The organism is Leptotrichia rugosa (assembly GCF_041200005.1).
Lineage (GTDB): Bacteria > Fusobacteriota > Fusobacteriia > Fusobacteriales > Leptotrichiaceae > Leptotrichia > Leptotrichia rugosa.
Genome location: NZ_CP165644.1, coordinates 1382485 through 1440155, shown reverse-complemented (window position 1 = coordinate 1440155; position 57671 = coordinate 1382485). Strand labels below are relative to the sequence as shown.

Genomic DNA, 57671 nt, shown 5'->3' with positions numbered 1-57671 from the left:
CTGGGGATTTTGAAGCGGTTAAGATGATTTCGGAAAATGTAAAGAATTCGACAGTTTGTAGTTTATCAAGAGCTGTGAGAAAGGATATTGAGGCAGCGGGAAAAGCTTTAGAAGGTGCGGCAAAACCTAGAATTCATACATTTATTGCGACTTCGCCTATTCATAGAGAATTTAAGTTGAAAATGACAAAAGAGCAAATTCTTGAAAGAGTAAAAGAAATGGTGGAACTTGCAAAATCATTTGTTGATGATGTTGAATTTTCTTCGGAAGATGCGACTAGAACTGAAAAGGAATTTTTGTTGGAAGTGTATGAAACAGCTATAAAAGCTGGAGCGACTACACTTAATGTGCCTGATACTGTGGGTTACAGAACTCCGAATGAAATGTTTGAACTTATAACTTATTTGAGAAAAAATGTTAAAGGAATTGAAAATGTTGATATTTCTGTGCATTGCCATGATGATTTGGGACTTTCTGTGGCAAATTCGGTTGCAGCGATTCAAGCTGGAGCAACTCAAATTGAGTGTACAATTAATGGACTTGGTGAAAGAGCTGGAAATACTTCACTTGAAGAAATTGCAATGATTTTGAAAACGAGAAAAGATTTATTTGAAGAATATTACACAAACATTGATTCAAAGCAAATTTATCCAACAAGTAAATTAGTAAGTCTTTTGACGGGAGTTACAACACAGCCAAATAAAGCAATCGTTGGAGCGAACGCATTTGCACACGAATCAGGAATTCATCAACATGGAGTATTAGCAAATCCTGAAACTTACGAAATTATGAGTCCTGAATCTGTTGGAAGAAATACAGATAGCTTGGTACTTGGAAAATTGTCTGGAAAACATGCTTTTGTTCAAAAATTACAATCGCTTGGATTTGACCATATTGATGAAAAAAGAGTGGAAGAATTATTTGCACAATTTAAAAAATTGGCAGACAAGAAAAAATATGTTTTAGATGAAGATATTATCGCATTAGTCGCTGGAGATGCAGCAAAAATCGAAGGAAGAATAAAACTTACTCACTTTGAAATTTCAAGACAGGAAGGGAAAAAACCAAAAGCTACAGTTACAATCGACTTGGATGGAGAAAAATTGATTAAAGAAGCTCTTGGAGATGGGCCAGTTGATGCAGCTTACAATGCAGTAAACTTAGCAGTGAGCGACACTTTTGTTTTAGAAGAATATAAATTGGAAGCAATTACAGGAGATACAGATGCACAGGCACAGGTTGTTGTTATAATTGAGAAAAATGGAAACAGATTTATCGGTAGAGGACAAAGTACGGATGTGGTTGAGGCTAGTATTAAGGCTTATATTAATGGGATAAATAGACTTTATAATAAATAGTTTTTTTTTGGAAAGGTGAAAAATTATGCCTAAATTAGTTATAAATGATAAATCAGGTAAAAAAAATACTTCAATGAATTTTTTTCTGGATGATGAAGTTATAAAATTTAAAGAAAATAAAAAAGAAATTGAAAATGTAGATTATGGAGAACATACAATTAAAGTACGAACTTTGTATTTTAAAAGTTCTGAACAAAAAATAAATATTGAAAAAGAAGTTACAGAAATTGAAATAAAACAAAATTATAAAGTATATTTACTTTTTGTATGTTTAGTTGTAATTTCATTACTTGGAGCTTTCTTGAAAATAAAACTAAAAATAGAAGCTAGTAAAGGTTTTTTATATATGATTTTATTTGTTATAGTGATGAATCTATATTTTGTTTTTGGAAATCCTTTAGTTTTGAAAGTAAAAGAGTAAATAAAAAAAATTGATTTATATAAGGTAGTTTTAAACAAAAACTCGCAATTTTCAGACGACGAGTACTCAATTGACCAATTTTTTAGACAAATGACTCCTGATACAGGGATGAAATCAGACAGAGGGCTTGATTTTGATAAAGAAGTTGTTGCTAAGGCTCTTGTTGCCACTATTGATGAAGTATACAAGAGAACAGATAAAAAATCTATACTTATTAGCCGTTCTCAAGGAGGATCTCCAGGTTGGTTAGCACCTGTTTATACCAAAAATATAAAAGCAATAGTTGCAATTGAACCTGGTGGACCTGCGGCAGAAAATAGTATAGAATACAAAGAATTATTATCATAAAAAATACCTATAGCATTTTATTTTGGTGATTACATTGAAAATGGAGATCCTAAAATTTTGTCAACTTCAATTTGGAAAGAAAGATTGGAAAATGTAAAAATTTTGTAAAAAATTACAACGATGAAGGTGGAAATTCAGTTTTATTTGAACTTCCAAAAGAAGGTATTTTTGGAAATGATCACTTTATATTTCAAAATTTAAATAATGATATTGTGGCTGATCATGTAGAAAAATGGATTAGAGGACTATAAAAAAATCGAATAAATAGACTTTATAATAAGTAATTTTAAAAGGGAGGGGATTTTGATGGAAATATCAAATAATTACATTAATGAAATAAAGAAAATACTTAAAAATGCTAGACAAAAAGCATATACCGCTGTAAATTCGGCAATGGTGGAAGCATATTGGAAAATCGGTAGACGAATTGTAGAAGAAGAACAGAGTGGAAGAGAAAGAGCAGAATACGGGAAAGAAATTATCAAAAATTTATCAAAAGAATTGACAGAAGAATTTGGAAAAGGTTTTGGTGAAAGAAATATTCGGAATATTAGACAGTTTTATGTGCTATTTTCAGATTATGAAAAATGGAAATCACTGATTTCCAAATTAACTTGGACACACATTCAAAAAGTTTTAAGAGTTTCTGATGAGAAAGCTAGAATATTTTATTTGACGGAAGCAGCAGAAAATATGTGGTCTGTAAGAACGTTAGATCGAAATATATCTACACTTTATTATAATCGTATTGTTGCAAGTATCGATAAAAAGACGGTTGAAAATGAAATGAAAGAGAAGACAAAAAAGCTACAAGCAAAAGAATTTATAAAAAATCCAGTAGTGTTGGAGTTTCTAGATTTACCAACAAATATGTCTTATACTGAAAGTCAATTGGAAAAAGCATTAACAGACGATATTCAAAAGTTTATGATGGAACTTGGAAAAGGTTTTGCATTTGTGGAAAGGCAGCAGCATATTCGTACAGAAAATTCAGATTTTTATAGAGATTTGGTATTTTATAACTATATTTTGAAATGTTTTGTTATAGTAGAGTTAAAAACAGGAAATTTAACACATCAGGATATAGGACAGCTTGATATGTATGTCAGAATGTACGATGACTTGAAAAAACAGGAAAATGATAATCCGACAATAGGGCTTCTTCTTTGTACCGATACAGATAGTACCGTTATAAAATATTCAGTCTTGAATGATAATAAAAATCTTTTTGCAAGTAAATATGTAAATTATCTTCCTAGTGAAGAAGAATTGATAAATGAAATTGAAAGACAAAAAATATTGTTTGAAATAAATAATGAAGTGGATATGTAGAAATGAAAAAGATAAAAATATTGGTTTTAATAATGGAAATTTTTTTATTAATCCCTATTTTAGCGTTAATTTATGCACATTATGAGTTTTATTTCTGGAGTAGGAGGAGCTGTGAAAGGAGTGTTTATCAGATTTTTTGCAAAGCCTGAAATTGTAGTGTTTACTTTGGAAAGAAGTTGAGATAGAAATTAAATAAATTTTGGTTAAAAGAAAAAAATTGTAATTTTCAGATGGCTCTAAAATAAATATATTTTTAGATTTTATAGAAATTATTTACAGAAAGAAGGAATTTTAAAATGAAAACAATAGTTTTTGCACATCCATGGAATGGAAGTTTCAATAAAGCAATTTTAGATAAAGTAGTGGAAAAACTTGATGAAACAAAAGAAAAATATACAATTATAGATTTGAATAAAGATGGATTCAATCCTGTGATGAGTGAAAAAGATTTGGAATTATATTCGCAAGGAAAAAGTGCTGATCCTTTGGTTTTGAAATATCAGGAAATTTTGAAAAATACAGATGAATTAATATTAATTTTTCCAATTTGGTGGATGTCATTACCTGCTATATTAAAAGGATTTTTTGACAAAGTTATGTTGAGAGGATTTGCATACGAAAATACACAGAATGGAATAAAAGGTTTTTTGACTAATATAAAAACAGCAAAAATGATTACAACTGCTACAGCACCCAAATTTTTGTTAAATATAACAGGTTTCGGGATTACGATGAAAAAGGCTAATCTTGGTGGAATTGGGATTAAGAAAACGAAATGGATTCATTATAGTTTGAGAATGCAAGGGAAAGATGAAGATAGAAAGAAATTTCTTGAGAAGGTTAAGGAATTTGTGAGTGAATGAGAAAAGGGGGAGAAATGTTTATATTTAAAATTATAATTGTAGTTTTCGGCTTAATAGAAATTATGACAAATGGGTATTACCTTTTTGGGAAAAATAAAATAATGAAGGCTAAATTACAGCATAGAGAATTACCTGAAGAAATCACAGTTTTTCAACTTAAAGTAAAAGTAATATTGATGTTTTTAAGTGGATGTCTGTTTCTTATAACAGGAATAGCATCTTTCTTTAAAGAAAAAGAATATTTATTATTTTTATCATTAATTTTCTTTAATTTGTACGCTTTGTGTGAAGCTTTATATTATAGATATTGGAAAGTATTTGGCTTTTTTATAGTTTCAATTTTTATGACATTGATTTATATTTTTTTAAGGTAATAATTACATAAAATAAGGAGTTTTATATTATGAAAAAGGAATTGTCTTGCTGGATTATATTATTTGTGCGATAGTTCTTGATGATAATCCTAATGAGTAAAATATTTTTGAAAAAAAGAATTTGATTTTTGAAATTCTTAAATAGCTAAATAAAAAATTAGGTGGAGAATAAAAATGAAAAAAGTATTTTTTTGGATATTCTATGTATTGTTTTTATCATTTTTTGATATTGGTTTAACGATTGCGAGGATATCTTGGATAATGGTTGATAGCAGATTTTATGACTTTTTGTTAAATTTTAATATAAAAAATGAGTGGATTTTGGAAAAATTATTGCTGCTGCCGGAGTTGCTATTCATTATTATTAGTTTGATTTTCGCTTACTTAGTTTCAAAAATAAAAGTCAGTAAAAAAGTCTTTTAATTCCACCATTAATTATAGTAACAATAAAAGTAGCAATATTTTTAATATGGGCTGGTTCTATTATGTCAAGTCCTGAAATGGATGAAATGGGACAGGGAGGAGTCTTTGTATTTATTATAATATATGGCTTTGGAAGTTATGCTGGAATGATGGATTTTATATTTTATCTGGGACTACTATTTAATCTATTTAAGCGAAAAAAGTAAAAACAAAAATGATAAAAATAAATCTGTTTCTTAAAATATTTTTTTATTTAACAGTAGCGAGGAGAAAAAATGAAGACAAAAAGTTGGATTCTTAATGTTTTGTATGTTTTTTTAACAATAATTATTGTGCTTTTGATTGTGTTTTTGATTGATTCACATTATGAATATAAACAAATAAAAATTAAAATGATTGAGATAAAATCGAAAGATATTCCAAAGGAGTTTGATGGAAAGAGAGTGCTGTTTGTAGCAGATTTTCAATATGATACGATGACACGGTTTAATCGAGTTCAGGAAAAAAAGGCGATTGAGCTGATTAATGCACAGAAAAAGGATATGATACTGCTAGGGGGAGATTATGCGACTTGGGAGAAAAATATTCCTAAGTTTTATGAGGATGCGAAGGATATAAAGATTCCAGAACTTGGAGTGTATGCGATTTATGGGAATCATGAATATCCAGGTGAAAAGGAAACTGCTGAAAATATGAAAAAACTTGGATTTAATCTTCTCGCAAATGAAAATAGGAAAATAACAATTAACAATGAAAATATATATATTGCAGGAGTAACAGACTTGTGGCATGGAAAGCCTGATGCGAAAAAGGCTCTTGAAGGGCTAAAAAAAGAGGATTTTGTATTGTTTTTGACTCATAATCCTGAATATTTTGAACAGATGTCAGAAGATGAAAAGGAAAAAACTGATATGATTTTAGCGGGACACAGTCATGCTGGACAAGTTACTTTTTTTGGAAAAATTATTATGTCAGCAGTGAAAGATAAAAAGAAATATGGCTATGGAATGAAAGAGTACGGAGGACATAAAATTTATATTACCTCAGGGCTAGGAGGAGCCTTTCTTGAAATGTTTATTAGGTTTTTTGCACAGCCTGAGATTGTGATTTTTGAACTTAAAAGAGGATAAAAAATAATAAAATTTTGTTATAATCTTTTTGACAAACCAGAATATGAATGTTATTATTGAAAAAATAAGAGAAGTATGAGAATTTGAAAAGAATTAAATTAATGAGAAAAAATATAGGTGGAAATTCTCCTTGGTAGGACATTGTAGGATATTCGAGAGCAGTAAGGATAGGAAATATTTTTGAAATAGCAGGAACAACAGCTGTCAAGGATGGAAAGCCTTATGTAGCAGGAAATGCTTATGAACAGACAAAATATATTCTTGAAAATATAAAAAAAGTTCTTGAAAAGGAAGGATTAGGGTTAAAAAATGTTATTAGAACAAGAATGTTTGTTACAGATATTTCAAAATGGGAAGAATATGGAAGAGCATATGGAGAATTTTTTAGGGACATTAAACCAGTTGCAACAATGGTAGAGGTGTCTTTATTAATTGATAAGGAATTGATGATAGAAATAGAAGTAAGTGCAGTTGTTGATTAAGAAATAAATAGAAAAGTTATAAATCTCAAAATTAGAGAGAAAATAAAATAAAACAATTTGAAAAAAAATCGAAATATAAATATAAATGTTTTTATTGTGAAAAGGTAATCTTGAAAGATGAAATAAAAATTCAATATAAAAAATTTAAAGAAAGGAGCTTGTATAATGTAACTATATTATACAAGGAAAAGCCGATGCCTAAAATAATTATAGAATCAAAAATATCTTCTAATGGTGGAGGAGATAAGTTTAAATTAAAAATAAATGATGAAAAAATTGTAGAAGTAAAATTTAATGAAAAAACAGAAATTGATGTAGACTATGGAGAACAAACGCTTCAAGTATGCAATAATTTTTTAATAAAAACTCCTAAAAAAGTTATAAATGTGGAATCAGATAATCAAAATTACAGAATAACACTTCATTTTAAAGCATGGGGAATTATTTTTATCTTTCAGATTCTAATGGCAGTGTTAATTATGAATATACATCAAGCAGCCGTTTTTATTGCAATTCCGATATTTATTTTAGAAATTTTGATTCTAATTTTTATGGGAATGTTTGAAATAAAAGAAGTTAAAAGAAAGGAAGATTAGAATGACTAGAATTGATGAGAGAGTAAAAGATAGAATATTTGTTGCACTAGATTATGATAATATGGAAGATGCAAAAAGACTTGTAGAGAAACTTGGAGAAAATGGATATAAAAAATATAAATTATGAATATTTTTTAGATTTATCAGTAAGAATAACATATCACTCAAATGCGATTGAAGGAAATACATTGACACTAAATGAAACGGCTACGATTATTTTAGATAGCACAATACCTGGAAGTAAGAGTGTTCGTGAGGTTTTTGAAGTTTTGAATCACAAAAAGGCAATTGACTATATGTTGACTGAACTTGCGAATGACCAAAAATTGGATATTTATGTGATTAAAAATATAAATTTAGAATAAAAAAATTTAGGAGGAGTAAAATGAAAATTAATCATGTGGCACTTTATGTAAAGGATTTAGAAAAATCAAGAGAATTTTATGAAAAATATTTTAATGCAAAGGCAAATAATAAGTACCGTAATCTTAAAACGGGATTACAAACATATTTTTTGAGCTTTCCGAACAGTGATGTGAGATTAGAAATTATGTCAAGACCAGAATTGACTGATAGAGAGGATAAAATTATGAATATGGGATTTATTCATATTGCATTTAGTGTAGGAGATGCAAAAAATGTAGACAGTTTGACAAAAAAACTTACTAATGATGGATTTAAGTGCTTGAGTGGACCAAGAACAACGGGAGATGGATATTATGAAAGCGTTGTGGAAGATGTTGATGGAAATTTAATAGAAATTACAGAGTAGCAGTATCAACTATTTAATAAAAAAGATTCGATAATGTATTTTTATATTTTAAAAGTAGTTGAAAAATTTGGTAAATACATAAATTAAGTAAATTAATTAAAAATTTAGAGACAAGAATTTGGAGAGAAAATCGGAGGATAAAAAAATGTCAGAAATTAAAAATGAAACAAAAAAACCTAAAACTTTGTTTGACAAAGTGTGGGAAAAACACGTGATTACGGGAGAACCTGGGGAAGCACAACTTTTGTATATTGATTTGCACTTGATTCATGAGGTTACTTCGCCACAGGCGTTTTCAGGATTGAGAATTGCAGGGAGAAAGGTTAGAAGACCTGACTTGACATTTGGAACAATGGACCACAATACGCCAACAATTATGGCTGACAGAATGAATATTAAAGATAAAGTTTCAAAGGCACAGTTAGATGCGTTGGCAACTAATTGTAAAGAATTTGGGATTGAACTTGTGGATATGTTTGATGAAAATAACGGAATTGTGCATATGGTGGGCGAGCAAGGGTTGACACAGCTGGAAAAACTGTAGTTTGTGGAGATAGCCACACTGCGACTCACGGAGCTTTTGGAGCTTTGGCATTTGGAATTGGTACGAGTGAAGTGGAACATGTTTTGGCTACACAGACAATTTGGCAAAAGAAACCAAAAACAATGGGAATTGAAATTACTGGAAAATTGCAAAAAGGTGTTTATGCGAAAGATATAATTCTTCATATAATCAAGACTTACGGAATTGGGCTTGGAAATGGTTATGCTTTCGAGTTTTTTGGAGATACAATTAGAAATATGTCAATGGAAGGAAGAATGACAATTTGTAATATGGCAATCGAAGGAGGAGGAAAATCTGGAATTATCGCACCCGACGAAATAACTTTTGAATATGTAAAAGGAAGAAGATTTGCACCAAAAGGTGAGGAATTTGATAAAAAAGTGGCTGAATGGAAAGAATTGTACACAGATTCTGTAGATGCATTTGACAAATATATAAAAGTTGATGTTTCAAACCTTGAGCCACAAGTTACTTGGGGAACAAATCCTGAAATGGGAATTAATGTTACTGAAAAATTTCCGGAAATCAGAGATCACAATGATGAAAAAGCATACGAATATATGGGCTTAAAACCAGGGCAAACTCCATTTGACATACCTTTAAAGCACGTATTTATCGGTTCTTGTACAAATGGAAGATTGAGCGATCTGGAAATTGTTGCAAAAATTGTAAAAGGAAAGAAGGTTGCACCAAATATTACAGCAGTTGTAGTTCCTGGCTCACAAGTTGTTAAAAAAGCGGCTGAAGAAAATGGAATTGCACAGATATTAAAAGATGCGGGATTTGAATGGAGAGAAGCTGGATGTTCCACTTGTCTTGGGATGAATCCTGACTTGATACCAGCTGGAGAGCATTGTGCCTCAACTTCCAACAGAAACTTTGAAGGACGGCAAGGAAAAGGTGCAAGAACTCATCTGGTAAGTCCTGCGATGGCTGCTGCTGCTGCAATTTATGGGAAATTTGTGGATGTGAGAGAATTGGATGAAGTGAAATAATTCAATGTTAAAGAATTTTAAATAATTTATACAAAATAGAAAGATGTAAATAAAATGAATAAAAATGAAATGATTAAGGAACTGCAACAACAATTTGGATATGATGAAAATTTTTCTCAGAAGGTTATAAGTATTTTTGAAAGTTGCTCAGAAATAGGGCAAAAAGGAAAAGAGCAAGTTGTAAGTCGTTATGTAAAAGAGTTAAATATTGGTGAAACCGAAGCAAACAATATTTTTGATTGTGTCCTTAATTTAATCAAAAAAGGGCTAAAAGACAAGTTGAAAAATCCTTTTAAAAAGTAGTTAAAAATAGGATTTTTATACAAAAAAATGAAGGAGAGAAAAATGAAACCATTTACAAAATATGAAGGAACAATCGTTCCAATAATGAATGACAATATTGACACGGATCAATTAATTCCAAAACAATATTTAAAAAGTATCGAAAAAACAGGATTTGGAATACATGTATTCGATGAGTGGAGATACAACGAAGATGGGTCTGACAATATGGATTTTAACTTAAATAAGCCAGAATACAAAAATGGGACAATTTTAATTACTGGAGATAATTTTGGCTGTGGGTCAAGTAGAGAGCATGCCGCTTGGGCATTGCAAGACTACGGAATTCATGTAATTGTGGCTGGAGGATATTCAGGAATTTTTTACATGAACTGGTTAAACAATGGGCATCTGCCAATAACTTTGCCAGAAGCAGACAGAATCGAATTATCAAAATTGCCTGGAGATGTGAAGGTTACAGTTGATTTGGAAAATAACAAATTGATTGCGAATGGGAAAGAATATGTTTTTGAGCTGGAAGAAAGCTGGAAACAAAGACTACTTAAGGGACTGGATTCAATTGGATTGACTTTACAGCATGAAGATGAGATTAGAAAGTATGAGGAAAGTCATAAGTAGTCAAAAAAGGAGTAAAAATGAAAAATTGGGAAATCATAGATGGAGAGCATACTCGTAAAGTGATGTGGATAAATCATGAAATAGAAATGAGATTGTACTGTAATGGTGAAGATGATATTGATGAAGATGAAATTGATGAAACAAAAGTCGAAGAAATGGTTGAAAAAATTTTAGAAAATAAAGAATATTGGGATAAAAAATGTAAAAATTTATTTGCTGACGAATTTGTTGACTGGTTTAATGAAGAAAAATGGATAAAGCCAGAATATGCTGAAATTTATTATGAAAATAAAGACATTTCTGATGTTGAAAAAAAATTAATTGAAATAATTGGGAAAGAAGATACAGAAAAAATTATGAAAAATAATTTTCTTACAAAAGAAGCATTTAAAAAGTTACTTGATAATGAAGATATGGCAATTACGCTTGATTATGGCGATGGTGAAGAAAGTTCTAATTTTATAATCAGTATGTATGAAAGAGTATTTTTTGTAGATAAAGAATTTTGTGCTTGTTTTAATTTTGATGGAGAAATAGAAGAATTTTTTATGGATTAAAGAATAAAATGTGTTTGGGAACTGTAAAATAATAGAAAAATTTGAAAAAAGAAAATGTAATTTTTGTAAAAGTTGTTAAATTCAATATTTTGAGTTTTCAGGCACATTTTTAAAAAAAATTGATTTTTGAATAAAAAATATAAAATCTAACAAGAAGGAGAATTTAAATTTGAAAAATAAAATTTTAAAAGAGATAAATGTTAATGAAATAATGGAGGAAATTAAAAAAAATCCAGAAGAAAATAGCGAATTCAAAGTTTTGTGGAATGGTGAGGAAATTGAAGTATACTTGGATTATTATGATTTTGAAAAAGAAGTTGATGAAGTTCGAGAAAAATTGGAGAATTTGAAAATATTGGTTGAAAATGCGAAAGAATGGGACAAGAAAATAAAAGATGCAGCGGGAGAAGATTTATTTGAAATAATAGAAGATGATAATTGGCCTAGGTCAGATTTTGAAGAAGAAGATATACCAAATTTAATTAATGATATAGAAAAATATATTGGGAAAGAAGAAGCTGATAATTTGAGAAATGGAAATTTTACAAGAGAAGCATTTAAAAATTTACTTTATGTAAGTTCAATTACGATGGATAATAATGGCTGTTTTAATGTTGGATTATTTGATATAGATTATATAATGTTTGGAGGTCATATTTTATTTATTGATGGAAATATAAATGGAGAATTTTATGGTGGAGATATGGCAGGATAAATTTTTAATAAAAATATTGATTTTTACGCTATTTAGTAATACAATTACATTGTATAGCAAAAGTATTACAAAAAATTTAGGGAATGTCATATTCAACCTGATTAGTTCTTAATTTATAAAATTGAAAAAGATATTTTGGTTTTGACATTGTCGAGAACGGGGACACACTCGGATTTGTTTTAAGTTGGAGGAATTTTATGAAAAAGTTTATTTTATTTTGGCAGTTATTACTTGTGATAAATTTATTTTCTCAAGACGGAAATATCAAAGAATTTAATGATTCAAAAGGAAACATCTCTGGATATTCAATGACAGATTTTGATTTTAAAGGGTATTATAAAAAAATCAAAGAATTTGAAGAAAAAATTGAAAATGGTGATGTAAAAGCAATGAATAATTTAGCAAATTTTTATGCTAAAAATGATCAAACTGAACAAGCTGAAAAGTATTATAAAATGGCAATCCAAAATGGTTCTAAAAAAGCTGAGAAAAATTTGAAGATTTTGGAAAAATTTCCACTTATGAGTGATCCGATGGTTATGGACGATTTGGCTTGGGATATTCCAATGGAAGATGCCAAAGGTGAACTGAAAATTTCAATTAGAGGATTTAAAGAAAATGGTAAAGATTTAAATGAGTATGAACGAAATAGAATGAAAGGCATTGTTAGAAAAATTTGGAATAAACTTTATGAAAGTGCAGATTTGGAATTTATTGGATATAATGATAATACAGAAAATAAAAAATTATCATTTGAAAGAGCTAAAAGACTTGCAGAGTTATTTCGTGAAAGTGGATTGAAAGATGAAATGCGAATTGTAAAAGTTTTGGGAAAAGGCTCTGAAAATTCAAGTGATACTAATGATACAGTAGAAGGAAGATATAATAATAGAAGAGTTGAAATTATTGGAAAAAATGTAGTTGAAAAAAATTTTGATTTAAGTTTATTTAATGAACTAAAAAATCAATTGGAAGATGAGTAATTTTCTTATATTTTAAAAAATTTTTTTAGCCTGATTGGCTCTTAATTTATAAAATTGAAAAAAATATCTTGGTTTTGACATTGTCGAGAACTGGGACACATTCGGATTTGTTTTAAGTTGGAGGGAGAAATGTACGATAATAAATTATTAGAGATAGATTTTTATAAAAATTCAGAAACTCATAGACTTATGTTACCATATATTGGAAGTGAGTATGAAAAATATAAAGTATTAATAGTTGGTGAAAGTCATTATCTTGGAGAAGATGATGATAGAGAAAAAGTAAAAGATTTTAAAAAATGGCTTACAGATAAAAATGAAATAAAATTAATAAAATCAGAATATATAAATACAAGATGGGTAGTAAAAGAACATTGTGATAATAACAACAAACAGCCATTTTTTTCAATGATAAAAAAAGAAATTATTAATGTAGAAAACTTTTGGAATAAAGTTTCTTTTATGAACTTTTTTATTGTTCCTTCAATAAATGGAAGTAGAGGAATAGAAGTTTCAAAAGATATAGAGGAAAAATCTTTAGAAAATTTTGAAAATGTACTTAATGTTATAAAACCTAATTACATATTATTTTTAAGTAAAAAAAGTTATTGTATTTTTGAAAGATCTAATTCAAAATTTTTAAAAAATACATTTGGTTTTGGACATCCATCTTCACCTTGGTGGAGTAGAAAAAGAAAAGATGGCAAAAAATATAAAGAAGAATTTAAAGAAAAAATAGAAGAAATATTTGATAAAAAAATTTAAAATTTAGAAAGGAAGTAAAAAATGAACTACAAAATTGCATTATTAAAAGGGGACGGAATTGGTCCAGAAATCGTTGATGAAGCGGTAAAAGTTTTGGATAAAATTGGAGAAAAATTTGGACATAAATTTGAGTATACGCAAGGATATTTGGGAGGAGAATCTATTGATAAATATGGGATTCCTTATTCCAAAGAAACTGCGAAAATTTGTAAAGAGAGTGACTCGATTTTGTTGGGGTCAGTTGGAGGGCCTAAATGGGATAATGTTGAGCCTGATAAAAGACCTGAAAAAGGACTTCTTGCGATAAGAAAAGACTTGGGAGTTTACACAAATTTAAGACCAGCGGTTTTGTTTAAGCAATTGAAAAGTGCGAGTCCTCTAAAAGATGAAATAATTGGAGAAGGGTTAGATGTAATGATAGTTAGAGAGCTTACAGGAGGAATTTATTTTGGGCCTAGAGAATATTCTGATGAAAAAGCTGTCGACACATTGCCATATACAAAAGGAGAAATTGAAAGAATTGCAAAAAAAGCATTTGAAATTGCAAAATTAAGAGGGAAAAAAATTACAAGTGTGGATAAACATAATGTTTTAGATACTTCAAAATTGTGGAGAAAAACAGTAAATGAACTTGCAAAAAATTATCCAGAAGTGGAAGTTTCCCACATGTATGTGGATAACGCTGCAATGCAATTGATTGCAAATCCAAGACAATTTGATGTAATTTTGACAGACAATATGTTTGGAGATATTTTGTCAGATGAAGCTTCAATGCTTACAGGTTCTTTAGGAATGTTGCCATCAGCAAGTTTAGGAGATGGAAAAGTTGGACTTTATGAGCCAAGCCACGGTTCAGCACCAGACATCGCTGGACAAAACATCGCAAACCCAATCGCAACAATTTTATCAGCGGCAATGATGTTAAGATACGCATTTAACTTGACAAAAGAAGCAGATGCAATTGAAAAAGCAATTGCAGAAGTATTGGAAGATGGCTTCAGAACAGCTGATATTTATACTGATGGACTGAAAAAAGTTGGAACAAAAGAAATGGGAAATGAAATTGTTAAAAGAATACAATTTTAGATAATTTAATTAAAAAATTTTAAAAAAAAATCCAAGTTTGAGAGCAATTGAATTTCTAAAAATGAATATGTAAATAAAAGTAGAAGTTTAAAGTTTAAAAAATTTTATGAAATGGTTAATAAATTGATAAAAAATATTTTATCAAAAGAGAAAAGGAACTTTTACAATGAAATGTATAAATTTTTTTATAGATGAAGCAGAAGAAATCGATAAAAAGGTAAATTTTAGTGGACAAACCTTTTTACATTTTAATAAATGGAAAGAGAGTTTATAAAAAATGAAAAATTATAAAGAATTAGAAAAAATATTATTTTCAATGGATGGAAAAAGTTATTCGGCGTATAAGTCGCTTAAAGGGGAATATAGGTTTGAAAAGTATATTCTTGCGATTGATCACGTTCAGTCGGATCCTTATGCTCCGCCTTCAAAAATGAGAATTATAATGGATAGAAAAATTTGCGGGATTCCTTATGAACTGACAGATACGAAGGATAAGAATATTGCAGTTTCGGATTTTCTTACGAGAAATTTTTACAGAGAAATTCAGAAAAGTGGGAATGACAGTACAGGAACTGGGGGAAGTGGAAGAATTTTTATTGACAGATGCGGACAGGAAATTCTGGAAAGAACTTCAGTTCTGATAAAGGGAGATAAAGTTGAAGTGAGGTTTGAAATGGGGATGCCTGCGAAAGGTAGACGGATAATGGGAAAAGCTGCACAGAAAATTATTTTTGAGCAGTTGCCTGAAATTGTAGAAAAATCCATTATTTATGATAATTTGAATAAAAAAGCGTTAAATGAGCAGGTAATTCTAGTACTGGATCAGGAATATGCAAGAAAAATGTTGAAAGAAAAAGGGCTTGTTGCATTTGTGGCTAATGATTCTGTGCTTCCACGTGAAAGTGGAGTTTCGGATAGACCTATGAAAAATGCAGTTAAGTTTAAAAGTCCAGAAAAATTTGAAATTACATTAAAGCTTCCGAGCGGTAAAGAAGTAAGTGGAATGGGTATTCCAAAAGGAATTACGCTAATTGTGGGTGGAGGTTATCACGGTAAATCCACGTTGCTTGCAGCACTTGAAAGAGGGGTTTACAATCACATTGCTCAAGATGGGAGAGAATTCATAATTTCTGAATCAGATGCGGTAAAAATACGTGCGGAAGATGGAAGAAATGTGGAAAAGGTGAATATAAGCGGATTTATTAATAATTTGCCACAAAATAAGGATACAAGGGCTTTTTCGACTGAAAATGCGAGCGGAAGCACATCGCAGGCGGCAAATGTGGCAGAAGCACTGGAATATGGGACTTCTTTGCTTCTAATAGATGAGGACACTTCGGCTACCAATTTTATGATTCGTGATGGAAGAATGCAGAAACTTGTAGCAAAGGAAAAAGAGCCGATAACACCGTTTATTGACAGGGTAAAGGAACTTTATGACAATTTTGGAGTTTCTACGATATTGATTGTCGGTGGCTCTGGAGATTATTTTGATGTGGCAAATCACATTATAATGATGGATGAATATGTGCCAAAAGATGTGACAGAAAAAGCAAAAGAGATTGCAAAATTGGATGAAAACAAGAGAGAATTTTCTTCAAATGATAAATTTCAAGGAGTTACACAGCGTATTCCACTCAAAAAAAGTTTTTCACAATCTGGAAAACTGGATAAAACAAAAGCCAAAGGGAAATACAGCATTCTGTATGGAAAAGAATTAATCGACATTTCAGGGCTGGAGCAACTTGTGGATGACAGCCAGACAAACTGCATTGCTGTAATGATTGACTATTTTAAAAATAAGGTGCTGGATGAAAAATTGACACTTTCACAAGCGGCTGACAGGATTTATGAAAAGATTGAAAAGGGCGGGCTTGATTCGATTTCTTCGTACACAGGGCATCCAGGGAATTTAGCATTGCCTAGAAAGCAGGAATTTTGTGCTGCGGTGAATAGGTATAGAAAGCTTAGGATAAAATAGTTTGTTATTTTTTGCTTGAAAAGGAAATTTTTAATTCTGTCAAGTTTTTTCATTGAAAGATGGGAGGTGTTACTTCGAGTGGCAATTGAATAATCACGTAAAAGTAGAATTTTAGCAATGAAAAATGAAAAAGCAAGAAATAAAATGAATAAAAAAAGAAAGGAGAGTATGATATTTGTATAATTATTTGTATATTTATCATACATAGTCTTTATGAAAAAAACTGGTGAAATTTTACATTATGAAAACATAACTTTCAGACGAGAAGGAAGAGAAATTTTAAAAGGTGTTGACTGGCACATAAATAAAGGAGAAAACTGGGCTTTATTAGGTTTAAATGGTTCTGGAAAATCCACTCTTTTGGGAATGATTCCGGCTTATAATTTTCCAACTTCAGGAGAAGTGCGAGTTTTTGGTCATAAATTTGGAAATTATGCTTGGACAAAGATTCGTGACAGAGTTGGTTTTGTGAGTTCCGCTTTGAATAATTTTTTGAGCACGTTAAATTCGCAAAAATTGGAAGATATTGTAATTTCTGGGAAATTTAGTTCGATTGGAATTTATCAAGAAGTTACAGATGAAGATAGAAAGAAAGCTGAAAAAATAATTGAAGATTTTGGGATAACTTATATTAAGGACAAATATTTTGCAACATTATCACAAGGGGAGCAAAGACGGACATTGCTTGCCCGAGCATTTATGAATGAGCCAGATTTGCTGATTTTAGATGAGCCGTGTTCAGGACTAGATGTGAAAGCAAGAGAATATTTGCTGTCAGTTTTGGAAAAAAATTCTAAAAATGAAAATGCAGTTCCATTTATTTATGTGACGCATCAAATTGAGGAAGTGATTCCAGCGATAACTCATGTAGCTCTTTTGAAAGATGGAAAAGTTTTTGCAAAAGGTAGAAAAAAAGATATTTTGATAGACAAAATTTTGTCAGAAATGTTCGAGATGCCAGTAAAAATCGTTTGGGAAAATGATAGACCTTGGCTGATTGTGAAATAATAAAAAAATTGCTGTGTGTATTGTTCGTTTCGAGGGACTCGAACCCACAAGGAGAAAACTCCACAGCCAGTTTAGAAGTAGGAACAATTTATTGACAGCAATTTTTTGTAAATATTTTTCAAAATATAAACTGATAATTATTAAGACTACCAGTAAATCTACTTTAATAATATCATAAAAATTGATAAATATCAAATGAAGTTTTTAGAAAATTATTTTTATTTATTCTTAAAATATAAATATTAAATAAATTTAAAAATATATAAAATATATTATTATATTAAAAAAAAATATTTGCAAATATTTTTAAAAAGTGTATAATATACATATAAAAAAATTTAGGAGGATTTTAAAATGGCAGGAAACATTTTAGGAACAACAGTTTATTATGATGCTGATTGTGATTTAAGTAAATTGGAAGGTAAAAAAATTACAGTTTTAGGGTATGGTTCACAAGGGCATGCTCACTCACTAAACTTAAGAGAAGGTGGATTTGATGTAACTGTTGGACTTAGAAAAGGTTCTAAATCTTGGGATGCAGCTACAGAAGCTGGATTTACAGTTAAGGAAACTGCAGATGCTGTAAAAGGTGCAGATATAGTTATGATCTTAATTCCAGATGAGTTACAAGCAGAAGTTTATGCAAAAGACATTGCACCAAACTTAAAAGAAGGAGCATACATTGCATTCGGACACGGATTTAATATTCATTTTAAAAAAATAGTTCCAAGAGATGATATAAGTGTATTTATGGTAGCTCCTAAAGGACCTGGACACTTAGTAAGAAGAACTTTCCAAGAAGGAAGCGGAGTGCCTTGCTTAGTAGCAGTGGAAAAAGATCCAGCAGGAGATGCTATGGAAGTGGCTAAAGCTTGGGCATCAGCAATCGGTGGTGGAAGAAGCGGAATTCTTGAAACTACATTTAGACAAGAAACAGAAACTGACTTATTCGGAGAACAAGTAGTATTATGTGGTGGAGTTGTAGAACTTATGAAAGTTGGATTTGAAGTGTTGACAGAAGCTGGATATGACCCAGTAAATGCTTATTTTGAATGTATTCACGAAATGAAGCTTATCGTAGACTTAATTTATGAAGGTGGATTTGCTACAATGAGAAATTCTATTTCAAATACAGCTGAATACGGAGATTACTTAACTGGACCAAAAATTATTACAAAAGAAACTAAAGAAGCTATGAGAGGAATTTTAAAAGATATTCAATCAGGAAAATTTGCTAACGACTTCTTAGCTGACTACAAAGCTGGACAACCATTCTTAAAGGAAAAAAGACAAGAATTTGCTAATCATGGCGTAGAAAAAGTTGGAGCAGAATTAAGAAAACTTATGCCTTGGATTAAAAAATAATTAATTATTAATACAATTAATTTAAAAGATAATAATAAAGCACTCTAAAATTAGGGTGTTTTATTTTTATATATTTTTATAAAAAAATCATTTTAAAGTAGTAAATTTATTGACAAAAAGTGATAAAAAATGATAAAATAACTTTATATTAATGGTTTCGGAGTTAATCGCTTAAAAAATTTTTTAAGAGGAAAGTCTGGACTTCACAGGGGAAGGAGACAGTTAACGGCTGTTGAGAGAAATCTTAAGGAAAGTGCCACAGAAAATAGACCGCCTGTTTAGGTAAGGGTGAAAAGGTAGTGTAAGAGACTACCGGTAATTTAAGCAATTAAATTAGCCTGGTAAACCCCTCCTGAAGCAAGAATAAGTAGAAAAGTGAAAAGAGGTTCCCCGCCTTTACTTTGATGGGTAATTCGCTAAAGTTAATAAGTGATTATTAATTTAGATAAATGATTGACTAATACAGAATCCGGCTTATACCGAGACCTAATTTTAGAAATAGTTTATAAAATAACTACTCAAAGGAAATATAGTAAAAAATAACTATATCTTTGGGTTATTTTTTTAGTTTTTATAGAAAATAAATTTTTGAAAAAAAATAGGCGGATGATTATGAAAAAAAAAGAAAATGTAGTGAAAAAAGTAAAAATTGTGAAAAGTGAATATGCAAATGAAGAATTACTTAAAAACTTTTATAATTATTTAAAAGAAAGTGAAATATTGGAAGTGGAAGATGTGAAGGAAGCAGATTTGTTAATTTCACTAGGTGGAGACGGGACAATGTTAAAAGCTGCAAAAGAAGCGATTATATCAGACATTCCAATTCTTGCGATTAATCTTGGTTCGCTTGGATATTTAGTCGAAATAAATCCAGAAAATGCGGTTGAAATGTTAAAAAATTATCAAAAAAATGAAAATTATAAGATAGAAAACCGTTCACTTATGGAAGTAAAATACAACGGTAACACATTTTATGCGCTAAATGAGCTTGTGATAACAAAAGGTGGTCATGAAGCTCACTTAATTCAGGTGGAAGTTTTCTCAAATGGAATTTTTGTAAATAAGTATAGAGCAGATGGAATTATAGTTGCAACACCAACTGGCTCAACAGCTTATTCTTTGTCAGCTGGAGGTTCAATTGTCCATCCAAATTTAAACGCTTTGATAATAACGCCACTATCTCCACAAAGTTTGACTGCTAGGCCAATTGTTATAAATGGATGTGAAACATTGAGCTTCAAGGCGACTTCAAGAGAAGCCGAAGTTCATTTGAACATAGATGGAAATTTGTGGTTCGGAATTAAGCCGGAAGATGAGCTTTTGGCTACCCTGTCGAGTAAAAAAATAAAAATAATTAAACCTATAAACAGCAATTATTTTGGTATTTTGAGAGAAAAATTAAAATGGGGAGATTTTGTTTTATAAAATTAGTGAATGAAAGGAAAAGGATGTTAAGAGAGTTAAGATTGAATAATTTGGCGATAATAAAAAATTTGGATTTGGAATTTAGCAAAAATTTTGTTGCGCTGACTGGGGAAACTGGAGCTGGAAAATCTATTATTTTGGACGGAATATCGCTTCTAATTGGTGAGAGAAGCCATCTGGAAATGATTAGAAATGGGGAAGAGAGTCTTTTTGCCGAAGGAATTTTTGAAATTACTGAAAAACAAAAAAAAAGATTGAATGAACTTGGGTTTGAGATAAATGACGACGAACTTATTGTGACTAGAACTTTTGATAAAAATTCTAAATCTAAAATTACAGTGAATGGGACACGGGTTACATTGTCAAAATTGAAGGAAATGATGGAGAATATTATAGACTTAGTTGGTCAGCATGAACATCAGTCACTTTTAAACAGTGAGTTTCATCTAAATTTGCTGGATAGATTCTTGGATGATGCGGGAAAAAATTTGTTAAAAGAAGTCAAAAAAAATGTGGATGAAATAAAAAAAGTAAATTTAAAAATTGAAAAAATTGAAGAGCAAAAGGCAAAGCTTTTAGAAAAAAAAGATGTTTTGGAATTTCAGTTTAACGAAATAAATGATTTGGATTTGAAAATAAATGAAGATAGTGAGCTGGAAGAAGAATATAAAATTTTGTTTAATTCAGGAAAAATTAGTGAAAAGCTGGAAGAGTCTTCACAGTGGTTAAAAGAAGGGGATTTTTCAATTTTGTCGGCTCTTGGAAAAGTTAGAAAAAATTTGGAGCAGCTGTCGGATTTGTCAGAAATTTATGGAGAGTTATCAGAAAAAGTGGAATCTATCGTCTATGAAGTCGAAGAAGTTTCCTATTCCATCAATAATTTTATTGGAGATGTGGAAGAAGTGAATGACACGAAACTTGAAAAAGTTGTGAAAAGAATTGATAAAATTAATAAATTAAAATTGAAATATGGTGCGACAATTGGAGAAATTTTGGAGTATAAAGATAAAATTTTAAAAGACTTAAATTTTATAAATTTTGAAAATGATGAGCTTGAAAATTTGAAAGAAGAAAAAAAAGAACTTATTAAAAAATATTTTGAAAATGGTGAAAAGTTAAGCGAAATGCGAGAAAATATAGCTTGTGCGCTTCAAAATACAATTGATATTCAGCTTTATGATTTAAATATGGAAAGTGCTAAATTTCAAGTGTCAATTCAGAAAAATAATGAAATTACACCAAATGGAATAAATAAAGTGGAATTTTTGATTAAGACAAATGTCGGAGAAAATTTTAAGCCGCTTGTAAAAATTGCGTCTGGCGGAGAAGTTTCTCGGATAATGTTGGCACTAAAAACAGTATTTTCTGAGGTTGACAATATTTCTGTTTTAATTTTTGACGAGATTGACACGGGAATTTCTGGCGAAACAGTGAGAAAAGTCGCACAAAAATTAAAAGAACTTTCAAAAAATACGCAAATTATTTGTGTCACACATTCTCCACAAATTGCTGGGTCTGCAAATCAGCAATTTTTGATAAAAAAAGAAATAGAAAATAATTTTACTGAAACTAAAGTGCGGGAGCTTAACGAAAATGAGAGAATTCGTGAAATAGCAAGAATAATTTCGGGAGATAATATAACGCAAGTTTCGATTAATCACGCAAAGGAAATAATGGAAAAACAATTAAAAAAGAAAAAAGATGGATGTTTAAAATGGGAAAAGATTTGGAAAAAGAAAAAAAATTGAAGAATAAAGAAAATTTAAAAACCGAAAAAAATTTGAAGATCAAAAGAAAAAATAATATTTTGATAAAAGAATTTTTAAATTTTTTGGAATTTGAAAAAGGCGATTCTGAACGAACATTGATTGGCTATAAAAGGGATTTGAAGCAATTTTTAGATTTTTTTTCAAAAAGTTTTGATAAAATTTTGGAAGAAGATGTAATTGAGTTTGCTCAACATATTTCAAAAAAATTAAAAGAAAGTTCGATTTTGCGAAAAATGTCGGTAATAAAATCATTTTATAAATTTTGCTACTTAAATAATTTCGTCACAAATGATCCAACTTATGCAATTAAAAATTTAAGAAAATCGAATTATTTAAAAAGTAAAAATAAAAATGAAAATGAAATTTTTACAAAAGAAAAAAAATCCAAATTAAAAAAAATTTATGACGACATAAAGTTAGGAGACGATTAAAAATGAATGAAAAAAAGGAATTAAACAAAAATAGGAATGAAAAATCTAGAATTTTAATGATGTCAATCATAGCATATTTTGCAGTTTTTGTGTTAAAAAAAATTGATGTTGTTTCAAATTATATGGGAATTGTGCTTATGATTTTACTATATGTATATGCAAATTATAATCTTATAAATATATTTTTTATAAGTAAAAGAACGACATTTAAAATATATATATTTTTATTTTTAGAAGTAATTTATTTTTTTACAGGAGCATTCTCATTGGCAAGTATAGCCGTGTATCTAATTTTGCTATGGATTTTAGATTATTCAATTATAAAAGATGAAGGGCGTGAGGAAACTCCTAGAATAAATAGATTTTTTCAAATTTATATAGTGTTTAAAGTAGTTTTTATACTTACAATGATATTTTTTATGTAAAAAAATAAATATTTTTGACTTGACAAAAAACGATTACTGTTGTAAACTATTAATATAGGTTACAAATGTAGTCGTTTTATTTTTAAATTTTTTAAAGGTGGGATTTTTATGGAAGAGAAATATCATATAACTGATTCAGAATGGGAAATAATGAGAGTTGTATGGGCAAATGATGAAGTTACGAGTAACTTTGTCTTTGAAGTTCTGGGGGAGAAGATGAACTGGAAGCGGACGACGGTTAAAACGTTGCTTAATAGGCTTTTGGAGCGAAAAATTTTGAAAAAGCGGGAAATTGGGAATAAATATCTTTATTCCACGGAATACACGGAAAAGGAAGTCGCCCAAATTTATATTTTGGGAACTTTTAAAAAGATTTGCGATACAAAAGTTGGAAAAATGATAGCTTGTGTGATTGAAAATAGTGAGCTTAGTTTTGACGATTTAGAAATTATTTTAAAAGCGGTGGAAGTAAAAAAAGAAAGTGCAGTTTCAAAAGTTTTGTGCAAATGTTTGAAGGGACAGTGTAATTGTGAAAAAAATGGGCATTTGCATATTTAGAAAATTTTTAAAATAAAGGAGATGGAAAAATGGAAAATTCAGAAAAAACAAAAAAAGTTTACACAGTCACTGGGATGAATTGTGCGGCGTGTGCTTTGACAGTTGAAAAAGCGGTAAATAAATGCGATGGAATTGATGCAACTGTAAATTTGGCGACTGAAAAAATGACTGTGAACTTTGATGAAAATAAATATAATTTTGCAAAAATTAGAGAAATAGTTGAAAAGAGCGGATATGGGCTTATAGAAAATGTTTCGGAAGAAGAAAAAGTTAAGATGTATCAGGATAAAATAAAAGAAATGAAGAAAAAACTGATTCTTGCAATTATTTTTTCTGTACCGCTACTTTACATTTCGATGGGACATCATATGATGGGAGCGCCAGTTCCAAGATTTTTAAATCACAAGGAACATCCACTAAATTTTGCATTGGCACAATTGGTATTTGTTATACCGATTATATATGCGGGAAGAGATTTTTTCACACACGGAATAAAAAATATTTTTAGAAAATCTCCAAATATGGATTCGCTTATTGCAATGGGTTCAGGAGCAGCTTTGGTTTATAGTTTAATTTCGACAGCTGCAGCGATATTGGATCCCAAAAATGCACATCATTACGCAATGGACTTGCACTATGAGTCAGCTGGAATCATAATAACTTTAATTTCATTGGGAAAATTATTGGAAGCTAGAACAAAAGGGCAAACTTCGTCAGCAATAAAAAAACTGATTGGATTGCAGCCAAAAAAAGCAAAAATCATTGAAAATGGTGCAGAAAAAGAAGTTATGATAGAAAATCTGAGTGTTGGAAATATTGTTGCTGTAAAACCGGGAGAAAAAATAGCGGTTGATGGAATTATAACTGAAGGAACTACATCAGTTGATGAATCAATGTTGACTGGAGAAAGTTTGCCAGTTACAAAAAATGTGGGAGATAAAGTTATCGGTGGAAGTATAAATAAAAATGGGAGCATTAAATTTGAAGCGACAGAAATTGGGAAAAATACGATGTTGTCGCAAATAATAAAATTGGTGGAAGAAGCTCAAGGATCAAAAGCGCCAATTTCAAGAATGGCTGATACTGTCGCTGGATATTTTGTTCCGATAGTTATGGGAATTGCACTAGTTACTGGACTTGCATGGTACATTTTTGATGCGGGATTAGTTACATCACTTTCATTTTTTATTTCAGTTTTAGTAATTGCCTGTCCGTGTGCATTGGGACTTGCTACACCTACATCTATAATGGTTGGAACTGGAAAAGGAGCTGAAAACGGAATACTTATTAAAAGTGGAGAAGCTTTGGAAACAACTCATAAAATAAAAACGGTCGTATTTGATAAAACTGGAACAATTACCGAAGGAAAACCTGTTTTGACGGATTTTGTAACTTTTGGTAAAAATTATTCGGAAAAAGAGCTACAAAAAATTGCGGCTAGTGTGGAAAGAAAATCGGAACATCCGTTGGCACAAGCTGTGGTAAATGGAATTTTAGAAAAAAATGAGTTTTTGGAAAATGAATTTTTTGATTGTGAAAGTTTTCGTGCAATGCCGGGATATGGGATTAGAGTGAAAGTGAAAATTGATGGAGAAGTTAAAGAAGTGCAAATTGGGAATAAAAAATTGATGGATAACAGAAAAATTGATACAGAAATTGCACAGAAAGATTACAATGAGTTTTCTGGCGAAGGAAAGACACCGATGTATATGTCGATTGAAAAAGAACTTGTGGCACTTGTGGCAGTTGCCGATGTGATTAAAAAAACAAGTGCTGATGCAATTTGTGAACTTCATAAAATGGGAATAAAGACGATAATGCTCACAGGAGACAATGAAAAAACAGCAAAATTTATTGCGAAACAAGCTGGGATAGACGAAGTGATTTCAGATGTGCTGCCACACCAAAAGGCTTCTAAAATTAAGGAGTTACAGGAAAATGGTGAGTTTGTAGCAATGGTGGGAGATGGAATAAATGACTCTCCAGCATTAGCTCAGGCAAATGTTGGAATTGCGATTGGAAGTGGAACGGATGTTGCGATAGAGTCGGCAGATATTGTACTTATTAAAAACGACTTAAAAGATGTGGCAAGAGCTATGAAATTAAGTAAAGCAACGATTACAAATATAAAGCAGAATTTGTTCTGGGCCTTTTTTTACAATGTGATTGGAATCCCAATTGCCACAGGAATCTTTTATGCTTTATTTAATGGACCTAAATTAGACCCAATGATCGCAGCTTTTGCAATGTCATTTAGTTCGGTTTCAGTTTTGGCAAATGCATTGAGATTAAAAGTTTTAAAATTATAAAAATAAAAAAATTTTTTAGCAAGAGGTTAAGTACCTTTTCACCAAACAAATAGAATTTAACATAAGTCGCTAATTGGCGACTTTTTTTAAAAGATAGATTATATAATAAAATGCAACAAACTTTGAAATAAAATAGAACTAATGATAATTTCATGTTAAAATGTTAGTAACTGCAAAAACATTAACAAAAGGAAATTTATCATGTGAGTCGTAAATATTTTACTATAAATGAAAGAAATAAACTAGAGGTTTTGCTAAAAGAAAATTACAAAATAACGAGAATCACTGAGATTCTTAAAAAAGATAGAGCTACTATTTATCGGGAAATTAAAAGATTTATTAGATGCTTTAAGAAGAAAGGGGGAAAAAATGAAGACTAGAGAAGCAAGAGGAAAATTTAACATTGGAAAGTCAATTGATGAGAGGTCAGAAGAAGTTAAGACAAAAAAAACTTTTGGGCATTGGGAGTTTGATTCTGAAGTCTTGCCAAGAGAAGGAAGCAAAGACTGTTTACAATATTTGTAGAGTTAAAGATGAAATTTTATGTAGCAATAAAAATGGCAGATGGAAGTAAGAACTCAATGTTTGGAAACAAAAAGCAACTGGCATCAAATATCCCAAAAGAAGTTAAACTTTATTGCTCGTGGTAGAGAGGCTGCAACGAAAAAAATAACAGCCTTCTGAGAGAATATTATTCAAAGAAGGTCAATATATCAAAAGTAGAAACAGAAGACTTGATAAGCACCTTAACGCTAATAAATTCAAGACTTAGAAAATGTTTGAACTATGCAGCACCATTTGAAAAATTTTTATATGAAATTAAATTTTAGGAAATCTAAAAAAATGTTGTATTTAATATTGCAATTTATGAAAAATTTAAACTAATTTATTGAAAAAAAAATCTATATATAGTAAAATCTTTAGTATAGGAGGAAAAATGAAAATCTCAGAATTTATTAGTGAAAGTGCAATCGAGATGTTAAGGCGGAAGATGAAAAGTTTGAAAGAAGATATGATTTTTCGTGGAATACCCGATGAAAATGGAATTGTTACCGATATTGAAATCATCGTAGCAAATGAAATTGATTCTATTGCGTCTGTATTAAAAAAAATGAAAAAAAATGAAGTTATAATAAGAGTGTATCCCAGAGAATTGGTACCGTCTGACACTGATGTTAAGATTGCACAAATTTATGGAGAAGCGGGCGGAGCATTTTATATTATTAATGTTGATGTCAGTGAAATAAACGCGGTTGTTTCCTTAAAAAAATTTAATAAAATAAACATAGATGAATTTTTTAGTGAAAAAGGTGTGATTGAAAAAAATATTTCAAATTTTGAACTGCGACATGAGCAATATGAGATGGCAAAATGTATTGAAAAAAGTATGAATGAAAATGTAAAATTAATAGTTGAAGCAGGAACTGGAACTGGAAAAACAATAGCTTACTTACTTCCAACATTGCTGTATGCACTAGAAAATGATTTAAAAGTGATAGTTTCGACAAATACGATTAATTTGCAGGAGCAGCTTTTAAATAAAGATATTCCTTTGATAAAAAAAATTGTGGGAGCTGATTTTAATTATCAGATTGTAAAAGGACGTGGAAATTATCTTTGCAAAAGAAAATTATATAATATTGATATTTTTGAAATTGAAAACGAGCCAGAAGAAACAAAAAAAGAAAAGAAAATAATAAAAAATTTGATAGAATGGGACAAGAGCATAGCTAAAAATGGAGATAGAGGCGAATTGAAATACGAGATTTCAAGCAAAATCTGGGAAAAAGTGAACAGCGAAGCTGATATGTGCAAAGGCTCAAAATGTCCGTATTACTCAAAATGCTATTTTTTTGCAGCTAGAAAAAATATCTCAAATGCGACACTTTTAATTGTAAACCATCATATGTTTTTTGCAGATCTTGCGATACGGAATCAATCAGGATTTTATACAAATTATTCGATTCTACCAAATTACGATATAGTAGTTTTTGATGAAGCGCACAATATAGAGGATACAGCTAGAAATTATTTTACAGTAGAAACTTCAAAAATTGCTTTTGGCAGGCTTATAGGTCAAATTTTTAACAGAAAATCTACTGGAGTGAATAATGCTGGAGTACTTCCCAAATTGTCATCATATTTAAATGAAAATTTGGATGCAAGTGAATATGAAAAAATTGATGGATTAAAAGAAGATGTCGTGTCGGAATTAAATAGTTTTTATGACAAGGGAATGGAAATTTTAACTGCTCTTACTAAGTTTTTTTTGCGTGGAAAAGAGCAAAGTGAAGTTAAAGCAAAAATTGACAGAAAAAGTTTAATTTCTGATAAAAATTTTAAAAAAATAATAAAAATGAATGTTAGTTTTAGAGAAAAAAATGGAAATTTGAGTTTGAAAATAAATAAATTTTTAAATGCGGTTAATAAATATAAATTGGAAGATAATGAGGGCTACATATTTGAATTTGCGAGATATTCTGAGAGATTGAAACAATTTTTTAAAAAGTTTGAATTTATTTTTGAAGGAGAAGAAGAAGGTTATGTCTATTGGACTGAAATTACAACGAAGCGTTCAAATATAAAATTGTATGCGACCCCTTTTGACATATCGAAAGAATTAAATGAAAATTTGATTTCAAAACTTGACAGAATGATATTTACTTCGGCAACTCTTGCTGTTGACAATAAATTTGACTACTATAAAAGAAATATTGGACTTAAAAATGAAAAAAATAAAAAAATTGAAGAAAAAATAATAAAATCGCCATTTAACTATGAAAAACAAATGAAAGTTTTTATTCCTGCTGATGCGCTTGATCCGTCAAATTTGGAATTTATGAGAGATTTGCACGATTTTATTGTGAAAAGTATAAAAGCGACAAAAGGACATTGCTTTTTGTTATTTACTTCTTATAGCACTCTAAATTATTTATTTAATAGTTTAAAAAATTATTTTCCAAAAGAAGATTATACTTTGATTAAGCAAAATGATTATCCTAGACACGAAATGATAAGACTTTTTAAAACTTCTAAAAATCCAGTATTGTTTGGAACAGACAGTTTCTGGGAAGGCGTAGATGTGCAAGGAGATCAGCTGAAAATGGTAATTATAACAAAATTGCCGTTTAAGGTGCCAAGCGATCCAGTGACTGAAGCTATTATAGAAAATATTAAGAAGAATGGTAAAAACGCATTTACTGAATATCAAGTCCCACAAGCTGTCATAAAGTTTAAACAGGGAATTGGAAGACTTATCAGGAGTAAAACTGATACTGGGAGTATAATAATCTTGGATAACAGGGTGATAAAAAAAAGATATGGACAAAATTTTTTAAAAGTTTTGCCTAAAAATATTGTTATAGATAATAGAAAAGAAATAATAAAAATAATGAAATAGTGAGAAAGGAGAGAAAATGAGAATAAAAATTTTGAGTCGGGAATTTATATTTGAAATAAAAAAGGCAAAAAGGAAAAAAAAGGAAAAAAAAAGTCACTTTGAAAAAAGATTTTTGGGATTTGTAGTACTCTTTTTCTGTTTTGGTTTTTTTATAGAATATTCAAAATTAAAAGTTGACTATAAAGTTGGAAGTGTGGCAAATTCTGACATCATTGCACCAAAAGATGTAATTTACTTGACAGATTTGGTTGACGATATACTTCAAGACAGGATACTTCAGACAACGACGCCTGAATTTGACAGAATTCCAGGAATGAATAAGCAAACTTTAATTAGCATAAATAAGTTTTTTAGGGAAATTAATCTTTTGAAAACTTCTTCAGATGAGGAAATACAGAGTTATATTTACAGAAATAATTATAATTTTACTCCTGAAGATATAAGAAATTTAATAAAAAGAAATGAAGATGTCGAATATACTGGAAATCTTGCTGATTATATTTCAAAAATTTATAGTGCAGGGATATTAAAAAAAGAAGATTTAGAAAAGATTGTGAGAAAAAAAGATCTAGAAATAGATTATTTGGATATGAAATTACTCGAAAATTTTGTGAAGCCAAATTTAAGAATTAACGACAAAGAAACTGAAAAAAGTGGCGGATAGCATTGATTTTTTACGGAACAGGGAAATTAAAATTTATAAAGGGGATATTATTGTAAGAAAAGGTGAAGTTATAGATGCCAATACTTATTTGAAATTAAAAAAATTAAATCTTGTTAGGACGGAAGATAAAATAAAAAAAGTGATTGGTTTAACTTGTACTTTTATCATTGCAGTAAGTTTACTTTATTATGTCTTGAAAAAAAATTCTAGAAATGTGGTTGAATCAAATGTATATTTTGCGATTTGTATAACACTTATTATATTGAATTTGATATATGTTTACACATTTAATAAATTTCCGCTTATCGTGTATTTAATTCCGTTTTCAACTTTACCAATTATAGCGACAATTTTAGGGGATAGAATGTTTGCGGCAATAATTACATTTATGGATATGATAATATTATCAAGAGAAGAATTTTGGCTATTTATAATGATAGCGATGACTCTTGCCGCAATTTATAAAGCTGATAAATTGACAAATAGAAGTGATATAATAAAAATCAGTTTATTTTTAGGAATTTTTCAGTCAATAATCACATTTAGTTATGGAATGGTCAATCAGATGGAAATAACGCTTATAGGAGTTTTAATCATTGAATCTGTTGGCTCTGGAATTTTAACTGGAGTTTTAACCGTGGGGCTTCTTCCGTATTTTGAAAATACATTTGATATTCTGACTGATATGAAATTATTAGAATTGAGTGATTTTTCACACACTTTGCTAAAACAGTTGCTGCTTAAAGCTTCCGGGACATTCCATCACAGCATAATGGTTGGAGCTCTTGCAGAAAGTGCGGCGGAATCAATAGGAGCAAATGCCACATTTGCGAGAATAGCTTCATATTATCACGATATAGGAAAGATGAAAAGTAGGAGTTTTTGTGGAAAATCAAAGTGGTGGCTTAAATCCGCACAACAAGATAAAGCCGTCACTAAGTGCATTAATATTGACTTCTCACACAAAAGATGGATATATAATGGGAAAAGAGAATAAACTTCCAAAAGAAGTATTAAATGTGATATTGGAGCATCACGGCACAACTTTAACTCAATATTTTTATTATAAGGCACTGGAAAGTGGAGAAGAAGTTATTGAGAGCAATTTCAGATATAGCGGACCAAAGCCATCAACAAAGGAATCAGGAATCATACTTTTGGCGGATACTGTGGAAGCGGCAACCCGAACGCTTGAAAATAAAAGTAAGGAAAGTATCGAGCGGTTTATCAGATATTTAGTAAAAACTAAAATTGAAGATAATCAGCTGTCAGATGCAAATCTTACATTGGGAGAAATTGAAAAAATAATACAGTCTTTTGTCATAACATTAAAAGGTGTGTATCACGAAAGAATTAAATATCCAAAAATGGATGAAAAAATCAAAAAATAAAGTTAAAGAGAAAGGGAAAAAATAGTGATAAAAACAAAAATAAATAAATAGAAATAAAAATTAAAAAATAAAAGAAAAGAGAGAAAAAATGTTAGATGTAGATATAAGTTATGATATACCAAAAATAGATGATTTCTTTGATGAAGATAAAATAAAGGAATTTGTAAACTATATTTTAAAAGATGAAAAAAAGGAAGAATACGATGAAAATGAATATTATTTATCCATCTTGGTTACAACAAATGAAGAAATACGGAAAATTAATTTTGAATACAGAAACAAAGATATGCCGACAGATGTGATTTCTTTTGCGTATAACGAAACAGAAAATTTTGGAGAAATAAATATGCTGGGAGATATTGTTATCTCAATTGATAGGGTAAAAGAGCAGTCAAGTGAGTATGAACACTCTGACAAAAGGGAATTTTATTATGTTTTGTGTCACGGGATGTTACATTTACTGGGATATGACCACATCGACCCAGATGATAAAGTTGTTATGAGAAAAAGAGAAGAAGAAATTTTGGCTGCATTCAATTATGAAAGAGATTAAGATCTAAAAAATAGGAAGAAGGTGCAATTTTATGGCAGACGAGAGAGAAAATAAAGCAACAAAAAATGATGAAAAAAAGGAAAAAATTTAAATAAAGAAAGTAAAGAAAATAAAAAAAGAAGAAAATAGAGAAAATAAAGAGAATAAAGAAATAAAAAGAGAGAATAGAGAGAATAAAGAAAAAATGGAAGAAGAAAAAATAAAAAAAACAGAAAGAAAAAAAGGAATTTTTTCGTTTTTTCATAAAAAAGATAGATATAATTTGGATATAAGAAAAGAGAGGGAGCACGACAGACGCCTTGTTGAAAGCTTTAATTATGCGATAGAAGGACTGATGTCAGCACTGCAAAATGAAAAGCATATGAAGTTTCATACACTTTCCGCAATTTTAATAGTAATTCTTGCAATTTTGACAAATGCGAGTAAAGTTGAAATTTTGCTAGTTTCAATATCCGTTGCTTTTGTAATTATTACAGAACTTATAAATACTGCGGTTGAAGCACTTGTAGATTTAATTTCTCCAGAGCGCCATCCACTTGCAAAATTAGCCAAGGATGTTGCTGCAGGAGCGGTTTTAGTTGCGGCAATAAATGCGGTCTGTGTTGGATATTTGCTGTTTTATGATAAACTACTTGATATTTTCGATACTCAGAATAGATTGCACATAATTGCTGGAAGAAAGGGAAATATTTCGATTTTAATTTTAATTTTGGTTTCGATTCTTGTGATAGTCATAAAGTCGTTTTATAATAAAGGGACTCCGCTTGAAGGTGGAATGCCAAGTGGACATAGTGCAATAGCTTTTGCAACTTTTGGAATTTTAATTTTTATGATAAGCGATGTGAGAGTTTTAATTTTGGTGCTATTTATGGCGGGACTTGTCGCTCAAAGCCGTGTAAAAGCTGGAATTCATAGCATAAAGGAAGTTGTCGCAGGTGGAATACTGGGATTTTTAGTCGCATTTGCAATAATGTTTATTATGATAAAATTTGGAATTTTGTATAATTAAAGTCTTTTTAATTTTATCTTTTTGTAAAGAAAAAATACTTGACATAAATTGATTTTTTTTGTATAATCTTTTTAGTAAATAAAAATTTGGAGGAATATTAATGTTAAAATTAAGATTAACTAGATTAGGAAGAAAAAAAGTACCTTTTTATAGAATAGCTGCAATGGAAAATTTATCTAAAAGAGATGGAAAAGCAGTTGCTTATTTAGGAACTTATAATCCGCTTGCTGAAGATGACAAACAAGTTGTTTTAAAAGAAGAAGAAATTTTAAAATATTTAACAAATGGAGCTCAACCAACAGACACAGTAAGAAGTATTTTAACTAAAGCAGGTGTGTGGGAAAAATTCCAAGAAACTAAGAAAAAATAGTAAAAGAGCGTAAAGCTCTTTTTTTGTATAAAGGAAAAATATGAAAATAGAAAAAATTTTAGAAGAAATTTTTAGCTTGAGAAATAAAAGTCGTAGAGAAAATATTGATGATTTGAAAAAAGTTTATAAACTTTTGGGAGAACCGTGTAAAAATAGGAAAGTAATTCACATTGCTGGAACAAATGGAAAAGGCTCAACTAGCGCTTTTTTAGAAAATATATTTTTTTATTCGGGGTACAATGTGGGGAAATTTACTTCGCCACACATTTTGAAATATAACGAGAGAATTGTTTCAAATAAAAAGATGATTTCCGATGAAAAAATACAAAAATATTATGAAGTTGTAAAAAAAATATTGAGTGAATTAAAATTAAAAATTAATTTTTTTGAAATCACAACTTTTGTTGCACTTCTATTTTTTGAAGAAGAAAATCTGGAATTTATAATTTTGGAAACAGGCTTAGGTGGCAGACTTGATGCGACAAATGTTGTAAATTCAGTAATCTCGGTAATAACAAATGTGAGTTTTGACCATACGGCAATACTTGGAAACACGCTGAAGGAAATTGCTTTTGAAAAGGCTGGGATTATAAAAAATGGAGAGATTTGTATTTTTTCACAAAATTTAGCTGAACTTGAGAACGAAATAAATAAAAAAACTAAAAAATCTATTAATGTTTTGAAAAAATATAAAAATATTGATATTGAACTTGATAAAAAAAATTTTACAACAACTATAAAATTTGAAGATGATAAAAAGATTAAAAAGTTTGAATTGCCACTTTTTGGGAAATTTCAAGGAAATAATTTTTTGCTCTCTTATGAAATTGCAAAACGATTTGGAATTTCTGACAAAGATATTCAAAATGGAATTAATCATTTAAAATTGTTTGGAAGATTTGAAATTTTTTCAAAAAATCCGTTTGTAATTTTGGATGTGGCGCACAACGAAGATTCTATGAAAGTTTTGTTTGAAAATTTGTCTTTTTTATATAAAAAAAATGAAGTGATTTTTATAACTTCGATGTTAAAGACAAAAGATTTTGTGCCAATTTTTGAGAAAATCCAAGAGTTTTCGGACAAAATTTTTATAACTTCGCTAAAAGATGTGACTTACGGAATGTCTTCTTATGAAATAAAAAAAGAAATCGAAAAGTTTGAAAATAAAGAGAAATTTTTTGAAAAAATTGTTTTTGAAGACGATATTTTAGCTGCTTATAAAAAGGCAAAAAAATTGGAAAAATATAAAGCAATTGTTATTTGTGGCTCATTTTATGAAATTGCAAAATTTAAAAAATTATTTGAAAATAAAAATTAAAAGAATTTGAAAAAAGTAAAATTTTTATTTTTTAGAAATTAAAAAAAGTTAGCAAAAAAATTGATGTTGTGGTAAAATATAAAAGAAGTTTTTCAGAAAGGATAAAAGTTATGTTGATAGATAAAGTGAAAGAAGTAAAAATTACTGATAAAATAACAGTTGGTAATGGAAAAATATTTCTTATTGCAGGACCTTGCGTGATTGAATCTGAAGATCTGGTCATGGAAGTTGCAAAAAAAATGAAAGAAATTACTGACAAATTAGGTATTAACTATATTTTCAAAGCATCTTTTGACAAGGCTAACCGTTCTTCAATTTCATCTTTTCGTGGACCAGGCATAGACAAAGGCTTGGAAATTTTAGCGAGAGTTAAAGAAAAATATGGCGTGGCATTGGCGACGGATATTCACGAACCTTGGCAGTGCAAACAAGCTAAAGAAGTTATTGATTTATTGCAAATTCCGGCATTTTTATGCAGACAGACGGATTTACTTGTAGCAGCGGCAGAAACTGGAAAAGCTGTAAATATAAAAAAAGGACAGTTTTTGGCACCTTGGGATATGAAAAATGTCGTAAATAAATTTTGTGAAGTTGGCAATGAAAATATAATGCTTTGTGAAAGAGGAGCGACTTTTGGCTACAACAATTTAGTTGTGGATATGCGAGGACTTTTGGAAATGAGGAAATTTGGATTTCCAGTTGTTTTTGATGCGACACATTCGGTACAAATTCCAGGCGGAAAAGGAGATAGCACAGGCGGAAACAGAGAATATGTCTATCCACTAGCTAGAGCGGCTGTTTCTGTCGGAGTTGACGGAATTTTTGCAGAAGTTCATCCAGATCCTGACAAAGGGCTTTCAGATGGACCAAATATGTTAAAATTAGAAAATGTTGAAGAAATTTTAACAAATTTATTAAAATACGATAAATTAACAAAAGAATTATAAAAAATAAAATTTAGGAGGAAAATTATTATGAGTTCAAAATTATTATTGACACCAGGACCTACAAATATACCTGAAAGATATTTAGAAATTTTTGGAAAAGATATTATTCATCATAGAACGCCTGAGTTCAGAAAATATATGAAAGAAAATAACGAATATTTGAAAAAAATTTTTAAAACAAAAAATGATGTGGCGGTTATAACTTCGTCAGGAACTGGAGTTATGGAAGCAGCAGTTGTAAACTTTTTCTCAAAAGGAGACAAAGTTTTGGCAATTAATACTGGATATTTTGGAGATAGATTTAGAAAAATTGGAGAAATTTATGGGCTTGATGTAATAAATTTACAATATGAGTTTGGAGAAAGCTATGAATTATCTGATGTAAAAAAAGTTATTTCAGAAAATCCAGATTTAAAAGGAATTCTGATGACTCACAGCGAAACTTCAGTTGGAATTTTAAACGATGTAAAAGCAGTTGGTGATTTAACTAAAAATACTGATATTATTTTGGCAGTTGACACAATTAGTGGACTTGTGGTAAATGACTTTGATTTTGACGGTTGGGGAGTTGATGTTGCAATAGCGGGAAGCCAAAAAGCCTTTTTAATACCACCAGGATTGGCGTTTGTTGCAATTAGTGACAAAGCTGAAAAAGCGATGGAAAAATCTGATTTACCAAAATATTATTTTGATTTGAAACAATATAAAAAATATTTTGACGATAACAACGAAACTCCATATACTCCAGCAATTGCTTTAGTTTTGGCACTTAATGCGTCACTAAAAGATTTGGTAAATAAAGGAATTGAAAATATTATTTCTGAAAAACGAAATTTGAGAAAATATATTGAAGAAAAAGCACAAAAATTAGGATTTAAATTACTTGTAAAAACTGAAGAAAATAGAACAAATACGCTTATTTCAATTTACAGGGAAGATATTGTCATAAAATCAATAATTTCAGCTCTAGAAGAAAAAGGATACACAGTTACAGGTGGAAAAGGAAAATATGCACAAAGTCTTATGAGAATTGGAATTTTGGGAGAAATTTCAAAAGAACAAATTGATGACTTTTTTGTAATTTTTGAAGAAGAAGTGAAAAAACAGCTGGGAAAATAGGAAGAAAGAAGATAGGAGAGATGAATGAAGCCGTATTTATTTAAAATCGGAGAGTTTGAACTTAGAATATATAGTCTTATGTATATTTTAGCTTTTTTATGTGGGATATTTATTGGACTTTCTGATGATGTGGCAGAAAAACGGGGAATTACTGACAGAAAAATCATCGAGGATTTTGCATTTTCAACAATACTTGCAGGGCTTATCGGCGCAAGAATTTATTATGTAATCTTTAGATTTTCAGATTATGTGGGAAATCCGCTGTCTATATTTTATGTCTGGCAAGGTGGACTTGCAATTCACGGTGGAATAATAGGTGGATTTATAGGAGCTTATCTGTTTGCCAAAAAAAGAAAAATTAATTTGTGGGTTTTAACGGATATGGCTGTTGGAGCGTTACTATTTGGTCAATTTTTAGGTCGTTTTGGAAACTTGGCGAATGGAGAAATCCATGGAGTGCCTACATTTACACCACTTAGCGTTATTTTTTCTGGAAGATTTAACGAATGGTGGGCACAGTATCAGGCGATGGGTGCTGATATGCAAGCAAAATTTAAAGAAGTTGTACCTTGGGGAATAACATTTCCACTAGATACTCCTGCAGGTTCAGAATTTCCAAATTTGCCGTTGCATCCAGCGATGTTATACGAAGGATTTTTAAATTTAATAGGATTTATAATTTTATGGTTTTATTTTAGAAAAAAAGAAAAAAATCCTGGAGTGCTGACAATGATTTACTTAATAATGTATGCATTTATTAGAATGTTTGTAAGTACATTTAGAGCTGAAGATTTGAGATTTCCAGGAACTTCGATAAGAATGCCTTATTTAATAAGCATTGTTATGATTATTGGTGCAATAATTGGAATAATATATTTTAGTAAACCTGAAAGAAAATTCGTTCCAATTGAAGAAACAAAGACAAAGTCAAGTTCAAATGAAAATGAAGAAACAAAAAAAGTTGATTTGAATAGCGAACAAATTTCTGAAAATGATACAACAAAAGATTCTGATGAAAAAGAGATTAAAACATAAAAAATAAAAACTATTTTAGAGTCATAAAAATTTGGCTTTAAAATAGTTTTTTTATTTATCATTATTTTTTTATTTAAATAGAATTTATAAAAAAACTATCAAGGTGTCGAGATAGTTTTTTAGGAATTTTATTTATTATTTATTATTTTTTTTATTACCTTTTTTTCCACTTTTTCCACGATTATCAACTAAGGCTTTAATGCCATCTTTTTCATATTTTTTTACCCAAGAGTAAATCTGCTGGTATGAAATACCAAATTTTTTTATGGTTTCATTGTAGTTGTGGTAGTTGGCAATGCAATATTCCACAATACTGACTTTTTTTTCTAAATCAATTCTTATATGTTTTTTATGACGAATAATATTTCCGTCTAAATCTCTATTTTTTCTATAATCCCGAATCCAATAATTTAATACGCTAACTGAAGAAATGTTGTAATTTTTGCAAACTTCAAATAGAGAGCTTTGACCATTTAAATATTCCAAAACGGCTTTTTCACGGATTTCTTTTGAATAATGTCTATTTTTTTCTGATGTAGAAATACTTTTTTCCCCTAATTCAATATATTTTTTTTTCCAAGTTGTCAGGGCTGATTTTGAAATACCATATTCTTTGGTGATATTTCTAATGCTCTCATTTTCTTCTAACATTTTTTTTACAAGTTTGATTTTCAGTTCGTTGGATATTTTTGATTTTCTTCCCATTAAATAGTTCCTTTCAATTAATTTTTTGAAAAAAACAACCACTTCACTGAAAGAGTAGTCAATTTTTTAGTATAATTTACAAATAAATATATTTATATTAGATAAAATACAGAAATAAAATGGGCGATACTTCCCAGCATTACAAAAATATGCCAAATCATATGGTTAAATTTACATATTTTCCATTGATAAAAAATAGTGCCTAATGAATATAAAAGACCACCTATTACAAGGCAAATTAATGATACTTTATTTATATTTGTTATTAAACTTCCCCAAGCTATTACAATCATCCATCCCATAAAAAGATATATTAGAGTGGAAAATACCTTAAATTTCCCAGTAAAAAATACTTTAAATAAAATTCCTAAAAAACAAGTTGTCCATTGTAAAGCTAAAATAATTTTATTCGTAGGAGAATCTACAACAAGATATAGGAAAGGTGTATACGTTGCTGCAATTAAAATGTAAATTGCAGAATGATCCAATATTTCAAAAATTTTTTTTGCAATACCTGGATGTAAACCGTGATATATGGACGACATTGTATAAAGAACAGTCAATCCAAATCCAAATACCATAAATGAAACAATAGTCCCTGCATCTCTTGTCAGACTAGCTCTTATTGTAAGAACAAAAAGTGCGATAATCGAAAGTCCTGACCCAACAGTGTGACTTACAAAATTACCTATTTCTTCTCCATGTGTAAATGTTTCGGCATCTTTAATATTTATTTTTGAAACTTGATTTTTATTAACCGTTTTTTTCATAAATTTTCCTCTCAAAATAAATATAATATTTATATATATTATATGTAATAATATCATAAAAGATTTTATTAAATATTTTTTTTCCCTTATAAAATAATTACATTTAAAATTTTATTAATCGACGTAAAAGTATTCAGAACTTTATTTGCAAGAAATTCAAAAAAAGTATTAGACTTGAAGTGTATTTATAGTGTATAATACTTGCAGTAAATTTAAAATATGAAAGGAATTTAAAAATGATATTAGACAAAATTAATAGTCCAAAAGATTTAAAAAATTTAAAAAGAGAAGAATTGGTTGAATTAGCGGCTGACATAAGAAAAGCGTTATTAAATAGATTGACAAATTATCCTAAAGGAGGGCATGTGGGACCTAATTTTGGTGTGGTTGAAATGACAATTGCTTTGCATTATGTGTTTAATTCGCCAATTGATAAAATTGTGTTTGATGTGTCGCATCAGGCTTATCCGCATAAAATTTTAACAGGGAGAAAAGATGGATTTCTTTATGAGGATAAATTTAAAACTGTTAATGGGTATACTGACCAAGATGAAAGTGAGCATGATTTCTTTAGGGTTGGACATACTTCAACATCAGTTAGTTTGGCGAAAGGACTTGCAAAAGCTAGAGATTTGAGAGGTGCTAAAGAAAATATAATTGCTGTGATTGGAGATGGTTCTCTAAGTGGAGGACTTGCTTATGAAGGATTGAGCAATGCTGCTGAACAAGGTGAAAATCTGCTAATTATTGCGAATGATAATGATCAGTCAATTTCGGAAAATCATGGTGGATTGTATAAAAATTTAAGGGAATTGAGAGAAAGTAATGGTGAGGCACCAAATAATTTCTTTAAATCGCTTGGTTTGGATTATAAATATGTGGCTGATGGACATGATATTAATAAATTGATTGAAGTATTTGAAGAAGTGAAAGACATTGATCATCCAATAGTTTTACATATTCATACAATAAAAGGAAAAGGATTGCCATATGCTGAAAAAGATAGAGAACCTTGGCATTATAATGCAAATTTTGATCCAAAAACAGGAGAACCAAAAACTAAACCTGAACCAAAAGAGGAATTTGGAACAATAACATTTGATTTCTTGACAGATAAAATGGAAAAAGATCCCACAGTTACATTTATTAACGCTGGTGTTCCTATGGGATTTGGATTTACAAAAGACAGAAGAGAAAAATTGGATAAATTGAGAAAACAATATGTTGATGTTGGAATTGCTGAAGAACATGCGACAACTTTTTCATCAGGAATGGCAACAAATGGTGCAAAACCAGTATTTGGGGTAATTAGTACTTTTGTTCAAAGAACTTACGACCAAATATCTCATGATATTGCAATAAATAAAGCGCCAACGGTTACTTTAGTATTCGGCGGAACATTAAAAGGTATGAATGATGTAACACATTTGGGATACTTTGACATACCAATGATTTCAAATATACCGAATATTGTGTATTTGGCACCAACTACGAAGGAGGAATATTTGGCAATGCTTGACTGGGCGATTGATCAAAATGAAAATCCAGTATTTATAAAAGTGCCTGGTGGAGCAGTTCAACATTCTGAAACTGATGTGGATAAAGATTATTCTAACTTGAATAGCTACAAAGTTGTGGAAAAAGGAAAAGATGTGGCGATTGTTGGATTGGGAGAATTTTTTGCATTAGGTAAAGAAGTGAAGAAATTGCTAAAAGAAAAAGATGGAATTGATGCAACATTAATAAATCCAAGATTTATAAGTGGTGTTGATGAAAATTTGTTGAATGAATTAAAAGAAAATCACAAATTGGTGGTTACATTGGAAAGTGGTCAAAAAGAAGGCGGATTTGGGACAAAAATCTCTAATTTTTACGGGACTTCTGACATGAAAGTGCTTAATGTGGGGGCTAAAAAAGAATTTACGGATGAAGTTCCTTATGATGTATTTTTTGAAAACAATAGCCTTACAAAAGAGCAAATTGTTGAGGATATTTTGAAAGTATTAAAATAAAAAAATAAAAAAGAGAATAATTTTTCTATTCTCTTTTTTTATGTAAATTTTTTATAGATTTAAAATATTTTTACACTCTGCTCGTTGTCCCATTTTCAATTTTTTTTCTGTCGTTAGCTTTTAAATATTTTTTTCTAAGTCTTATTGAATTAGGTGTAATTTCTACAAGTTCGTCAGTTTCAATGTATTCAAGTGCTAATTCTAGGGTAAATTCTTTTGGCGGCGCTAATTTTACAGCATCATCACTCCCTGCAGCCCTCATATTTGTAAGTTTTTTACCTTTGCAGACATTTACGACCAAGTCATTTTCCCTTGAGTGCTCTCCAACTATCATTCCTTCGTATACTTCCACACCAGGACCGATAAATAGCGTACCTCTTGCTTGAAGATTATTTAGCGCATAACCTAAACTTGTTCCAGGTTCCATCGCTATTAAAACTCCCCGATGTCTATTTGTAACTTCCCCTTTGAAAGGTTCGTAGTCAAAGAATGAATGGTTTAAGATTCCAGTTCCTCTTGTTTCAGTCAAAAATTCGTTTGTGAATCCGATAAGTCCTCTTGACGGTACTTTGAATTCAAGTCTTGTATAACCGTCAGTTCCTTGATTCATATTTACCATTTCCCCTTTACGAAGGCCGAGTTTTTCAATAACGACTCCGACAAATTCATCAGCAACATCAATTATAGCAAGTTCAATTGGCTCCATTTTTTTCCCGTTTTCTTCTTTGTAAATAACTTCTGGTTTTGACACGGCTACCTCATAACCTTCTCTTCTCATATTTTCCAATAAAATAGATAACTGCAATTCACCTCTACCTTTTACAATAAATGCATCAGGAGAGTCAGTCATTTCAAGTCGCATACTTACATTGTGATTAACTTCTTTTTGAAGTCTCTCCAAAATATTTCTCGAAGTTACAAATTTTCCATCTTGTCCAGCAAAAGGTGAATCGTTTACTAAAAAGGTCATCGCAAGTGTTGGCTCATCAATGTCAATTAATGGAAGTGGTTTAGGATTTTCTTTATCTGCAACGGTTTCTCCTATATCAATTTTATCAATTCCCGCAATTGTAACAATATCCCCAGCTAGCGCTTCTTCCATTTCAATTTTTTTAAGTCCGTCATATCCGTAAATTTTAGAAATTTTTCCGTTTACCAAATCTCCGTTTCTTTTGATAAGAGTAACTTCTTCATTTTTAGAAATTTTTCCGTTATAAATTCTTCCAGTTCCAAGTTTTCCGACATATTCGTCGTATTCTGTATTAGTGATTAGCATTTGAAGCGGTTCAGAAGCATCTCCTTCAGGATCTTCAACGTGTTGCATAATCATGTCGTAAAGTGGTTTCATATCTTTATTTTCATCTTCTAACTCAATTTTAGCATACCCATTTTTGGCTGAAGCGTAAACAACAGGAAAATCTAGCTGAATATCGTTTGCTCCAAGTTCAACAAATAAATCAAATACCGAATCTACGACAGCGTCAGGGTCAGAATTTGGTCTGTCAATTTTATTTACGACTACAATTGGTCTTAATCCATGTTCTAGTGCTTGTTTTAACACATATTTTGTCTGTGGCATAACTCCTTCAAAAGCGTCAACCAAAAGCAAAACAGAATCAACCATTTTTAATATTCTCTGTACTTCTCCACCAAAATCCGCATGTCCTGGTGTATCGACGATATTTATTTTATATCCTTGATAATGAAATGAAGCGTTTTTAGAAAAAATTGTAATTCCTCTTTCTTTTTCCAAATCGTCACTATCCATCACTCTTTCATCAACTTTTTCGTGTTCTCCAAATGTTCCAGCCTGTTTTAAAAGTGCATCTACAAGCGTAGTTTTCCCATGGTCGACATGGGCAATAATTGCAATATTTTTAATTTTACTCATTCTTTTTTGTGTTTTTCTCCTTCTATCATTTAATTATATTCTATTTCATAATTATTATACCATATTATTAAACTTTTTTGTATTTTTATTGCCAAAAAATCATTCTATGACAATCAATTCTTTTTGACTTTTATTCAAAACTTCACATCCATTTTTAGTTACAACGACATCATCTTCAATTCTGGCTCCACCAAAGCCATCAAAATAAAGTCCAGGCTCAACGGTCACAATCATATTTTCTTCAAGTTCTAAGTGCTGAGATTTAGATAAATACGGCAATTCATGAATTTCAAGCCCAATTCCATGTCCCAATCCATGCCCAAAATATTCTCCTAAATTTTTGCTTTCAAAAAAATCTCTTACAGTTTTGTCAACTTCATCTGTATACATTCCAGCTTTAATTGTTTTAATTCCAAGAAGTTGTCCAGCTAAAACTGTGTTGTAAACTTCTCTATGTCTATTTGTAATATTTTGTCCATAATATACAGTTCTTGTGATGTCGGAAACATAGCCGTCGTAATATGCTCCAAAATCCATTGTAATAAATTCATCCTTTTGAATTTTTTTGTCACTTGCAACTCCGTGTGGCATGGCAGATCTTAGTCCACTTGCGACAATTGTGTCAAATGATCTGTCAGAAGCTCCCCATTTTCTTTGAGTGTATTCCAAATGAGCCGCTATCTCTTTTTCAGAAACTCCTTCTTTAATTATGCCAAGCACTTCAGTAAAAGCAATATCGCTTATTTCAATAGCTTTTTTAATAATTTCAATCTCTTTTTCAGATTTTTTCATTCTTTGCAAAATCAATTCATTTCCTACAGGAGTAAGTTCTGAACTGAAATTTTCTTTTATTGTTTGATAAAGTGCAAATGAAACATTGTTGTCTTCAAATCCCACGTTTTTTAAGCCCAATTTTTTCATAAATTCTCCAGCTGATGCAACCAAAGTTCTGCTTTCTACAAATTCAAATCCCATTTTTGTAACTTGCTCAGTCGCTTGTTTTTTATATCTAAAATCTGAAAAAAAATATTTTTTTTCTTTTGTAACAAGAGCTGCTCCAGTTGTTCCAGTAAATCCTGTAAAATATCTGAGATTGTACATATCTGTTAGAAAAAGTCCATCAATATTTAATTTTTTTAAAATATTTTCCAATTTTTGTGTTTTATTTTCCATATTTTTTAACCTTCTTTCATTAATTTTTTTATTATATAATTTTAGCACAAAAAAATGAAAAAAAGCAATAAATTTTTGTGAAATTCGTGATATGTTGTTGACTTTAACCTATAAATATGATAAATTTTACTTATCAAAAAATTATAAGGAGATAAAAATGGCAAAAGAAAAAGTAGTATTAGCCTATTCAGGCGGATTAGATACATCGATTATTATACCTTGGTTAAAAAATAACTATGATTTAGAAGTAATCGCTTGTTGCGTAGATGTGGGACAAAGCGAAGATATGAGTTCTGTAAAGCAAAAAGCAATTGAATCAGGAGCTTCTAAAGTTTATGTGGAAGATAAAAAAGCAGAATTTGTGAAAGATTATGCATTCCGAGCATTAAGAGCAGGAGCAGTCTATGAAAATAAATATTTACTTGGAACGTCATTTGCAAGACCACTAATCTCGAAGGTACTTGTGGAAGTTGCGCACAAAGAAGGAGCAAAATACATTTGTCATGGATGTACAGGAAAAGGAAATGATCAGGTAAGATTTGAAACAGGTGTATTTTCATTAGATCCAACAATTCAAATTATAGCTCCATGGAGAATTTGGGACATCTCATCAAGAGAAGATGCAATTGACTATGCTCAAAGATTTGACATAAAAATAAATGTTACAAAAGAAAAAATTTATTCAAGAGATCAAAATTTATGGCATATTTCACATGAAGGTGGAGATATTGAAGGTCTTGAAAATGAACACAAGGAAGATATTGTCTATGTGATGACAACACCGCCTGAAAAAGCACCAGATAAACCAACTTATGTAGAAATAACTTTTGAGCAAGGTTGGCCAACTAAAGTTGACGGAGAAGATTTGGAACCAGTTGACTTGCTTAGAAAATTAAATAAAATTGCAGGAGAAAATGGAGTTGGGGTAATCGACATCGTTGAAAACAGACTTGTTGGAATGAAATCCCGTGGAATTTATGAAACCCCAGGTGGAACACTTCTTATGGAAGCGCTAAAGGATTTGGAAACATTGATTTTTGACAAGGATACATTTGAATTTAAAAAATTAGTTTCAAGAAAATATGCTGATTTAACTTACGCTGGACAATGGTTCACACCGCTTCGTGAAGGACTTGACGCTTTTGTTGACGAAACTTCAAGAAATGTAAATGGAACAATAAGATTAAAATTATATAAAGGAAGCGTAAAAATTGCTGGAAGGTTTACCGACTTTGCACTTTACGACGAAGGAATTTCATCGTTTGGAGCAAGTGAGCTATACAGCCATAAAGATGCCGAAGGATTTATAAAATTATTCTCGCTTCCAAATAGAATAAGAGCTTATAAAAAACATAAATAGTCAGTAATTTTGAAAATAATTGCTAAAAAATAATATTTCACAAAATATATGATTTTATAAAAGTCTTTAGTTAAAACTAGAGGCTTTTTTTTGTAAAAAATAGGAAATTTTTGTTAAAATTTTTATAAATCTAAAATTTTATGATAAAAATATAAAAAAATTTGAAAATACTATTTGATTTTTTCAAAAATGGGGGTATACTTTAGTGTAAGATAAAAATGGAGGTAATAAATATGGAAATGTTAGCTATGATATTAGCTGGTGGAAGAGGATCTAGACTTGACATCTTATCAGAAAAAAGAGTTAAACCTAGTGTTCCATTTGCTGGAAAATTTAGAATTATAGATTTTGCACTTAGTAATTGCTCAAATTCAGGAATTTATGATGTTGCACTTCTAACTCAGTATTTGCCATTGTCATTAAATGAGCATATTGGTTCAGGAAGACCATGGGATTTTGACAGAAGAGATTCAAGTATCACAATGTTGCAACCACATGAAAAGCTTAGCGGAAACTCTTGGTATAGAGGGACAGCTGACGCAATCAGACAAAATATAGAGTTTATAAAAAATAAAAATCCAAAATATGTATTAATCTTATCAGGTGATCACATTTATAAAATGAATTATAAATGGATGTTAAAAGAACACGAAGAAAATGGCGCTGAACTTACAATTGCAGTTCAACCTGTGCCAATTGAAGAAGCAAGTAGATTTGGAATTTTTGAAGTAGATAAAAATAAAAAAATTCTTAGTTTTGAAGAAAAACCTGCTGAACCAAAAAGCAATTTAGCTTCAATGGGAATTTATATTTTTAACACTGACACTTTGTTAGAATATCTTGAAGGTCTTCCAAATGATGATTTAGACTTTGGAATGCATGTAATTCCTGCAATGATTCAAAATGATAGAAAAGTTTATGTTCACACTTACGACAGTTACTGGAAAGATGTAGGAACTTATGATTCATACCTTGAAGCAAACTTGGATTTGATTAAAAAATCTGAAGAAGTTGGAATTAACTTATATGACAAAGATTGGAAAATTTACACTAGAAGTGAAGATTTAGCACCAGTTAGAATAGGAATAACAGGAAATGTTCAAAACTCATTAATCTGTAATGGATGTAAAATCGAAGGAAGTGTTCAAAATTCAGTATTAGGACCAGGTGTTACAGTGAGAAAAGGGGCAACAGTTAGAAACAGCATAATTTTCTCAGGAACTTATATAGATGAAAATTCTCACCTAGATACTATAATTGCTGACAAAAACACATATATCGGAAAAAATTCATTTATAGGAAATGGAAATGCTGATATTCCTAACAAAGAAAGACCTGATTTATTATCTTCAGGAATTACTGTTATAGGAAAAGGTGTTCATATACCTGATGGTTCAATCATCGGTAAAAACGTAAGAATACTTAGCGGTGTAAGAGTTGATCCACATAACAGAACTGTTGAAACTGGAGAAACAGTAAAATAAAAATGTAAAAAAGATTTCGGGGATTTCCCCGATTTCTTTATAAAAGAATACAAGGAGTGGTTTAATTTGAAAATAGTCTATTTAGCGTCAGAAGTAGCTCCATTTTACAAATCTGGTGGTCTTGCAGATGTAATGGGTGCACTACCAAAAAAAATGCAGGAATTGGGACACGAGGTTTCAATAATAATGCCAAAATATGATAAAATTCCACTAAAATTTTTAGAAAAGCTGGAATGGGTGGCAAGACTTGAAAGTCACGGAGATATTTTTAATTTAGTCAGATATCCAGATGACAAAATTAACTATTATTTTATTGAAAATAAGGCTCTATACGAGCGTGGAAGAGTTTACGGGGATTATGACGAAGATATTCAATATGCGATGTTTTCTGAATTAGCACTTAGATTTTTAAAAGAAATAAATTTACAGCCAGATATTTTACATTGCAATGACTGGCAAACAGGACCTGTTCCGTATTTTTTGAACGTGAGATACAACTACGATCCATTTTATTGGGATATGAGAACAGTTTATTCAATTCATAATTTGATGTATCAAGGAAGATTTTCTAAACGGTCTTTTGAGAGAATGGGATATTATATGAATGACAGAAATGACTTGAATTTTATGGAAATAGGAATTGGTTCTGGAGATGTTGTAAATACAGTTAGTCCGACTTATGCTGAAGAAATAAAATATCCTTATTTCAGCGAAGGACTTGAATGGATTACAAATCATAAAAAAATTTATGGAATTTTGAATGGAATTGATGTCAATGTATTTGATCCTAGAAATACAAAAGGAGTTATTCCTTTTGACAAAGATCATCTTGATAAGAAAAAAGAAAATAAATATAAATTGCAGGAAAAATTAGGGCTTCCAAAATCAGATGATGCAGTAATTTCAATAATTTCCAGACTTGTTGAAGGAAAAGGGCTGGATTTGGTAAGTGCAGCACTTGAAAATCTTTTGCAGTACGATGCTGTTCAAATTGTGATTTTAGGTAGTGGAGATAGATTTTATGAAGATTATTACAATTATTTGGCTTGGAAATATCCTAATAAATTTAAAGTTTATTTGGGTTACAATGCAGAACTTGCTAACGAAATTTATGCGGGAAGCGATATGTTCTTGATGCCTTCAAGATATGAACCATGTGGGCTTAGCCAAATGATAGCAATGCGTTTTGGAACTGTTCCAATTGTACGTGAAACAGGTGGATTAAAAGATACAGTTAAACCTTATAATGTATTTACAGACGAAGGAAATGGTTTTTCATTTACAAATTTCAATGCAGATGATATGTTATTTACGATAAAAGTAGCTGAAGGAATATATTATGACAGACCAGATGTTTGGAAAAAATTGGTCGAAAGAAATATGGAATTAGATTTTTCTTGGGATAAATCAGCTAAAGAATATGTAAAATTATACGAAGAAGCGAAATCTCATTAATTTGAAAAAATATAAAGGTAGCGGAATTTTTACGATTCCGTTATTTTTTTAGAAAAAATAATTGATAATCAAAATTTAATATGATATAATTGAATTTAAGAAATAAAAAATATAAATATAAAGGAAGTGTTAAAAATGAATGAAACAATAAAATTATTACAAAATAGACGTTCTGTGAGAGAATTTACAGGGGAAAAAATTAAAGATGAAGATTTAGAATTAATTTTAAAAACTGCGCAAAGAGCTGCAAGTTCAGTAAATGGACAGCAAATTTCATTGATTGTCGTAAGAGATAAGGATAAATTGAAAAAAATCTCAGAATTATCTCACAATCAAAAACATATCGAAGAATGTGATGCTTTTATATTTGTATTAGCGGACTTTTACCGTTCTACATACGCCGCAAATTCTGTTGGAAAAAGAAATGTTGGGCCTAAGACAGCGGACGGAGTTGTCGTGGGAGCTGTTGATGCGGGAATAATGGTAAATGCTATAGAAACGGCTGTAAATGCTTTGGGATATGGAATGACTGTGATTGGAGCAATAAGAAGTTCGCTAAAAGAATTTTCAGAAATGCTAGAACTTCCACAATATGTAATTCCTATAGTTGGTGCAGCACTTGGAGTACCTAAAGATAGACCGCTTTCAAGATTAAAACCTAGAGTGCCGTTTGACTCGTTTGTATTTTTTGATAAATATGACGCTAAAAAAGTGGAAGAAGGAGTGGAGGAACACGAAAAAGATATGGTCGCTTGGAGAAACGAAAACAATACTTCACAATTGCCTTCTTACAAAGAAATGATTGTAAGAATTTATGAAAATCCACACAATAAATTGGTTGAAGCTCTAAAATCACAAGGATTTGATGTTTTAGACGAAATTGAAGAAAAGTAGATTTTTATTAAAATTATAATTAAAAAAATTTAAAATAAAAACATTATCTTAAAAATTAACTCCTTGGTCAAAAAAATTGTTGTAAATAATTTTGTTTTGTATTATAATGTGTTGTCGAATGAAAAAATGACAGAAATAAAAAGTAATAAAAAAATATTGCAAAGACAAAATAAAAAATTACAATTTTGTCAATCGGGAGGAAATTAATGTTAAATTGGAAAAAAATGGCAATGGGACTATTTGTATTGGGACAATTTGGAATTATGTCCAATTCTTTTTCAGCATCTGCAACGTCAGAGACACAAGCAGTAAAAAAATATGATTCGTTGAACACCGCAGCGCAAGATTACGCAAAAGTATTACAGGAAATTGCAAATTATAGTTCCAGAGAGATGTCAAAATCAATAAATCCAGACATAGATAAATATGTTTCAAAGTCAAATAACCCAACAATAAAAAAACAGTGGGAGGATGCTACAACAATGCTTTTAGAGCCATATGTAGTTTCTGTTTACAAAGTTAATGAAAAAGGAAATGACGGAGAAGTTGTATTTTTGATAAAAGGTTACGATGAAAATGCTTTAAACAAATATTTGGGAGATAACGCTAAAAAATATATCCTAAAAATTGACGATAGCAAAGATGAAATAGAGCTTGATATAGACGCTTACATCAAATTGGAATACGACTATTTGTCAAAAACACCAAAAGTAAATTTAGCGACTTCTACAGTTAAATTTGAAAAAGGTTCGGATAATAAGTGGCAAGTTGTAGAAGAAAAATAAAAAAATAAAAAAGAAAATAAAGAAACAAATAAAAAATTAAAAAATCAAGATAACAAACATCTTGATTTTTTTATTAAATTAATTATTAAAAATTTTTTTCAAAAATGATTTTCTGTGATATTTACAAGGTCCAATTTTAAGCAAAACTTCCCTGTGAGCTTTTGTCCCGTAACCTTTATGCTTTTCAAAATTATATTCAGGAAATTCTTTAGCTATTTCACACATCATTTTATCTCTTGTGACTTTAGCCACAATTGAAGCCGCAGCAATTGCTAGAGATTTTGAATCTCCTTTTATAACACATTCTTGTTCACCGCTAAATTCTCTTATTTTGTGATTTCCATCAACAAGCACAATGTCAAAATCTGCAATTTCTTTAACTTTGTCAATAGCACGGCGCATAGCAAGAAATGTTGCATTTAATATATTTATTTCGTCAATTTCTGTCTTTGAAGCAATTCCAACTCCGACAATACAATTTGAAATTATTGCTTCATACAGTTTTTCTCTTTTCTTTTCAATTAACTTTTTAGAATCGTTAATTTCCACAATTTCATCAAAATCATTTTTTATAATTACTGCACTTGCCACTACAGGTCCAGCCAGAGGTCCTCTTCCAGCTTCATCAACTCCAAGAACAATTTTTCCAAAACTTTCGTCAAATTTTTTTAAATCGTGTTTTTCAAAATCTTCTTTTTTATTTTTTTCTTTTATAATTTTTTCTCTTTTTGCATTCTTTTCTTCGTTTTCTTCTTTTTTTTCTGTTTTCATAATTTAACCTTCTATAATTTTTTCAAAATCTTCAAATCCACATTTTTTAAGTGCTTTTTTAAAATCCTGTGGCAATTCCCCAAAAATCATCATTTTTTCATTTGAAGCTGGATGATTAAACTCAAGTTTATAAGAGTGTAACATCTGTCTTTTTTCAGAATCACTTCTTCCATAAGTTGAATCTCCCAAAATTGGAAATCCCAAATATTTCATATGAACTCTGATTTGATGCGTTCTTCCAGTTTCAATGTTTACTTTCACAAATGAAAATTTTTCATTTTGAGCCAAAACTTCAAAGTTTGTAATCGCATTTTTTCCATTTGTTGCATCGACAACTGCCATTTTTTTTCTATCTAATTTATTTCGTCCAATATTTGTCACAATTCGCCCACTTTTTTTATTTATTTTTCCTTTTACAATTGTGAGATATGTTTTTTTTATTTCTTTTGTAGAAAACATATTTGACAATTTTAAATGTGATTTGTCATTTTTAGCGATAATTATAAGTCCACTTGTGTCCTTGTCAAGTCTGTGGACAATTCCAGGTCTGATTTTTCCGTTAATTCCCGATAAATCTTTAATGTGATACATAATTGCATTTACAAGTGTTCCGCTGTTATGTCCGTGAGCTGGATGAACAACCATTCCAGCGTTTTTATTTATAATTGCCAAATCTTCGTCTTCGTAAACTATATTAATTTCAATATTTTCTGGTTTAATTTCAATTTCTTCCAGTTTTGGAATTTCCATTTCAATTTCATCGTTTTCTTCAATTTTATAAGATGCTTTTGTCTTTTTGCCATTTACCAAAATATTTTCATCTTTTATGAGATTTTGGATTCTTGTTCTTGTTAAATCAAATTCTTCGGCAAGAAACTTGTCAATTCGAGTTCCAGATTTTTCGTTTGAAATAATTATTTTTTCCTTTTGCTTTTCCAAATTTTTTCCTTTCTCAAATATTTTTGTTTAATTAAAAATTCTAACTTTCGTCATCGCATTTTTGAAAAATTTTCATCTTTTGTGAATAATTTTTTTTGTGATGGTTTTCAATCAAAACTGATAAATCCTTATCAATATTTTCCAATTTTTTTGCCCCAATTTTTGGATGATTTTGAAGTTTTGTAAAAAATCCAAATTTGTGCAAAACTCTTTTAAAAAACGATGCTTTTCCTTTTCCGCAGTCATGTAAAAGTGCTAATTTCAGATATATTTTTTCATTTTTCAACTCAGTTTTTTTTATTTTTTTTAGAACTTCTAAAGAATGAAATTTGTCGTATTCAGACATTTCCAAAAAAATTTTTTTTTCTTTTTCGTCAAGAATTTTAATCATTTCAGCCATATATGCCTTATTAATTTTTGGGAAATAATAATCATAAAATTTTTTAAAAACATTCATTTTATTTATCACACCTTTTTTCAAAAATTTTTTAAATTTTTTTACAATGCTTTTACAACAACATTTCCAACAACTTTTTTAATTTTTTTAATATTTTTTCCCTTTTTTCCAATAAATTGCCCTTTGTCTTTATTTTTCACAAAAAACACCGTAAAATAAGCATTTTTTTCAATTTTTTGGATTTTTTCAAGTTCTTCAAATTCATTTTTTTCAAAATAATTTTTTTTGCAAAATAAATCTTCAAACTTTTCAACTTTTTCAAAAATCAGTTTTTTCATCTCATCTGCAAATTCAACTTTTTCAAGTGTCAAATATTTTCCAGAAAGAGCACTTTTTTTATCGTTCAGAATAAAATTGCTCATAATTCTCACTTGCTGTGGCAAAAATTTATTTCCAGAAAAATATAATTTTTTATTTTTATACGAAACAAAAATTTCTCTTATTTTTTCTTTTAATTGCTTACCTTTTTTATTCGTAAACTCTGAAAAATCTTTTTTTCCAGAAACTTTCTCACAAATCAATTCAATTTTTTTGTCGTCATTTTTAATAAGTTTTTCTGGATATTCGTAAATATAATACCTTTTTTTAATCATTTCAGGAAATTCTAAAAACGGAACTGTCCTTTTTATTTCTTTTATCTCAAGTCCATTTATCTTTTTTATTTTTAATTGCGAAAAATCCAGAACTTTTTTCAAATTCAAATACAAAACATTTTCTTTTGCACTAACAAAAGCATCTGTTCTTCCAGCCTGCTGAATTGCAGAAAAATTTTTAATTCCATTTTTTAAAAGAAGATTTTTAAATTCCAGTTTTACGCTTCTTTTATTCGGATTTTCGTCAAAAGAATCAAATTTTTTTCCATCATATTTGACAAAAAATAAATATCCAAAATATTTTGTATTTTCAAATTTTCTTAAATTTTCATAATTTTTATTTTCTAAATTTTTTATTTTTAAATCCATTTTTTATAAAATTTTTTTATTTTTAAAAATTATTCTCCTTTTATTTTTTTAATAATATCTTCAGCCAATTCAATTTTACAACTTTCATCAATTCCCATTTCTCCTTTTATAACTCCAAATCCCCATTTACAGTAGGCAATATCAATTTTTGCATTTTTTGCCGTATTTACATCGACAAGCATATCTCCCACAAACAAAATTTTTTCTTTTGGAATTCCAAATTTTTCAGAAAGTCTGTCAACATTGTATGGATTTGGCTTATTGGGATAATTTTTTTCGTCTGAGCCAATTATTTCACAAAATTCCCATTTTTTAAGTTTTTCTTTTGCCACAGAAAGTGCAGTATTATGGTCTTTATTTGTAATAATCCCTTTTTTTATTTTATTTTTTTCCAAAAATTCAAGTATTTTAGGAATTTCTTTATAAGGCTCGACTTTGTAGTCAAAATAGATGTCGTAATATTTTCTAATTGTTTTAGAAAAAAGTTCTTTATCAATGTCATATTTTTCTTTTTCCAAAATATTTTTAGTAAGTCCAGTGACACCGCCACCTGCAAATTTAACGCAATCATTCACAGGATATGTTTTAAGTCCCAATTCTTTCATTGTGCTATTTACAGTCATTGCAATGGAATTTGAAGTATCAAGAAGAGTTCCGTCCATATCGAAAAGTACTAGTTCATATTTCATTTTTTATCCTTTCTTTTGTTTTAATTTTTTATTTTTTTTCTTTGTTTTTATATTTGAATTTTTTTATTTTAGATTTATAAATAATTATTTATTATAATTTTTTTGGATTTATAAAAAAATATTTTTATGCGTCTGGTTCAATAACCTTCCCATCTTTGTCAATAGGATTTCCATTGTCGTCAACTCGCACAACTTTTATGCTGTCAAGATGTCCTCTCATCGAAGTTTTGAATTTTTCAATATAAAGTTTTCTATATTTTTCTCGTTCTTTTTTTCTTCTTCAGTAAGTTCTCGTTTTCTTGCAATTTTAGTAAATTCGTTAATTTTTTTATAATATCTTCCATTTTTTATTTTTCTCCTTTTATTTGTTATTATTTTGTGATTTTTATTTAATTTTATTATTTATTGTTTTTATTTTTTTGAGCTATAACCCATTTCGTCAAGAAATTTACTATTTTTTCTCCATTTTTTCTTAACTTTTACCCAAAGTTTTAAATTCACTTTCAAATCAATGAGATGTTCAATTTCTCTTCTCGCTTCAATTCCAATTTTTTTAGTAAAGCACCGTCTTTTCCAATGATAATCCCTTTTTGGCTATCTCTTTCGACATAAATATTCACATCATATTTTCTTATCGCCGGTTTAGTTTCAACATTTATTATTTCAACTGCCACGCTATGCGGAACTTCGTCTTTTGTATGATGAAGAATTTTTCTCTTATTGTTTCCACAACAATTTTGTTCACAGGCAAATCTGTGTAATAATCTTCAGGATAAAACCACATATCGTTGGACAAATAATTTTTTGCCACATCAAATATTTTGTGAACTCCAATTCCATATTCCGCAGTAAGTGTAATTATTTCGTCAAAATCTCCCAATTTTTCTCTAATTTCCACTTTTTTCTTCAATTTCGGCATCTGTCATTTTGTCAATTTTATTGATAATCGCAACAATTGGCGTATTTACCGCTCTTATATGTTCATTTACAAACATATCTCCAGTTGAGATTTCTTTAGTTCCATCCAGCATAAACATTATTAAATCAACATTTTCCAGCGCTTCTATTGCAATATTTGTCATATGCTCTCCCAAAAGATGTTTTGGCTTGTGAATCCCTGGAGTGTCGACGAAAATAAATTGATTCTCGTTTATATTTACAATTCCTTTTATTTGATCTCTTGTCGTTCCAGCCTTATCTGAAACAATTGCCACCTTTTCATTTACAAGTTTATTTGTAAGCGTAGATTTTCCAACATTTGGTCGCCCTACAATCGTTATGAATACTGATTTCAATATTTTTGCTCCTTAATCATATTTTTAATAATTATATCATTTTTTGAAAAAATTTGCTATAAAAAAAGGTTTCATTTAAGAAACCTTCGTTAAAATTAATTACATAGCCAGTCTTTTTAGCGTAACTTCAAAAAAAGTAATTACACTTATATTCGCAAAATCTATAAAAAGTGAACCAACTATTGGAATTACAAAAAACGCTATTTTTGAATAAGTATATTTTTCTGTAATCGCTTTCATATTTGAAATTCCGTTGGGAGTAGCTCCCATTCCAAATCCACAATGTCCAGAAACAATTACAGCTGCGTCGTAATTTGAACCCATGGTTTTGAATGTCACAAAATTTAGATATAAATAAATAAGCAGAGTTTGAGCTAGTAAAAGTATAATTACAGGACCTGCTAAATCTATTAAATCCCATAATCTAAGTGACATTAATGCCATCGCTAAAAATAAACTTAGGGAAATATCTTCCAAGATGCTAATTTCTTTTGTTGGAGCATGAAGTGATTCCACATTGTCAGAAATATTTCTAATTATTGCTGCAACAATCATAGGTCCAATATAAACTGGAAATTTCATTGCTGGAAGCAAAAAATTTATGAAAAGTGACAAATATGAACCAATTCCCATGGCAATTAAGATGTAAAAAAATGCCATTGAAAATCTTTCTCCGTCAAGATATGGCCTTTGTTTTTTTAGAACCTCTTCATCTATATCTTTTTCAGCATTTTCTTTTGTTATATGTTCAGGAAGCAATTTGTGCTTTTTAATAAGACGGCTTGCAATTGGGCCACCTAGCATTGAACCTGCAATAAGTCCATAAGTTGCTGAAGCTATTGCTATCGCCTTTGCTCCTGTATACCCCATTTTTTCTATTTCAGGTGCAACAGCTGCAGAAGTACCGTGTCCTCCTGTCATTGCTACAGAACCTGTCATAAGTGCAAGAAGCGGTTTTAATCCAACTAATCCTGAAAGTAAAATCGGCACGACATTTTGTAGTATACAAAGTCCTATTGCCACGAATAAAAATATAAGTACCTGTTTTCCACCTTTTTTTAATAATTTTAAACTTGCGTTAAATCCTACACTTGTAAAAAACATTATCATAAAAAATTTTTGGAGCGTGTCGTCAAAACTAATTTCTACAATTCCTGTCTGACGCAAAATAAAAGAGATGATTGAAAATAAAAATCCACCAATAACCGGTGAAGGTATACAGTATTTTTCAAAAAATTTTACTTTTTTTCTCAATTTCATCCCAATAAGTAGTAAAATAACCGATAGACCTATCGTTTGAATCATATCAAGTTTCATTTAATTCCTCCTTTTTTTCTAAATATTAAATTCACATATCTACATTATACACTAAATGTAGTAAATCTGCAAATTTTAGCTCGAAATATTTTCCCTTAAAATTTGGAAAAACAAATAAAATGTGGTAAAATATTAAATATTATTTTATTAATGAAGGCGGGAAATATTATGGATTTTAAGCAAGTGAAGGAAAATGAAGAAAAAGCTGTTTTAAAAAATAAAAATGTTGTTGACAGTGACTTTTGGCGACAAAAATATCATATTCAAGGAATTGTGGGACTTATAAATGATCCCAACGGATTTTCGCAGTTTAACGGAGAATATCATATGTTTTACCAATGGAATCCGCTTAGCACAGAGCATAAAAACAAAACTTGGGCTCACAGTAAAAGCCATGATTTACTTCATTGGGAAAGATGTGAAACTGCATTAAGACCTGATACTTGGTATTCAAAAAATGGAGTTTATTCTGGAAGTGGAATTGTGATTGATGGAAAACTTTATTTATTTTACACTGGAAATGTAAAAGATGCAGAAGGGAATAGAGAATCATACCAATGTATCGCAGTTTCAGAAGATGGAGAACATTTTGACAGATGGGAGCCAAGCATAGTAAACCAGCCAGATGGATATACAAGACACATAAGAGATCCAAAAATTTGGGAAAAAGACGGAAAATATTATGCGGTTCTTGGAATTCAAAGTGAAAAATTGGAAGGAAAAGTTGTGCTTTACTCTTCAGAAAATATAAAAAATTGGAAATTTGAAGGCGAAATTGCTGGAGCAAATCATGGAAAATTAAAAGACTTTGGATTTATGTGGGAATGTCCAGATTATTTTCAATTAAAAGATGAAAAAACTGGAAAAATCATTGATTTATTAGTAGCTTCGCCACAAGGATTAGAACCACAAGGGGATTTATACAATAATAAATATCAGACAGGATATT

The 57671-nt window shown here is 29.8% G+C and carries 61 protein-coding genes, 1 other RNA gene and 5 pseudogenes (2 of these 67 only partly in view); 55 read left to right on the top strand and 12 right to left on the bottom strand.

What is annotated here, in order from left to right:
• The 48 genes and pseudogenes from AB8B22_RS07125 to lgt all read left to right on the top strand — a co-directional run.
• On the top strand, positions 1–1358 hold the 3' portion of the coding sequence (locus AB8B22_RS07125; protein ID WP_369710588.1) for a 2-isopropylmalate synthase. It extends 151 nt beyond the left edge of the window; only the last 1358 of its 1509 coding nucleotides appear in the window; its start codon lies off the left edge, out of view; the stop codon is at positions 1356–1358.
• Between the two features lie 25 nt (positions 1359–1383).
• Complete coding sequence (locus AB8B22_RS07120) at positions 1384–1779, top strand: hypothetical protein (protein WP_295727433.1); 396 nt, start codon at positions 1384–1386, stop codon at positions 1777–1779.
• Between the two features lie 108 nt (positions 1780–1887).
• Positions 1888–2127: a hypothetical protein gene (locus tag AB8B22_RS07115; RefSeq protein WP_369710587.1), complete on the top strand. Its 240-nt coding sequence runs from the start codon at positions 1888–1890 to the stop codon at positions 2125–2127.
• A gap of 71 nt (positions 2128–2198) precedes the next feature.
• Entirely contained in the window at positions 2199–2378 is a 180-nt protein-coding gene (locus AB8B22_RS07110) for a hypothetical protein (RefSeq protein ID WP_369710586.1), read from the top strand.
• 55 nt (positions 2379–2433) lie between these two features.
• Complete coding sequence (locus AB8B22_RS07105) at positions 2434–3459, top strand: PDDEXK nuclease domain-containing protein (protein WP_369710585.1); 1026 nt, start codon at positions 2434–2436, stop codon at positions 3457–3459.
• A gap of 296 nt (positions 3460–3755) precedes the next feature.
• Positions 3756–4322 carry an NAD(P)H-dependent oxidoreductase gene (locus AB8B22_RS07100; protein ID WP_369710584.1) on the top strand — a complete coding sequence of 189 codons (567 nt, stop codon included), beginning with the start codon at positions 3756–3758 and terminating at the stop codon, positions 4320–4322.
• 14 nt (positions 4323–4336) lie between these two features.
• Positions 4337–4696, top strand: coding sequence for a hypothetical protein (locus tag AB8B22_RS07095; RefSeq protein ID WP_369710583.1), 360 nt, complete (start codon positions 4337–4339; stop codon positions 4694–4696).
• 174 nt (positions 4697–4870) lie between these two features.
• On the top strand, positions 4871–5119 hold the full coding sequence (locus AB8B22_RS07090) for a hypothetical protein (protein ID WP_369710582.1): 249 nt from the start codon (positions 4871–4873) through the stop codon (positions 5117–5119).
• 62 nt (positions 5120–5181) lie between these two features.
• Positions 5182–5325: a hypothetical protein gene (locus AB8B22_RS07085; RefSeq protein ID WP_369710581.1), complete on the top strand. Its 144-nt coding sequence runs from the start codon at positions 5182–5184 to the stop codon at positions 5323–5325.
• Positions 5326–5394: 69 nt separating this feature from the next.
• Positions 5395–6249, top strand: coding sequence for a metallophosphoesterase (locus AB8B22_RS07080; RefSeq protein WP_369710580.1), 855 nt, complete (start codon positions 5395–5397; stop codon positions 6247–6249).
• Positions 6250–6389: 140 nt separating this feature from the next.
• A complete protein-coding gene (locus tag AB8B22_RS07075; RefSeq protein WP_369711937.1) occupies positions 6390–6731 on the top strand; it encodes a RidA family protein in 342 nt (113 codons plus the stop codon).
• 194 nt (positions 6732–6925) lie between these two features.
• Positions 6926–7327 (top strand): hypothetical protein, encoded by a 402-nt coding sequence (locus AB8B22_RS07070; protein WP_006803822.1) that lies wholly within the window; start codon positions 6926–6928, stop codon positions 7325–7327.
• 1 nt (position 7328) lies between these two features.
• On the top strand, positions 7329–7454 hold the full coding sequence (locus tag AB8B22_RS07065) for a hypothetical protein (protein ID WP_369710579.1): 126 nt from the start codon (positions 7329–7331) through the stop codon (positions 7452–7454).
• A pseudogene (locus AB8B22_RS07060) lies at positions 7429–7689 on the top strand (Fic family protein); the annotation flags it as partial. The gene AB8B22_RS07065 and the pseudogene AB8B22_RS07060, both read left to right, overlap by 26 nt.
• Positions 7690–7712: 23 nt before the next feature.
• Entirely contained in the window at positions 7713–8099 is a 387-nt protein-coding gene (locus AB8B22_RS07055; RefSeq protein WP_178934912.1) for a VOC family protein, read from the top strand.
• 145 nt (positions 8100–8244) lie between these two features.
• Positions 8245–9659: pseudogene (leuC, locus tag AB8B22_RS07050) on the top strand (3-isopropylmalate dehydratase large subunit).
• 54 nt (positions 9660–9713) lie between these two features.
• Positions 9714–9962, top strand: coding sequence for a hypothetical protein (locus tag AB8B22_RS07045; protein ID WP_369710578.1), 249 nt, complete (start codon positions 9714–9716; stop codon positions 9960–9962).
• Positions 9963–10004: 42 nt separating this feature from the next.
• On the top strand, positions 10005–10580 hold the full coding sequence (gene leuD, locus AB8B22_RS07040) for a 3-isopropylmalate dehydratase small subunit (RefSeq protein ID WP_369710577.1): 576 nt from the start codon (positions 10005–10007) through the stop codon (positions 10578–10580).
• A gap of 17 nt (positions 10581–10597) precedes the next feature.
• On the top strand, positions 10598–11137 hold the full coding sequence (locus AB8B22_RS07035) for a hypothetical protein (RefSeq protein ID WP_369710576.1): 540 nt from the start codon (positions 10598–10600) through the stop codon (positions 11135–11137).
• A 169-nt stretch (positions 11138–11306) separates the two neighbouring features.
• Entirely contained in the window at positions 11307–11852 is a 546-nt protein-coding gene (locus tag AB8B22_RS07030; RefSeq protein ID WP_178938164.1) for a DUF2262 domain-containing protein, read from the top strand.
• A gap of 78 nt (positions 11853–11930) precedes the next feature.
• Positions 11931–12035 (top strand): annotated as a pseudogene (locus AB8B22_RS07025) (type II toxin-antitoxin system mRNA interferase toxin, RelE/StbE family); the annotation flags it as partial.
• Between the two features lie 14 nt (positions 12036–12049).
• Entirely contained in the window at positions 12050–12835 is a 786-nt protein-coding gene (locus AB8B22_RS07020) for an OmpA family protein (protein WP_369710575.1), read from the top strand.
• A 29-nt stretch (positions 12836–12864) separates the two neighbouring features.
• Positions 12865–12951: pseudogene (locus AB8B22_RS07015) on the top strand (type II toxin-antitoxin system mRNA interferase toxin, RelE/StbE family); the annotation flags it as partial.
• Between the two features lie 13 nt (positions 12952–12964).
• The gene (locus AB8B22_RS07010; protein ID WP_369710574.1) at positions 12965–13600 is read left to right on the top strand and encodes a hypothetical protein; all 636 of its coding nucleotides are present in this window, start codon (positions 12965–12967) and stop codon (positions 13598–13600) included.
• Between the two features lie 21 nt (positions 13601–13621).
• On the top strand, positions 13622–14686 hold the full coding sequence (gene leuB, locus AB8B22_RS07005; protein ID WP_369710573.1) for a 3-isopropylmalate dehydrogenase: 1065 nt from the start codon (positions 13622–13624) through the stop codon (positions 14684–14686).
• Between the two features lie 277 nt (positions 14687–14963).
• On the top strand, positions 14964–16667 hold the full coding sequence (locus AB8B22_RS07000; protein WP_369710572.1) for an ABC-ATPase domain-containing protein: 1704 nt from the start codon (positions 14964–14966) through the stop codon (positions 16665–16667).
• 213 nt (positions 16668–16880) lie between these two features.
• Entirely contained in the window at positions 16881–17675 is a 795-nt protein-coding gene (locus tag AB8B22_RS06995) for an ABC transporter ATP-binding protein (protein WP_369710571.1), read from the top strand.
• Positions 17676–18029: 354 nt separating this feature from the next.
• Positions 18030–19040: a ketol-acid reductoisomerase gene (gene ilvC, locus AB8B22_RS06990; protein ID WP_094080095.1), complete on the top strand. Its 1011-nt coding sequence runs from the start codon at positions 18030–18032 to the stop codon at positions 19038–19040.
• Positions 19041–19191: 151 nt separating this feature from the next.
• An RNA gene (rnpB, locus tag AB8B22_RS06985) (RNase P RNA component class A) lies at positions 19192–19533 on the top strand.
• Positions 19534–19628: 95 nt separating this feature from the next.
• Entirely contained in the window at positions 19629–20465 is an 837-nt protein-coding gene (locus tag AB8B22_RS06980) for an NAD(+)/NADH kinase (protein ID WP_369710570.1), read from the top strand.
• Between the two features lie 5 nt (positions 20466–20470).
• Positions 20471–22213 carry a DNA repair protein RecN gene (gene recN / locus AB8B22_RS06975; protein ID WP_369710569.1) on the top strand — a complete coding sequence of 581 codons (1743 nt, stop codon included), beginning with the start codon at positions 20471–20473 and terminating at the stop codon, positions 22211–22213.
• Entirely contained in the window at positions 22180–22665 is a 486-nt protein-coding gene (locus AB8B22_RS06970) for a tyrosine-type recombinase/integrase (RefSeq protein ID WP_369710568.1), read from the top strand. Before recN ends, AB8B22_RS06970 begins: the two co-directional genes overlap by 34 nt.
• 2 nt (positions 22666–22667) lie before the next feature.
• Positions 22668–23090 (top strand): phospholipid phosphatase, encoded by a 423-nt coding sequence (locus AB8B22_RS06965; protein WP_094080098.1) that lies wholly within the window; start codon positions 22668–22670, stop codon positions 23088–23090.
• A 108-nt stretch (positions 23091–23198) separates the two neighbouring features.
• The gene (locus AB8B22_RS06960; protein WP_369710567.1) at positions 23199–23648 is read left to right on the top strand and encodes a CopY/TcrY family copper transport repressor; all 450 of its coding nucleotides are present in this window, start codon (positions 23199–23201) and stop codon (positions 23646–23648) included.
• A gap of 29 nt (positions 23649–23677) precedes the next feature.
• Positions 23678–25957 carry a heavy metal translocating P-type ATPase gene (locus AB8B22_RS06955; protein WP_369710566.1) on the top strand — a complete coding sequence of 760 codons (2280 nt, stop codon included), beginning with the start codon at positions 23678–23680 and terminating at the stop codon, positions 25955–25957.
• A gap of 203 nt (positions 25958–26160) precedes the next feature.
• On the top strand, positions 26161–26337 hold the full coding sequence (locus tag AB8B22_RS06950; RefSeq protein WP_369710565.1) for a helix-turn-helix domain-containing protein: 177 nt from the start codon (positions 26161–26163) through the stop codon (positions 26335–26337).
• Entirely contained in the window at positions 26327–26482 is a 156-nt protein-coding gene (locus AB8B22_RS06945) for a hypothetical protein (protein ID WP_369710564.1), read from the top strand. Before AB8B22_RS06950 ends, AB8B22_RS06945 begins: the two co-directional genes overlap by 11 nt.
• 412 nt (positions 26483–26894) lie before the next feature.
• On the top strand, positions 26895–29357 hold the full coding sequence (locus AB8B22_RS06940; RefSeq protein ID WP_369710563.1) for an ATP-dependent DNA helicase: 2463 nt from the start codon (positions 26895–26897) through the stop codon (positions 29355–29357).
• A 16-nt stretch (positions 29358–29373) separates the two neighbouring features.
• Positions 29374–30021 carry a hypothetical protein gene (locus AB8B22_RS06935; protein WP_369710562.1) on the top strand — a complete coding sequence of 216 codons (648 nt, stop codon included), beginning with the start codon at positions 29374–29376 and terminating at the stop codon, positions 30019–30021.
• On the top strand, positions 30011–31018 hold the full coding sequence (locus AB8B22_RS06930; RefSeq protein ID WP_369710561.1) for an HDIG domain-containing metalloprotein: 1008 nt from the start codon (positions 30011–30013) through the stop codon (positions 31016–31018). The genes AB8B22_RS06935 and AB8B22_RS06930 overlap by 11 nt, the downstream gene beginning before the upstream one ends.
• Entirely contained in the window at positions 31002–31412 is a 411-nt protein-coding gene (locus AB8B22_RS06925; RefSeq protein ID WP_369710560.1) for a hypothetical protein, read from the top strand. The genes AB8B22_RS06930 and AB8B22_RS06925 overlap by 17 nt, the downstream gene beginning before the upstream one ends.
• 88 nt (positions 31413–31500) lie before the next feature.
• On the top strand, positions 31501–31965 hold the full coding sequence (gene ybeY / locus AB8B22_RS06920; RefSeq protein ID WP_369710559.1) for an rRNA maturation RNase YbeY: 465 nt from the start codon (positions 31501–31503) through the stop codon (positions 31963–31965).
• A gap of 184 nt (positions 31966–32149) precedes the next feature.
• Positions 32150–32974 carry a diacylglycerol kinase gene (locus AB8B22_RS06915; protein ID WP_369710558.1) on the top strand — a complete coding sequence of 275 codons (825 nt, stop codon included), beginning with the start codon at positions 32150–32152 and terminating at the stop codon, positions 32972–32974.
• A gap of 100 nt (positions 32975–33074) precedes the next feature.
• The gene (gene rpsP / locus AB8B22_RS06910) at positions 33075–33344 is read left to right on the top strand and encodes a 30S ribosomal protein S16 (RefSeq protein WP_094080106.1); all 270 of its coding nucleotides are present in this window, start codon (positions 33075–33077) and stop codon (positions 33342–33344) included.
• A 40-nt stretch (positions 33345–33384) separates the two neighbouring features.
• A complete protein-coding gene (locus AB8B22_RS06905) occupies positions 33385–34662 on the top strand; it encodes a bifunctional folylpolyglutamate synthase/dihydrofolate synthase (protein WP_369710557.1) in 1278 nt (425 codons plus the stop codon).
• Between the two features lie 110 nt (positions 34663–34772).
• Positions 34773–35609: a 3-deoxy-8-phosphooctulonate synthase gene (kdsA, locus tag AB8B22_RS06900; protein ID WP_369711936.1), complete on the top strand. Its 837-nt coding sequence runs from the start codon at positions 34773–34775 to the stop codon at positions 35607–35609.
• A 27-nt stretch (positions 35610–35636) separates the two neighbouring features.
• Complete coding sequence (locus AB8B22_RS06895) at positions 35637–36728, top strand: pyridoxal-phosphate-dependent aminotransferase family protein (protein WP_369710556.1); 1092 nt, start codon at positions 35637–35639, stop codon at positions 36726–36728.
• A gap of 24 nt (positions 36729–36752) precedes the next feature.
• Positions 36753–37763 carry a prolipoprotein diacylglyceryl transferase gene (gene lgt, locus AB8B22_RS06890; protein WP_369710555.1) on the top strand — a complete coding sequence of 337 codons (1011 nt, stop codon included), beginning with the start codon at positions 36753–36755 and terminating at the stop codon, positions 37761–37763.
• 135 nt (positions 37764–37898) lie between these two features.
• Here the strand turns inward: lgt and AB8B22_RS06885 are convergent, their stop codons facing one another.
• Together AB8B22_RS06885 and trhA are read right to left on the bottom strand one after the other, a co-directional pair.
• Entirely contained in the window at positions 37899–38468 is a 570-nt protein-coding gene (locus AB8B22_RS06885; protein WP_094080111.1) for a helix-turn-helix domain-containing protein, read from the bottom strand.
• A 92-nt stretch (positions 38469–38560) separates the two neighbouring features.
• Positions 38561–39238 (bottom strand): PAQR family membrane homeostasis protein TrhA, encoded by a 678-nt coding sequence (gene trhA / locus AB8B22_RS06880; protein WP_094080112.1) that lies wholly within the window; start codon positions 39236–39238, stop codon positions 38561–38563.
• 236 nt (positions 39239–39474) lie between these two features.
• On the opposite strand from trhA, the gene AB8B22_RS06875 reads away from it, so the two are divergent.
• Positions 39475–41250 (top strand): 1-deoxy-D-xylulose-5-phosphate synthase, encoded by a 1776-nt coding sequence (locus AB8B22_RS06875; RefSeq protein WP_369710554.1) that lies wholly within the window; start codon positions 39475–39477, stop codon positions 41248–41250.
• Between the two features lie 70 nt (positions 41251–41320).
• Here AB8B22_RS06875 and typA read toward each other — a convergent pair whose 3' ends face one another.
• On the bottom strand, positions 41321–43141 hold the full coding sequence (typA, locus tag AB8B22_RS06870) for a translational GTPase TypA (RefSeq protein ID WP_369710553.1): 1821 nt from the start codon (positions 43139–43141) through the stop codon (positions 41321–41323).
• A gap of 99 nt (positions 43142–43240) precedes the next feature.
• A complete protein-coding gene (locus AB8B22_RS06865) occupies positions 43241–44314 on the bottom strand; it encodes a M24 family metallopeptidase (protein WP_369710552.1) in 1074 nt (357 codons plus the stop codon).
• Between the two features lie 157 nt (positions 44315–44471).
• On the opposite strand from AB8B22_RS06865, the gene AB8B22_RS06860 reads away from it, so the two are divergent.
• From AB8B22_RS06860 to AB8B22_RS06840, 5 genes are all read left to right on the top strand, one after another.
• On the top strand, positions 44472–45674 hold the full coding sequence (locus AB8B22_RS06860; protein WP_369710551.1) for an argininosuccinate synthase: 1203 nt from the start codon (positions 44472–44474) through the stop codon (positions 45672–45674).
• Between the two features lie 233 nt (positions 45675–45907).
• The gene (locus tag AB8B22_RS06855) at positions 45908–47158 is read left to right on the top strand and encodes a glucose-1-phosphate adenylyltransferase (protein ID WP_369710550.1); all 1251 of its coding nucleotides are present in this window, start codon (positions 45908–45910) and stop codon (positions 47156–47158) included.
• Positions 47159–47224: 66 nt separating this feature from the next.
• Positions 47225–48613 (top strand): glycogen synthase, encoded by a 1389-nt coding sequence (locus tag AB8B22_RS06850; RefSeq protein ID WP_094080118.1) that lies wholly within the window; start codon positions 47225–47227, stop codon positions 48611–48613.
• Between the two features lie 135 nt (positions 48614–48748).
• Positions 48749–49507 carry a nitroreductase family protein gene (locus tag AB8B22_RS06845; protein WP_369710549.1) on the top strand — a complete coding sequence of 253 codons (759 nt, stop codon included), beginning with the start codon at positions 48749–48751 and terminating at the stop codon, positions 49505–49507.
• 206 nt (positions 49508–49713) lie between these two features.
• Complete coding sequence (locus AB8B22_RS06840) at positions 49714–50292, top strand: hypothetical protein (protein WP_094080120.1); 579 nt, start codon at positions 49714–49716, stop codon at positions 50290–50292.
• Positions 50293–50370: 78 nt separating this feature from the next.
• Here AB8B22_RS06840 and AB8B22_RS06835 read toward each other — a convergent pair whose 3' ends face one another.
• From AB8B22_RS06835 to gltS, 8 genes and pseudogenes are all read right to left on the bottom strand, one after another.
• Entirely contained in the window at positions 50371–51063 is a 693-nt protein-coding gene (locus AB8B22_RS06835) for a ribonuclease HII (RefSeq protein WP_369710548.1), read from the bottom strand.
• Positions 51064–51066: 3 nt separating this feature from the next.
• Complete coding sequence (locus AB8B22_RS06830) at positions 51067–52002, bottom strand: RluA family pseudouridine synthase (protein WP_369710547.1); 936 nt, start codon at positions 52000–52002, stop codon at positions 51067–51069.
• 40 nt (positions 52003–52042) lie between these two features.
• The gene (locus tag AB8B22_RS06825; protein ID WP_369710546.1) at positions 52043–52459 is read right to left on the bottom strand and encodes an HD domain-containing protein; all 417 of its coding nucleotides are present in this window, start codon (positions 52457–52459) and stop codon (positions 52043–52045) included.
• Positions 52460–52500: 41 nt separating this feature from the next.
• The gene (locus AB8B22_RS06820) at positions 52501–53421 is read right to left on the bottom strand and encodes a pseudouridylate synthase (protein WP_369710545.1); all 921 of its coding nucleotides are present in this window, start codon (positions 53419–53421) and stop codon (positions 52501–52503) included.
• Between the two features lie 29 nt (positions 53422–53450).
• Positions 53451–54110: an HAD family hydrolase gene (locus AB8B22_RS06815; protein WP_369710544.1), complete on the bottom strand. Its 660-nt coding sequence runs from the start codon at positions 54108–54110 to the stop codon at positions 53451–53453.
• Between the two features lie 124 nt (positions 54111–54234).
• Complete coding sequence (locus AB8B22_RS06810) at positions 54235–54351, bottom strand: hypothetical protein (protein ID WP_369711935.1); 117 nt, start codon at positions 54349–54351, stop codon at positions 54235–54237.
• 170 nt (positions 54352–54521) lie between these two features.
• Positions 54522–55405: pseudogene (gene era, locus AB8B22_RS06805) on the bottom strand (GTPase Era).
• 99 nt (positions 55406–55504) lie between these two features.
• Complete coding sequence (gltS, locus tag AB8B22_RS06800) at positions 55505–56722, bottom strand: sodium/glutamate symporter (protein WP_094080127.1); 1218 nt, start codon at positions 56720–56722, stop codon at positions 55505–55507.
• A 168-nt stretch (positions 56723–56890) separates the two neighbouring features.
• Here gltS and AB8B22_RS06795 point away from each other — a divergent pair, with 168 nt between their 5' ends.
• A protein-coding gene (locus tag AB8B22_RS06795; protein ID WP_369710543.1) for a glycoside hydrolase family 32 protein crosses the window boundary here: on the top strand, positions 56891–57671 show its 5' portion. The gene runs 680 nt beyond the window's last position; the window shows 781 of its 1461 coding nt (coding positions 1–781); the start codon lies at positions 56891–56893; its stop codon lies beyond the right edge, outside the window.

Bases quoted from the DNA above. Each gene is read 5' to 3' on its own strand.
- AB8B22_RS07120 (WP_295727433.1), top strand. From the start codon at position 1,384: ATGCCTAAATTAGTTATAAATGATAAATCAGGTAAAAAAAATACTTCA.
- AB8B22_RS07115 (WP_369710587.1), top strand. From the start codon at position 1,888: ATGAAATCAGACAGAGGGCTTGATTTTGATAAAGAAGTTGTTGCTAAG.
- AB8B22_RS07105 (WP_369710585.1), top strand. From the start codon at position 2,434: ATGGAAATATCAAATAATTACATTAATGAAATAAAGAAAATACTTAAA.
- AB8B22_RS07100 (WP_369710584.1), top strand. From the start codon at position 3,756: ATGAAAACAATAGTTTTTGCACATCCATGGAATGGAAGTTTCAATAAA.
- AB8B22_RS07095 (WP_369710583.1), top strand. From the start codon at position 4,337: ATGTTTATATTTAAAATTATAATTGTAGTTTTCGGCTTAATAGAAATT.
- AB8B22_RS07090 (WP_369710582.1), top strand. From the start codon at position 4,871: ATGAAAAAAGTATTTTTTTGGATATTCTATGTATTGTTTTTATCATTT.
- AB8B22_RS07085 (WP_369710581.1), top strand. From the start codon at position 5,182: ATGTCAAGTCCTGAAATGGATGAAATGGGACAGGGAGGAGTCTTTGTA.
- AB8B22_RS07080 (WP_369710580.1), top strand. From the start codon at position 5,395: ATGAAGACAAAAAGTTGGATTCTTAATGTTTTGTATGTTTTTTTAACA.
- AB8B22_RS07070 (WP_006803822.1), top strand. From the start codon at position 6,926: ATGCCTAAAATAATTATAGAATCAAAAATATCTTCTAATGGTGGAGGA.
- AB8B22_RS07065 (WP_369710579.1), top strand. From the start codon at position 7,329: ATGACTAGAATTGATGAGAGAGTAAAAGATAGAATATTTGTTGCACTA.
- AB8B22_RS07055 (WP_178934912.1), top strand. From the start codon at position 7,713: ATGAAAATTAATCATGTGGCACTTTATGTAAAGGATTTAGAAAAATCA.
- AB8B22_RS07045 (WP_369710578.1), top strand. From the start codon at position 9,714: ATGAATAAAAATGAAATGATTAAGGAACTGCAACAACAATTTGGATAT.
- leuD (WP_369710577.1), top strand. From the start codon at position 10,005: ATGAAACCATTTACAAAATATGAAGGAACAATCGTTCCAATAATGAAT.
- AB8B22_RS07035 (WP_369710576.1), top strand. From the start codon at position 10,598: ATGAAAAATTGGGAAATCATAGATGGAGAGCATACTCGTAAAGTGATG.
- AB8B22_RS07020 (WP_369710575.1), top strand. From the start codon at position 12,050: ATGAAAAAGTTTATTTTATTTTGGCAGTTATTACTTGTGATAAATTTA.
- AB8B22_RS07010 (WP_369710574.1), top strand. From the start codon at position 12,965: ATGTACGATAATAAATTATTAGAGATAGATTTTTATAAAAATTCAGAA.
- leuB (WP_369710573.1), top strand. From the start codon at position 13,622: ATGAACTACAAAATTGCATTATTAAAAGGGGACGGAATTGGTCCAGAA.
- AB8B22_RS07000 (WP_369710572.1), top strand. From the start codon at position 14,964: ATGAAAAATTATAAAGAATTAGAAAAAATATTATTTTCAATGGATGGA.
- AB8B22_RS06995 (WP_369710571.1), top strand. From the start codon at position 16,881: ATGAAAAAAACTGGTGAAATTTTACATTATGAAAACATAACTTTCAGA.
- ilvC (WP_094080095.1), top strand. From the start codon at position 18,030: ATGGCAGGAAACATTTTAGGAACAACAGTTTATTATGATGCTGATTGT.
- AB8B22_RS06970 (WP_369710568.1), top strand. From the start codon at position 22,180: ATGGGAAAAGATTTGGAAAAAGAAAAAAAATTGAAGAATAAAGAAAAT.
- AB8B22_RS06965 (WP_094080098.1), top strand. From the start codon at position 22,668: ATGAATGAAAAAAAGGAATTAAACAAAAATAGGAATGAAAAATCTAGA.
- AB8B22_RS06960 (WP_369710567.1), top strand. From the start codon at position 23,199: ATGGAAGAGAAATATCATATAACTGATTCAGAATGGGAAATAATGAGA.
- AB8B22_RS06955 (WP_369710566.1), top strand. From the start codon at position 23,678: ATGGAAAATTCAGAAAAAACAAAAAAAGTTTACACAGTCACTGGGATG.
- AB8B22_RS06945 (WP_369710564.1), top strand. From the start codon at position 26,327: ATGAAGACTAGAGAAGCAAGAGGAAAATTTAACATTGGAAAGTCAATT.
- AB8B22_RS06940 (WP_369710563.1), top strand. From the start codon at position 26,895: ATGAAAATCTCAGAATTTATTAGTGAAAGTGCAATCGAGATGTTAAGG.
- AB8B22_RS06935 (WP_369710562.1), top strand. From the start codon at position 29,374: ATGAGAATAAAAATTTTGAGTCGGGAATTTATATTTGAAATAAAAAAG.
- AB8B22_RS06925 (WP_369710560.1), top strand. From the start codon at position 31,002: ATGGGAAAAGAGAATAAACTTCCAAAAGAAGTATTAAATGTGATATTG.
- ybeY (WP_369710559.1), top strand. From the start codon at position 31,501: ATGTTAGATGTAGATATAAGTTATGATATACCAAAAATAGATGATTTC.
- AB8B22_RS06915 (WP_369710558.1), top strand. From the start codon at position 32,150: ATGGAAGAAGAAAAAATAAAAAAAACAGAAAGAAAAAAAGGAATTTTT.
- rpsP (WP_094080106.1), top strand. From the start codon at position 33,075: ATGTTAAAATTAAGATTAACTAGATTAGGAAGAAAAAAAGTACCTTTT.
- AB8B22_RS06905 (WP_369710557.1), top strand. From the start codon at position 33,385: ATGAAAATAGAAAAAATTTTAGAAGAAATTTTTAGCTTGAGAAATAAA.
- kdsA (WP_369711936.1), top strand. From the start codon at position 34,773: ATGTTGATAGATAAAGTGAAAGAAGTAAAAATTACTGATAAAATAACA.
- AB8B22_RS06895 (WP_369710556.1), top strand. From the start codon at position 35,637: ATGAGTTCAAAATTATTATTGACACCAGGACCTACAAATATACCTGAA.
- lgt (WP_369710555.1), top strand. From the start codon at position 36,753: ATGAAGCCGTATTTATTTAAAATCGGAGAGTTTGAACTTAGAATATAT.
- AB8B22_RS06885 (WP_094080111.1), bottom strand. From the start codon at position 38,468: ATGGGAAGAAAATCAAAAATATCCAACGAACTGAAAATCAAACTTGTA.
- trhA (WP_094080112.1), bottom strand. From the start codon at position 39,238: ATGAAAAAAACGGTTAATAAAAATCAAGTTTCAAAAATAAATATTAAA.
- AB8B22_RS06875 (WP_369710554.1), top strand. From the start codon at position 39,475: ATGATATTAGACAAAATTAATAGTCCAAAAGATTTAAAAAATTTAAAA.
- typA (WP_369710553.1), bottom strand. From the start codon at position 43,141: ATGAGTAAAATTAAAAATATTGCAATTATTGCCCATGTCGACCATGGG.
- AB8B22_RS06865 (WP_369710552.1), bottom strand. From the start codon at position 44,314: ATGGAAAATAAAACACAAAAATTGGAAAATATTTTAAAAAAATTAAAT.
- AB8B22_RS06860 (WP_369710551.1), top strand. From the start codon at position 44,472: ATGGCAAAAGAAAAAGTAGTATTAGCCTATTCAGGCGGATTAGATACA.
- AB8B22_RS06855 (WP_369710550.1), top strand. From the start codon at position 45,908: ATGGAAATGTTAGCTATGATATTAGCTGGTGGAAGAGGATCTAGACTT.
- AB8B22_RS06845 (WP_369710549.1), top strand. From the start codon at position 48,749: ATGAATGAAACAATAAAATTATTACAAAATAGACGTTCTGTGAGAGAA.
- AB8B22_RS06840 (WP_094080120.1), top strand. From the start codon at position 49,714: ATGTTAAATTGGAAAAAAATGGCAATGGGACTATTTGTATTGGGACAA.
- AB8B22_RS06835 (WP_369710548.1), bottom strand. From the start codon at position 51,063: ATGAAAACAGAAAAAAAAGAAGAAAACGAAGAAAAGAATGCAAAAAGA.
- AB8B22_RS06825 (WP_369710546.1), bottom strand. From the start codon at position 52,459: ATGAATGTTTTTAAAAAATTTTATGATTATTATTTCCCAAAAATTAAT.
- AB8B22_RS06820 (WP_369710545.1), bottom strand. From the start codon at position 53,421: ATGGATTTAAAAATAAAAAATTTAGAAAATAAAAATTATGAAAATTTA.
- AB8B22_RS06815 (WP_369710544.1), bottom strand. From the start codon at position 54,110: ATGAAATATGAACTAGTACTTTTCGATATGGACGGAACTCTTCTTGAT.
- gltS (WP_094080127.1), bottom strand. From the start codon at position 56,722: ATGAAACTTGATATGATTCAAACGATAGGTCTATCGGTTATTTTACTA.